This is a genomic window from Pseudomonas sp. B20 (genome assembly GCF_020515755.1).
Classification (GTDB): Bacteria; Pseudomonadota; Gammaproteobacteria; order Pseudomonadales; family Pseudomonadaceae; genus Aquipseudomonas; species Aquipseudomonas syringae.
The window spans coordinates 1-54,088 of record NZ_JAHPJG010000033.1 but is presented as its reverse complement, the minus strand read 5'-3'; the positions used below and the strand labels follow the sequence as shown (position 1 = coordinate 54,088).

Genomic DNA, 54,088 nt, shown 5'->3' with positions numbered 1-54,088 from the left:
ACATGCCCGCTCTGCTCGACTATCAGAACAACCAATACGCCAAGCAGTTGCAGGACGAAATTCGCCTGCACTTCCAGTCCGGCAAAGCCATCACCAAAGAATGGCTGAGCAGCGCCAAGCGTTGGCTCGATCGACTGGGAGGGATTGCCGGCTCGATCACCTGGGGCGTGATCGTGCTCAACTTCATCAACACCGCTCTCACCTATCGGGACCTTACTCGGGATGGAGACTTCAGTGCCAAGGATATTGGCAAGGTGACGTATGGGCTGGGGTATAGCTTTAACCTGTTGATGGCGGTGTTTGTTGAAGCGCCGTGGCGCGTGATCAAGGATGCCACGCCGGTGATGATTGATGGCAAGAATGTGGGAATTCTGGATCGTTCTGCGGGTTATTGGAGGGCGAAGGGAAATACGGCGTGGAGTGATGCGGTACGTGGGTTCAGGGTTTCGATGGTGGCGATGGGGACGTTTGGGGTAGCGGCGGTAATGTTAGAGGTAATGGATATTCGCGATGACTGGAACAAGCTGGAAACTTCGGCAGAAAAAAACGCGACTATCATAAAAGGCTTTGCTGCCTCTGCGATGGGGTTGGGCTCGCTGGCTCAATTGCTAGTGGGCATTTCTCCTGCAAGCAGGCTGACTATATTAGTCATGAGTCCTTGGTTTAGTTTCGCTCTACTCGTTACAGGTACAATCTATCTTTTAGCGACGATGGCGCTAAATTATTTCAAGCAAGATCGTGTCGGCTGGTGGCTACGAAAATGCTGCTGGTCCAGAACGCCTCAATATCGCCACCCAGAAACCCCTCAGGGTCATTACGACGAGATTCGTAACTTGCTTGAGATACAGCTAGGCCCACAACTTCATGTTAAAAGCACCACACATTATGAAGATCGATATTTGGGTAAAGGTGACTATTTTAGCGCGACGATTCAAAACGGTGCAGGCATACAACTTCGCTTACCAAATATATTGCGCGGACGCTCAGTAAATTTCAACATTATCAGCAGCAAGCGTCCTTGGGGCATAATGCCAGTGAATAAAATAGACCAACAGATATATCAGGACTTCTTGGATAGAGGACAGTTCAGGGCCACCAGCCAGTTCGAAGTGCTGACCGAAAAGCGTATAGAACATGCTCATAAAGATTTCACATTTCCATTGATGCCACCTGAGGGTGAAGATGTTATTTGGGAGACCTGGGTGCCGCTAGAACAGGATGCACGTTACTTGGAGCTGCAAATTTGGTATCCCGAGAATTTAATATGTACCGGCGTAGAGGATACGGGCTATCTATTCCAAATAGAACTGGACACTCAAGGATATACATCTTTTGAAGGCTCGTCAGCAACCGATCTTGAAGTTAAAAGTTCAAACCGACTCGGCTTCATGACACTGGAAATCGCAGAGTAATAGCATGCTTAGAAAAGAACCCATTCCCCAGCAAGAGACCTTGCCTAAGGAGAATAACTCTAGATTGATAGCTCCTATTATAACCAACGCTTCTTATGCAGAAGTAGACATCCTTAACTGGACAATAAAAACTATCGCATCTCACAAAAAAGAAGTTATGCGAATGCAGCTTCTTTTAGGCCTAGGACATATAGCCATGTTCATATTCAACGTTTGGGTGTGGTGGGAGGCGTTCACTCAGGAGCCGCACTGGTTATTCATATTAACCCTGCTTTTTATCGGAAATTATTTGTACTTCGTCACACTGCTCATCCGCCAAAAAACCATCTACAACTACACCATCAAAACCAACCACGCCCTCGTTGAGTACCACCTCCACTACCCCGACTTCGCCTCATCCCTTTTCAAGGGTACCGCCATAGCCGTCATCCTGATATTCGTTTTTGTAGCACTCTTCACAGGCTCGCTGCTGTTCCTGATCGGCCCCGTGGCCATGGCCTTTATCGCAGCCATCAAGCTACTCAACTGGGAAAACCCCATCCACCGCGAACAAAGCCTGCCATGGGCCGAGTACAACTTCGTCACCGTCGACCGAAAGCGCCTCATGATCATCACCCACCGCACCGACGTCACACTTGGCTTCGAGGCCCGCTTCCAGCACGAGGTCCTGTTCAACAAATACCTCGCGTTTCTCCGTGGCGCGCTCCCCCCAACGGCCGAGTTCACTGAAAGGGCCTGGAAGTGGTAGCCCTCATTACCGGTCTCAATAAGCACTCCCCGTAGGCCGCACCACAATCTCGCTCACATCCACCCCATCCGGCTGCTCGATCGCGTAAACAAGCGCGCGTGCGATCGCATCCGGTTCCAGCGCAACCTTTCGAAACGCTTTCATCGCGTCACGCGCGGTCTCGTCGGAAATCGAGTCGGCCAGTTCTGATTCGACCACGCCGGGGCAGACGACGGTGACGCGGATTTTGTCGGTCTCCTGCCGTAGGCCGTCGGAGATGGCGCGAACAGCGAATTTGGTGGCGCAGTACACCGCGGCGGTCGGGGAAACGGCGAGGCCGCCGATGGACGAGATGTTGATGATCTGGCCGTGCCCTTGCGCTTGCATGCTCGGCAGCACGGCGGCGATGCCGTGCAGTACGCCGCGCACGTTGACGTCGAGCATCTGGTTCCACTCTGCGATTTTCAGCGCGGCGAGCGGCTACAGGGGCATGACGCCGGCGTTGTTGATGATCACGTCGATCTTGCCGAACGCGTGTTTGGCGAAGTCGGCAAAGGCTTGCATGTCGAGCGCATCGGTCACGTCCAGCGCGCGGAAGCGTGCCGAGCCGCCCTGCGCTTCGATGTCTGCCGCCAGCGTCTGCAGACGCTCGATGCGCCGAGCGCCCAGCACCACGTGTGCGCCCTTGGCGGCGATGAGTCGGGCGGCAGCTTCGCCAATGCCGCTGCTGGCGCCGGTGATCAGTACAACCTTGCCTTGAATGTTCGACATGACTGGCTTTCCTCGTGAAGTCATCGTTGGCTCAGTTTCAGCGCGCGGCTCAAACTGATTGCGATGGCCATGCTACGAGTCGCTGATCACTGCGTGCATGCCGATACCTGCGCGACACTTGCCTATTCCTGTCTGTGGATCTGCCTTACGCTGAATCGCTGCACAATGGCCGCTATGATGGCGTTCGATGCAAAGGAAAGGCGTGCAGCAACACTGACTTGGGACGGGGTTATTCATGGATACACACAATGCTGCGAGCGCTCCGGGCACCGATGTTTGCCGGGCTGAAATCATCCAGTTGCTGATGCAGCGCTTTGCGGCACCCGGTGTTTATGAAACCGCTATTGCGCCGCTGCACGTTATCCGCTGCGATGCACCGTCCGAGCTGATTCATGCGCTGCATCGGCCAGCCCTTTGCGTGATCGTTCAAGGTCGCAAGGAGGTTGCGCTGGGCGATGAGCAATATGTGTACGACCCGCTCAGCTATCTGGTCGTCGCGGTGACTGTGCCGGTCGCCGGGCGCGTGCTTGAAGCGAGTGGCGAGGCACCCTATCTGTGTATTCGTCTGGATTTCGAGCCTGCGCACATTGCCCAGCTCATTGCGGAAGCGCCACTGAACGGTGTTCCGGACGAGCCGCAGCGGGGCCTTTTTCTTGAGCCAATGGATCAGCCATTGCTGGAGACGGTGTTGAGGCTGGTGCGCCTGCTCGACACGCCTCGCGACATCGGCATGCTCGCGCCCCTTGCACTTCGGGAGCTCTACTACCGGCTGCTACGCGGCAACAATGGGCGGCGACTCTACGAAATCGCGGTTGGGGATTCGCAGACGCATCGCGTTACGCGGGCGGTCGACTGGCTGAACAGTCATTACACCGAGACGCTGCGCATCGACGAACTGGCACGTCTGGCCAACCTTGGCAATTCGACGCTGCACCACCGATTCAAGGCGCTGACCGCCATGAGCCCGTTGCAGTATCAGAAAAAGCTGCGCCTGCAAGAAGCTCGACGACTGATCATCAATGAAGGCCTGGACGCCTCCAGCGCCTGCTATCGCGTCGGTTATGAAAGCCCTTCGCAGTTCAGCAGGGAGTACAGCCGCCAGTTTGGCTGCCCGCCCTCGACAGATCTCAGCCGAGTGCGGCAGATTGGCTGACCTCCCCGTCCGACATCAGCGTCCGGGCGCGGCCAACCGCGCATATTGGTCCTGACTGATCCACCCGGTGAACGAGCGATCATCGGCATTGATGAACTCGACCTGAGCCGCGCCATCCTTGAATGCCAGAACCCCGACGACATCATCCTTGACGATATAGGCGCCTCGGGTGGCTTTGGCATTCGGTGTTTTTTGCAGCCAGGCCTTGTCCGCGGTGACGGTCACCAGACCGACCCACTGCTTGCTGGCGGTCCGGGTCAGATCCATGCCGGTGGCGATGTCCGGCGCCATCACGTTCATGCAGCCGGGGTGCTGCCGGCCTTGCTTGATCGTCAGCACCACGCCATCAGCCGAGGCCTTTAGTGTTCCTGGATAGACGTCATCCAGCCAGGACGACACCGCTGCGCCCTTCCCGGCCTCGACCTTGCCTTGCAGATAGAACGCACAGCTGAATGCCTCGCCGCGCGTCTCCGAGTAATAACCCTGGACCTGATGCTCGGGCGTTACGGCCAGCATCAACTGCTCGTACTTGCCGGAATGCAGTGCGGTGTCCTGAGCGAAAGCCGACGTGCCGACACACAACCACAGGGTTGCGGCCAGGGAGCAGTGAGTAAGGGGACGTTTGTCAGTCATGCTTCCATCCATAGAACGTTCGAATAGCCGGGAGGAGTGGCCAGTTCATGACTGGCGCGCCGAGACGTTAGCGTATTTCGGCGCGCAACTGTATCACTGAAGTCCGGAGCGATTCATGGCCGCGACGCGAAGGCCAGTACACGTTTGAGCATCGAGTCACAGGCGTCAAGTTGCGCGACGCTGATGAACTCGTCCGGCTTGTGTCCCTGCTCCATGCTGCCCGGCCCGCAGACCACAGCCGGAATGCCTGACTGATCGAACAACCCACCTTCGGTTCCGAACGCCACCGTGCCGAAAGTCCGGGAGCCACAGAATCCGGCAATCAATTCCGCCGCCTGGCTGTGCAGGGGAATATCCAGCCCCGGATAGCTCGACAGTTCAGTGAAGCGAATCTCGCTCCGGGCACTGACCGCCTGCATGGCCGGCAACAGTTTTTGCTCGGCGTAGGCGTGCATGGCAGTGACGATCTGTTGCGGGTCCAGGGTGGGAAGCGCACGCACTTCGAAATCGAAACGGCACTGCTCGGGCACGATGTTCAAGGCCGTACCGCCGCTGATCACGCCGGTCTGGATGGTCGAAAACGGCGGATCGAAGCGCTCATCAAGGGCGTCAGCCACCCGTAACGCCTCACCCAGGCGACCCAGCTCACCGATCAACTGCGCCGCATACTCAATGGCGTTGACGCCACTGGGCGCGTGGGCCGAATGGCAGGCGGCACCGTGTACATCGCAGCGCACCGCGACCTTGCCCTTGTGGCCGAGCACCGGCTGCAACTCCGTCGGCTCGCCGATCACACACAGCATCGGCTTCACCGGCCGCGCCCGAAGCGATGCCAGTAACGAGCGTACGCCCAGGCAACCCACCTCCTCGTCGTAGGACAGCGCGATATGCACCGGCATGTGCAGCGATGCCTGGGTCAGCGCCGGGACCAGCGCCAGCACGCAGGCAATGTAGCCTTTCATGTCCGCAGTGCCACGGCCGTAGAGTTTGCCATCCGCTTCGCTCAGTTCGAACGGCGGGAACGTCCATGGCTGGCCGTCGACCGGCACCACGTCGGTGTGACCGGACAACACGATGCCTGGCACGTCAGCCGGGCCGATGGTGGCGAACAGATTGGCCTTGGTTTTCTGCGCGTTGTAGATCAACTCGCAGGAGACGCCGAAGCGTCCCAGGTATTCAACCACGAAGTCGATCAGGGCCAGATTCGATTCGCGACTGGTGGTGTCGAAGGCCACCAGCCGCGCCAACAGCTCGCGGCTGGAGCTCATCGCTCGTCTCCGGGCACGCCGTAGCCTGGTGCGCCAGCCGGGTTCAGGGCGCGGTCGAGGTAATCCTGCATCTGTGGCTGATAGGCCTGCCAAAGACTTTTCAGCTCGCCTAGCGGGTCGTGCTCGGCCCAGTCGACGCGCAGCTCGACGATGGGCCAGGACTGCTCGCCCACGACTTTCAGCGCTGCCGAATGGACCGGCCCCGCTTCGCCGCCTGCTGCCAGACCGGCCTGCATCGCCTGTAACAAGCGCTCTGCCAGGTGCCCGGTGGCCTGCTCGAAACACTGAATCATCGCGTCGATGACCGTCGGGCTCGACAGCATGTTGCCAGCCACCACGCATTGATCGCCGCTGCCCGCGTTGTTGATGCCCAGTGTTTCGCTGCCGCTGAAATGCGCGACTCGCCCCTGATGATCAATCGCCGTGATCTGCCGATACTCGCTGAACGGGCTGACGTTCATGACCTGGTCCAGCGCCTGAGAGGCAGACATGCCCTGCTCCATCAGGTCCAGCATCTGCGGTCCCAGGGCCGGCAGTGTGATGTTCTGCGACGACACCGCGCCGACACCCGCACGCAGCCAGGGGCAACGTGCGCCTACGGCAATGCTCGATGAGCTGATGGCAATGCCCAACTGGCCGGTTTTGGCACAGCGGGCGGCAATGGAAAAAGTCATGGGCAACAGTCCTTATTCAGGGATCACGGCGATCACGTCGATTTCCATCAGCCATTGCGGCTGCCCCAGCGCCGACACCACCAGCCCGGTGGAAATCGGGAACACGCCTTTCAACCACGTGCCCACTTCGTGATAGACCGGCTCGCGGTAGCGCGGGTCGGTGATGTAAGTGGTGGTCTTGACGATGTGCGACAGGTCACTGCCCGCCTCTTCGAGCAATTGCTTGACGTTTTTCATCGCCTGCTGCGCCTGTGCAGCCGGGTCACCGAGGCCGACCAGATTGCCGTCGAAATCGGTGCCGACCTGACCCCTGACGTACACGGTATTGCCCGCGCGCACCGCCTGACACAGGTCGTTGTTCAGGCTTTGATTGGGGTAGGTGTCCTTGGTGTTGAACATGCGGATACGAGTATGAGTCGGCGTAGTCATGGGTAACTCCTGTGGGCATTGAGCGCGATGATCAACCGCTGACGTTGCGCAACGGCACGACGGGAGTCGCACGTTTGCCTGCGTCATAGGAACGGTATTTGTGCTGCGTGGCGATCTGATCGGCGACGTGTTTGGCGTCGTGCCATACGCCCCAGATAAACGCGGAGCCGCGGCGTGACAGCCATGGCAGGCCGACGAAGTACAGGCCTTGCTCGCAGGACACGCCACGCTGGTGACGAGGTTTGCCTTTGCTGTCGAAGGCATCGACCTGCAGCCAGCTGTAATCCAGGGCATAACCGGTGGCCCAGATGATCGACGTGACGCCTGACTCGATCAGGTCCAGCTCGCTGAACGGATGGGTGATGCACGGCGCATCCGCCACGCGTTCACGGGCCGACGGCTCCAGCGGCAGGTCCAGGCCGTTGCGTGCGGCGTAGGCATCAGCGGCATCGAGCAGCGACAGGTAGTTCGCGTCGCCACTGTCGAGGTTGCTCACCAGATCGTTCTGGAAGTGCACCTTGTTGCCGACGAAGCTTTCGGTCAGGCCCACGAGGTTCATTCCGGCCTGGGCCAGCCGGCGGAAGTCGACCGTGTAGCCGCCCCTTGCACCACTGACCGCAATGGTCACGTGCTCTTTGCCGGGCTGCATGGTTTCGCTGTCCCACAACCCCAGCACACCCATCCACCAGCAGAAATCCCGGCCGCGATAGGCGCGCGGCGGACGGTCGTGAGGGCCGACCGACAAGTACACTTTGCGACCCGAGAGCAGCAGCTCCTCGGCGATCTGCACACCCGAGGAGCCGGCGCCGACCACCAATACGCCACCCTCGGGCAGTTGTTGCGGATTGAAATAGTGCGCCGAGTGGATCTGATGAAGCGCCTCGTTAACCGGCGCAATCGGCGGGATGACCGGCTTCTGGAACGGCCCTGTCGCCGAGACCAGATGATTGACCACATAGGTGCCGGCGCTGGTTTCGACGGTAAAGCCTGCACGCCCGGTATTGCGGGTAACGCGCTTGACCTCAACGCCGGTCTTGATCGGCGCGTTGAATGTGCGGGCATAGCGCTCGAAGTATTCGGCCACCTGCTCCTTGCCCGCGAACCCGTCCTGATCCATGGCGAATTCAAGGCCGGGAAACCGGTCATGCCAGGCCGGACCGTTGGCTACCAGCGAGTCCCAGCGGCCACTGCGCCATGCCTCGGCAACGCGGTGTTTTTCAAGCACCAGGTGCTCGATGCCAAGACGGCTCAGGTGTTCGCTGGTGGCCACTCCGGCCTGCCCTGCACCTACGACGAGCGTATCGATTTCTATGATTTTTTCTGTCATCTCGGCATCCCTCGACAGGTGATTTACGGCGTGTTGACGTAAGAAAAATGGATGAAACCTCGACGCGCGGGCGCAAAAAGCCCTACGCCATCCGCAGACGCGCATCCAGTCAGTAGCAGGGGCGATCAGTCGACCAAAGAGGGGTCAGCCTGAATCATCAGCAGTTTCATTTCCTCGAAGTGCTGACGAGAGAAATCCGTAATCTTCTGCCAGTCACGGGCGGTCTTCTCGGCGACATCGTCCGCCAGCACCTTGAGCGGCTGGCCGGTAGACCAGGCCGTCACCAGAATCTGGCAGGCGCGCTCCAGGGTCCAGATGTCATCGAAGGCTTCGCCGACGGTCGGCGCGGTCACGATCACGCCGTGGTTGCCCATCAACAAGCGGCTCTTGTCCTCCAGCAAACCGGCCAGTCGAGCGCCCTCGGCGGTCGTGTCGGCCATGCCGCCGTAAAGCTCGTCCACCGCGATGCGGTTGAAGTAGCGCGCAGTGTTCTGATCGATGGGCGGAATATGCGGCTTGGCCAGGCACGCCACGGCTGTGGTGTAGACCGGGTGCAAGTGCAGCACCACGCGCGCATCGGGCAAACGCTGGTGGACCTGGCCGTGAATGGACCATGCCGTCGCATCGACATCGGGGCGATGCGCCGCGTCGGCATCATCGGCGTCGAGCAGCAACAGATCGCTGGCACGTACGCGTGAAAAATGTTTCCACTTCGGGTTGAGCAAAAACTGTTTGCCATCCGCCGAAATGGCCGCGCTGAAGTGGTTGGCGACCGCTTCATGCATACCCAGGTGGGCGATGATGCGAAACGTCGCGGCCAGGTCTATGCGCGTCTGCTCTTCGAAATTAAGGGCCATGCTAGTTGCTCTCCGGTCGAGCGTGCCTGCCGAACCTGCCAGGCACGTCCTTTGGTTGTCAGGGCTTGGGCATCAGGGCGGCGATGTCATCGGCGGTCGGTGCCTGGAACTTGTACTTCTCCAGCAGCGCGGCGTATTCCGGGGTCTTGCTGTACTTCTCAAGGCCGTCCTCAAGAGCCTTGCGGACCTCGTCGTTGCCCTTCTTCACGCCAAAGCCGTTGAGCACCGGGTAGATCAGGGTTTCGGAAGAAATCACCACCCGGCTACCCAGTTTTTCGACCACGCCGCGCGCGACGGCTGCGTCAGTGATTTGCGCTTCGACGGCATGGGCCAGCATGGCCTGAGTGGTCTGTGGGTCGGTGCCGTACTCGCTGATGGCGATCGGCTGCAGGCCATTCTTCACGCAGTAGTCGGTCGAGAGTTTCTGCAGTTGTTGCAGCCATGAAGTGGCCGCCATGGAGCCGATCTTGTGGCCACAGAAGTCCTCTGGCGTCTTGGGCTGATAGTCGCTGCCCTTGACCGACAGAATCGCCTCACCGCTTTTCAGATAAGGAATCATATCGATGACTTTCAGGCGGTCGGCGGTGATGTACATCGACGAGTTGGTAATGTCGAAACGTCCGCCCTGCAGCCCGCCGATCAGATTGGGAAAGCGCGTGTCGATGTTCTCGGCCTTGAGCCCCATGACCTTCGCCAGGCCGTCGAGAAACTCGATGTCGAAACCGGCGGGACGGTTCTTGTCCATGTATTCATAGGGGAAGAACGTCATGTCCGAGCCGGCGATGATCTTGCCGGGCTGCTGGAAGGCCGAAGCGGCAGACGAGGACATGGCAACCACCGCGCCCAGCAAAGCCAGGGCTACGGGACGAACAATCAGAGCTGACAGCTTCATAGGTATTCCTCGGGGAGTCATGGAGATCAGGCAACGGCGGCGTCTTTTCCGGCTTGCTGCACGAAAAATGAAGCACCCTTGGGTTTCTGCGGCAGGCGTATGTGGTTCTCGGTGCTGCGTACAAGACCGCTTTCCTGGCCTGCAACCATCAACCCGGCATGCTGGCTGGGCAAAGGGTTCTCACCGAACGGCAATGCGTCTTCGGCGGCATAGACGCTGATGAACAGCGTGCGTGGAAACTCGGTTTCATTAGGGCTTGAAGCGTGCAGCAGGCGTGTGTGCATGAAGCACACCGAGCCCGACGGCCCATAGCAGGCGACCGGTTGCTGACAATGCTGTTCAACCACCGCATCTTCCACGGCACCGGTGAAACGCTCGTTCTGCCAATGCGACCAAAGCGCCTGCTTATGGCTGCCCGGCGCCACGTTCAGCGGGCCGTTTTCGGGGGTCACATCGCTGATCATCAGCAACGCGGTAACCAGGTCATCGTTGCTGTGCGGTGTGAAGAGAAAGTCCTGATGCCACTTCACCTGAGTCGCGGTGTGCGGCAGCTTGGAGTTGATCTTGCTGTGATGAAAACGGGTGCCGTTGCCGCCGATCAGCTGCGCCGCGATGGCTGCCATGCGTGACTGGAATGCTGCGTGCTGGTAAGCCGGCGAGATCTCCGTGGGCGAAGCCACGCGGCGCAGCGACGGATGATCCGGCCGATGATCGCTTTCGATGTCGAAGCGCGGACGCCCGTCCTGAGTCTGCCCCCAGGCCTGACTCTGACTGCGGCTGTCGTCGACCCACTGGTCGAAGTCCTGTTGCAGCGCTGCCACTTCATCGGCTGCCAGCACGCCCTCCACTACCAGAAAACCCTGCTCGTGAAACTGGTCAATCTGCCATTGCTCGATCATGTTCTTCTCCTCTTCAACAAGGCCTCAGGCCAGTGAGACGTCTTTAAGAAAGGCTTCAACGCGGGGGTGCTGGCCGTCGCGTAGCGCCTGGGGTTTGTCATCGCAGATCACGCGTCCCTTCTCCATAAAGACGATGCGGTCAGAGACCTTGAAAGCGAAGTTCATTTCATGGGTCACGATGACCATCGTGATGCCTTCCTGGGCCAGGGTTTCAATGACCTGCAACACCTCGTTGACCTTCTCCGGGTCGAGCGCCGAGGTGGGCTCGTCGAACAGCATGATTTGCGGGCGCATCATCAGGGCGCGGGCGATGGCGACACGTTGCTGCTGGCCCCCCGACAACTGATGCGGGTATTTCCAGGCGTGCTCCAGCATCCCGACCTTGTTCAGCAACTCGTAGGCCTGCTGCTTGAGTTCGGGTACCGGCGCCAGGCGGTGATAACGCGGGGCCAGCAGCAGGTTGTTCAATACCGTCAGGTGCGGAAACAGGTTGAAGCTCTGAAACACCATGCCGATGTTCAGCCGGTAGGCGGCGTTCTCCACATAACGCGGCTTTTGCGCGCCCTGGCGAACCAGGTGAATGAATGGCTGGCCGTTGATCTTGATGTCGCCGTTGTCGATCTGCTCAAGGCCGTTGAGCAGCCGGATCAGCGTGGTTTTGCCCGAGCCTGATGGGCCGATCACCGACACCACCTCGCCGGAGTTGATCTGCAGGCTCACTGCACCGAGCACTTCGATGTCGTTGTACGCCTTGTGCAGTCGGGTCGCTTGCAGTGCCGGCCCTTCGAAGTCGATAACAGGACGAGCGACACCTGCCGATTTGCGGCTGGCCAGCTCAAGCATTTCGGCGTCAGGGGTGCGGGTGACCTTGCGTTGCGTCACGTCCAGATGACGCTCCAGGCGCTTGAGCAGGAAATCGAATACGGTCACGACCAGCACGTAATAGAACGCCACGGCCGCCATGGTTTCCATCACCAGAAAGTTCTGCGAATACAGGCGCTGACCGACCATCAGGATCTCGGTCAGCGAGATCACTGAAACCAGTGAACTGAGTTTGACGATGGAGATGTATTCGTTGGTCAGCGACGGCAGCGCCACACGCAACGCCTGCGGTATCACGATCCGCCATTGCGTACCCACGAAGCGCAGGCCCAGTGCCCGGGCAGCTTCGGTCTGGCCCTTGGCGATGGACAGCAGGCCGCCGCGATGAATTTCCGCGACGTAGGCCGTTTCGCACATCACCATGGCAATCAGGCCGGCCCAGAACGGATTGGCCAGCACCGCCGAGGTAGCGGGCACTGCCTGTGGCAAGTTGTAGACAAAGATCAGCAGTACCAGTAACGGCAAACTGCGAAATAACCAGATATAGGCTTTGGCCGGCAAGTTGATCAGCGGCAAAGATGATTGTTTGGCCAGCGCAAGAACAAAACCCAGCACAATACTGATGACCCAGGTCAGTACACTGAGTTGAATGACCGTCCAGGTGGCCATCCAGAACTCCGTATCGCTGAACAGGCCAAACATGTATTTCCAATCAAACGTCATTGTCGGCTCGCTCGGCAAATTGAATAGTGATGGGCGACGTCCTGTTGAAGTTGAAACGGGACGCTGTCCGTTTGCCCTTCTGAAGCCATCATGATTGATGCCAGGTCCGGCAGCCAAATAGTAAGTTTTGGCCCGCAGCATAGGAAAATCCTAAGCAGATAGGCCTGTATTCATCTTCAGGGCAGCAGCGCTTCAAAAAGGCTTAGCGATGCTTTAGTGTCACGCCGAGTGGATTGCACACTTTTAGGGCGATTGAATAAAGACACCACGATAATCGCTCGTAATAGGTGCGCCGCCCGCATTTGCGGGCTTGTCTGGCAAGCGTCTATTATTTAAGGGTGCTGCTGAATGACCATAGCCAGCGGCGCGCTCGACTAATCCCGCAAGACGCGAGCGCCTGGCACGCTCCTCGCTAAGCATAGGTAAAAGCTATTCAAGTGCAGCCGTCCGGCGTCTGCTTATTACGAGGTACCCCATGGCTCACTTCACCTTGAAACAGCTCAAGTATTTCGTGACAGCCGTCGAAATGGACAGCATTGCCGAGGCCTCTCGGCAGTTGCATATTTCACAGCCGTCTATTTCCGTTGCTATCAAGAACCTCGAAGAAGCCTTCAATCAGCCGCTGTTTGTGCGCCATCATGCGCAAGGTGTTTCGCTAACTTCCGGTGGCGGAAAAGTGTATGAGAAAGCCAAAGAGCTGCTGCGACTTTCCGAAGAGCTGGAACAAAACTCAAGAGCTGAAAACAAACACGTCTCCGGCACTATCGCCATTGGCTGCTTTGAGTCGGCCGCGCCACTTTACATGCCCAGGCTGGTGGCCGGTTTCAAGCGTTTATACCCGGACGTCACCATTCAGCTCTACGACGGCGAGCAACATGAACTGATGCACGGGCTGCACCGTGGGCGCTTCGATCTGGCGTTTCTGTACGACCTGGAACTGGGAACCACGATCAACAAGGAGGAATTGAATGCACCGCACAAGCCCTATGCGCTGCTGCCGGCAGCCCACCCTCTGGCCAGGAAAAAAACCGTGACCTTGCTGGAGCTGAGCCGCGAGCCGATGATCCTGCTCGACGCCGTGCCCAGCAGGACCTATTTCATCGATATCTTCACGGAAAAGGGTTATGCGCCGGTGGTCGCGTACAGCTCACCATCGATCGAAATGGTGCGCTGCATGGTCGGCCAGGGCCTGGGGTTTTCGGTACTGGTCACGCGCCCCAGAACCAATATGACCTACGACGGCGAGCTGCTGGCACAGCTCGATATCGAAGACGACATGCCCGCCTCCACCCTGGTCATGGCCTACCTGCGCAACAACCAGCCAACCCGCGCGACGCGCCTGTTCATGGACTATTGCCGGACTATCGAGCTGGCCCCGCCTGCAGCCTGAAGGCGCTTACGAATCGCGCAGCCGATAAAACCGTGAGCCATTTCTGGCCATCACATCACTAATTATCCAAACGAAGGAAAAGTCCCACATCACTTGGCAAAGGGCCGCATTGCGGGTCGTCGTTCTCACCAATATACCTTTCGTATAAACGCTCAAGACTCTTCTGGGGCACCAACGGCCCCGAGAATGTGGAAATTGTCGATTATCACTGAGGTACCCCCAATGACCAAAAACGGCATGCGCCCTGTCCACCCGGGCGAGGTTCTGAAAGAGGAATATCTTGAGCCAATGGGGCTGACCGCTGCAGCTCTGGCCAGGGCCCTAAACGTGTTGACGCCTACGGTGAACGACATTGTGCTCCAACGCAGAGGCGTGAGCGCTGATGTGGCGCTGCGTCTTGCTGCATGCCTTGAGACGAGCGCTGAGTTCTGGCTGAACCTGCAACTCACTCACGACCTACGCAAGACAGAAATGGAAAAGGCGCTCAGATTCGCGAGCAGGTCAGGTGCCTGCCCCGTTGTGCATGACAACGTTCAGCGCTGCAGCGCACTGAACGCAAAACAAGGAAAGCCCTTATTCGGCTTTTTCAGTCCCTGCGGCCCCGCCAGCCTTCTCTTCCAGCTCGGCCATCTTGGCCTCCAGCGCTTCCAGACGAGCGCGGGTGCGGGCGAGGACGGCCATCTGGCTGTCGAACTCTTCACGGCTGACCAGATCCAGTTTGCTGAAGCCGCTTTGCAGCAGGGCCTTGAACTGGGTTTCGAATTCGCTGCGCGGTACAGGCGTTTCGCCATTGAACAGGCGAGAGGCGTGGCCGCTGAGAGCGTCAAGAAAGGCTTTGGGCGCGAGCATGGTGATTTTCCTGAATCAGAGGCCGGCAGTGTAACACGCAGTGTCTATAGTCAATCCCGGGTGCGCAATGCACGCTTATGGAGCGCAGTGACGGGCACATGAGCACCATTGCTGTGCATTAGCTCCATGATGGACCCTGCAAGGTCGCGCAAAACCAGCCCAAGGGCCTGTATTCAATGAATATTCGCGAGATGGCAAGCTTTCTGCTTAGTGGCTTATGACCCATGCACTGATGCAGTCGCTGTGACGAATGCAGTGCGGCAGGCGGAGCGGGGAAGTGTTTCGTCAGAAGCGGTTTTCTGGAGTTGGTCTGGCCTGATCAGGCGGCCAGCACGTTACAAAGCCAGACACTGCGCTTAGACTTGAGTCGGGTTTGTTTTCCTGGGGCAAGTCCACCAAATTCGGGAGAAAGTTTTCATGAAGCTAGTCACTGCCATCATCAAGCCGTTCAAACTGGATGACGTTCGCGAGTCGTTGTCTGAAATCGGCGTGCAGGGCATCACCGTCACTGAAGTCAAAGGCTTCGGGCGTCAGAAGGGTCACACTGAGCTTTATCGCGGTGCTGAATACGTCGTCGACTTCCTTCCCAAAGTGAAGATCGATGTCGCTATCGACGACAAGGATCTGGATCGTGTCATCGAAGCCATAACCAAGGCCGCCAACACTGGCAAGATCGGTGACGGCAAGATTTTCGTGGTCAATCTGGAACAGGCCATTCGCATCCGTACCGGCGAGACCGATACAGACGCTATTTAAGCCGCCAAACCCAACGCCCCAGGAGAAAACAATATGACTCTGCGTCAATTCGCAGGGCTAGGTGCCCTGTTGTCCCTCGCATTACCTGGTCTTGCCCTGGCGGCTGATCCAGTGGCCGAGCCGGTGCTGAACTCTGGCGACACTGCATGGATGCTGACCTCGACCGCTCTGGTCCTGTTCATGACCATCCCCGGTCTCGCGCTGTTCTACGGCGGCATGGTTCGCTCCAAGAACATTCTGTCGGTGATGATGCAGTGTTTCGCCATCACCGGTCTGATCAGCATCCTGTGGGTCGTCTACGGCTACAGCATTGCGTTTGACACAACCGGTATGGAAGCGGGCGTCGTCAACTTCAATTCCTTCTTTGGCGGTATGGGTAAAGCGTTCCTGGCAGGCATCACGCCGGCAAGCATTACCGGTCCTGCTGCGTTGTTCCCTGAGGCGGTGTTCGTCACCTTCCAGATGACCTTCGCGATCATCACCCCTGCCCTGATCGTCGGCGCTTTCGCAGAACGCATGAAGTTCTCCGCGATGCTGGTGTTCATGGGTATCTGGTTCACTCTGGTCTACGCGCCAATCGCCCACATGGTCTGGGGCGGCGTCGGTGGCCTGCTGTGGGACTGGGGCGTTCTGGACTTCGCTGGCGGTACCGTCGTACACATCAACGCCGGTGTAGCCGGTCTGGTAGCGTGCCTGGTACTGGGCAAGCGCAAAGGCTTCCCGACCACGCCAATGGCGCCGCACAACCTGGGTTACACCCTGATCGGCGCCGCGATGCTCTGGGTCGGCTGGTTCGGCTTCAACGCCGGTTCCGCCGCTGCGGCCAACGGTACTGCCGGCATGGCCATGCTGGTCACTCAAATCGCTACCGCGGCCGCCGCACTGGGCTGGATGTTCGCCGAGTGGCTGACTCACGGTAAGCCAAGTGCTCTGGGTATCGCTTCGGGCGTGGTTGCCGGCCTGGTTGCCGTTACCCCTGCGGCCGGTACAGTAGGCCCGATGGGCGCGCTGATCATCGGTCTGGCAGCAGGCGTGATCTGCTTCTTCTGCGCGACCAGCCTCAAGCGCAAGCTGGGCTACGATGACTCACTGGATGCGTTCGGCGTTCACGGCATCGGCGGTATCGTCGGCGCAATCCTGACCGGTGTGTTCGCAGCACCTGCACTGGGCGGCTTCGGCACCGTGACTGACATCGGTGCTCAGGTCTGGATTCAGTTCAAGGGCGTCGCGTTCACCGTTGTCTACACCGCCATCGTGACCTTCATCATCCTCAAGGTGCTGGATGCGGTCATGGGGCTGCGCGTCACCGACGAGGAAGAGTCTGTCGGTCTGGACCTCGCTCAACACAACGAGCGTGGCTACAACTTGTAAGCTTTGGCCTACGCAAAAAAGAATGCCCGGTCTCCGGGCATTTTTTTGTCTGGCGTTTGTGGATATACCGCCGCTTTTTGCTGTCATTGATCTTGCCCGTGTCAATGATTTCGGCACCGTGACGCAGCGCAGGTAACGAGGTTGCGGCAGTCTTCGTCAACTTGCAGGGAAGCCGGTTTATTGCGCGCTTTGCTTTTTTCTCAGTCGAGTTAGAATGCGCGCCGAAGGTGCGGAGAACGGTATGTGGCATCAATCCAGGATTGCCTTGCGGGCCAGGCCCCGCGGGTTCCATCTGGTGACTGACGAGATAGTCGCGGGGTTGCCCCCGTTGCGCGGTTGTCGTGTCGGGCTACTGCATGTATGGCTGCAACATACCTCGGCTTCGTTGACCATCAACGAAAATGCCGATCCGGCGGTACGTCGCGACTTTGAGCGTTTTTTCAACCGTCTGGTGCCCCAGGGCGTGGACGGCTACGAACATGACGACGAAGGCCCTGATGACTTGCCAGCGCATTTCAAGGCCAGTCTGCTGGGCTGCCAGTTGCTGTTGCCGGTTACGGCAGGGCGACTGGCGCTGGGCACCTGGCAAGGTATTTACCTGGGCGAACATCGAGACGCTGGTGGGTCTCGTAACGTCCTGGCCACCCTTCAGGGTGAGTGGACATAACCGCTGAGATCAGCGGTTGTTGAATTTTTCCGGTTGCCTTAGCAATTTGGGGCGGTTGGGCTATAACTAATCAGCTTTCGCAAGTCATGAGGTAGAACATGAGCGACGACGACGATACTAACGACGACCTGGTAGACGACCTGGAAGGCGAAGAAGACGGTGAGGAGCTTGCAGCTGCTCCCGGAGACGACCCGGTCGAAGTAGACGATGACGTTCCGGCACCTGCCGCGAAAGGCAAGGCCAAGGCTGCAGTCTCGGTCGATGAACTGCCTAGCGTGGAAGCCAAGAACAAGGAGCGTGATGCTCTGGCACGTGCCATGGAAGAATTCCTGGCGCGTGGCGGAAAGGTGCAGGAAGTGGAGGCCAACGTGGTCGCCGATCCGCCCAAGAAGCCTGACAACAAATACGGTAGCCGCCCTATCTGAGGCTGCATGACTGTATGAGGAAAGCCCGCCGTCGCTGCGGGCTTTTCTATGCGCGCTTGTCAGTGTGCTTTCAGGCCCAGCGCGCCAGCACCTCGGGCAGTTGCGACAGGTTATGGATCTCGGCATCCGGAAGTCGATCCGCATCCCAGGCCTTGCCTTGCGGGTTGTACCAGATGGCGCGCATGCCAGCCTGCTGGGCACCTGCAATGTCGTCCTTGGGGTGGTCGCCGACATGCACCGCCGAGCCGGCATCGACCCCTGCGCGGCGCAGCGCCTCCACGAACGGTGCCGGGTCAGGCTTACCGATGCCCAGGTCCTCGGCGCACAGCGCGAAGGCAAAGTAGTCCGCCAGCCCCAGACGACGCACATCGGCATTGCCATTGGTAATCACGCCCAGCGTGAAGGTCTTGGCGAGAATTTCCAGCATCGGTTGCACCTCAGGGAAAATCTGCACCTGATGACGGCCCTGCAGAAACACTTCAAAGCCCCGGTCGGCCAGGTCCTGCGCCTCGTCCGGGTCGTAGCCGGCATCTTCGAGCGCATGGAACAGCACGCGGCGGCGCAAGGCGCTGATGCGGTGCTTGAAGGACGGGTCTTCGGCCACCAGACGCGAGCGGATTTCCCACAGGTGCTCGACAGGAACCGCACCCAGCCTGGGCGCGTTTTCGCCCAGCCAGTCACGCAGTGTGACTTCGGCACCGGCAATGGCAGGGGCGGTGTCCCAGAGCGTGTCGTCAAGATCAAACGTCACCAGCTTAATCATCTGCAGCTCCTTTACGTTTGGCTCGAGGATGGGCGCTGTCATAAACAGTAGCCAAATGCTGGAAGTCCAGGTGTGTGTATATCTGCGTGGTCTTGATATCCGCATGACCCAGCAGCTCCTGCACGGCGCGCAAGTCCTGTGACGATTCGAGCAGATGGCTGGCGAAGGAGTGACGCAACATGTGCGGGTGCAGATTCTGCCCCAGCTCTCGCTCACCGGCTGTCTTGAGTCGCACCTGAATCGCACGCGGACCGAGGCGCTTGCCTTGCTGACTGACAAATACCGCGTCGTCCTGCGGATGGGTCAGGGCGCGCAGCGGCAGCCAGATTTCCAGTGCCTGACGCGCCTTGCTACCCACCGGCAGTACGCGGGTCTTGCTGCCTTTACCCAGCACCTGCACCAGTCCGTCGCGCAGGTCCAGCTGGTCCAGGTTCAGGCCGGTCAGCTCGGACAGGCGCAACCCTGACGAGTACAGCAGTTCCAGGATGGCTTGGTCGCGGTGCGCCAGGAAATCATCTTCAACGCCGCCGTCCAGCAATTGCGCGGTGCGGTCGGTGTCCAGGGTCTTGGGCAGACGCCGCTCGCCCTTCGGCGGTGACAGGCCGTTTGCCGGGTCGTGCTGGCAAATGCCTTCGCGATTGAGGTACTTGTAGAAGCCGCGCACCGCCGACAGCATCCGCGCCAGGCTGCGTGAAGACTGGCCCTGCTGGTGCTGGCGGGCAGTGAAGCTGCGCAGGTGCTGGATATCCAGATCACTCCAGCTCGACAACTGTGCCTTTTGGCAATACGCCAGAACCTTGCCCAGGTCGCGTCGGTAGGCTTCGAGCGTGTGAGGCGACACCTGGCGCTCACTGCGCAGGTGCATGCAGTAGGCGTCCAGATGCTGATCCATGGCTAGCGAACCGAGCGTAATGAGTGGGCGAAGCGCGGCAGCAGGCGGCTCAGCACATCGGCGATATAACTGAGGAACAAGGTGCCGACCGAGCTTTTGTAATGCTGCGGATCGCGGCTGCCAATGGCCAGCACGCCATGCAGACCCAGATGATTGAGGCTGGCGATGGCGGTCGAACCGACTTCCTTGCCCTGTTCTGCACCGAACAGAAACGCCAGTTCATGCTCACGCAGAGCGCCGCAGATGATCTTCTCGCCAATCAGGCCGCCGATGGCTTTCTGTGCTTCGGCGCCGCTGACCCAGCGACCCACGGGCATCGGGCTGTCGCTGAACAGGATCAGGCTGACAAAGGGCACCTGAAAGTCCTGACGCAGGCTGTCTTCGACGGCGATGACCAGCTCTTCCAGGCTGGTCGCATCCATCAGCGCGAGGTTCAGGCGGCGGGTCTTTTCGAACAGGCGGTCGTTGTCCCGTGCGACGTCCATCAATTGCGACAGGCGATGGCGCATTTCGATATTGCGCTCGCGCAGCAGCTTGAGCTGACGCTCGACCAGCGAAACGGTGTCGCCACGCTGGTGCGGGATGCGCATCGACACCAGCAGTTCGTCGTGCTCGGCGAAGAAGTCCGGGTGCTCGAGCAGGAAGGCGATGACCGCCTCTGCTTCAAGGTCTGGCGCTGCGCTATCGACAGGCGATTCGCAGGGTGTGCCTGTTGAAGCGGGAGGTTGATCGGTCATGGTACTTACTCACTCAAAGACGGACTTGGCCTTCATAGACCCTGACTGCAGGGCCGGTCATCATGACAGAATGTCCCGGCCCAGCCCATTCGATGGACAGGCGCCCTCCGGGCAGGTCGATCAGCAACGGCGAGTCCATCCAGCCCTGACTGATGGCCGCGACAGCCGCCGCACAGGCACCGGTACCGCACGCCTGGGTTTCCCCGGCACCGCGTTCCCAGACACGCAACTGCGCACGCTGACGGTCCACGACGTGGAGAAAGCCGACGTTGACCCGGGCCGGAAAGCGCGGGTGATGCTCGATCTTCGGCCCCAGTTCATGCACCGGTGCATTATTGATGTCATCGACGCGCAGCACGGCGTGCGGATTGCCCATGGACACAGCCGCCATGTCGATATTCTGCCCGTCGACGTCAACGGTGTAACAGGTGGCCTGTTGCGCAGCGTCGAAGGGTATCTCTTCGGGGACAAACCTTGGCGGTCCCATATCGACGCTGATCTGCCCGTCGCTGCGGATATCCAGTTCGATGATGCCGCTCTTGGTCTCGACGCGGATCTGCTTCTTGGCCGTCAGGCGCTTGTCGAGCACGAAACGGGCAAAGCAGCGTGCGCCGTTGCCGCACTGTTCGACTTCGGAGCCGTCGGAATTGAAGATTCGATAGCGAAAGTCCACATCCGGGTTGTTCGGCGCTTCGACCAGCAAAAGCTGATCGAAACCGATACCGGTGTGGCGGTCGCCCCATTGTTTGGCGTGCTTGGGCAAGATATGCGCGTGCTGACTCACAAGGTCCAGGACCATGAAGTCGTTACCCAGCCCGTGCATCTTGGTAAAACGCAGCAGCATGGGGATTACTCCGGCAGCAGGCTTTCGCCAGCGAACAGCTCGGCCACGGTTTCGCGACGACGCACTTCAAAAGCCTGGGAACCGTCGACCAGTACCTCAGCGGCACGGCCACGGGTGTTGTAGTTCGAGCTCATGACGAAGCCATAGGCGCCGGCTGAATGAACGGCCAGCAGATCGCCCTCGGCCAGTGCCAGCTCGCGACCCTTGGCGAGGAAATCGCCGGTCTCGCAGATCGGCCCGACGATATCGTACGCACGAGGTTCGCTGTCACGCGGACGCACCGCTGTGACATCCATCCAGGCCTGATACAGCGCGGGCCGGATCAGATCGTTCATCGCCGCATCGACGATGGCAAAATCCTTGTGCTCGGTATGCTTGAGGTATTCGACACGGGTCAGCAACGCGCCTGCGTTGGCGACGATGAAGCGTCCCGGCTCGAACAGCAGCCCCAGGTCGCGACCGGCAAGGCGCTCACGCACGGCCTTGATGTAGTCGGCCGCCAGCGGAGGCTCTTCGTCGCGATAACGCACGCCAAGGCCGCCACCCAGATCAATGTGGTGCAGATGAATGCCGCAATCGCCCAGACGATCGACCAGGGCCAGCAGGCGATCCAGCGCATCGATGAACGGTTCGAGCGTGGTCAGCTGCGAGCCGATATGGCAGTCGACCCCGATCACTTCCAGGTTCGGCAGTTGCGAGGCGCGAATGTACACGTCTTCGGCGGCTGCAATGGCGATGCCGAACTTGTTTTCCTTGAGGCCCGTGGAGATGTAAGGGTGAGTGCCTGCATCCACGTCCGGATTGACCCGCAGCGATATCGGCGCCCGAACGTTGAGTTCGGCAGCCACTTGCTGCAGGCGCTCCAGCTCGTCGGTGGATTCGACGTTGAAGCAGTGCACGCCGACTTCAAGGGCGCGACGCATGTCTTCGCGGGTCTTGCCGACACCGGAAAACACGATCTTTTCGGCTTTGCCACCCGCCGCCAGCACACGCTCCAGCTCGCCACGCGAGACGATGTCGAAACCGGCGCCAAGGCGCGCCAGGACATTGAGCACGCCCAGGTTGGAGTTGGCTTTCACGGCGAAGCAGACCATGTGCGGCATGCCGCTCAGCGCATCGGCGTAGGCACGGTATTGCGCTTCGATATGAGCGCGCGAGTAGACATAGGTCGGCGTGCCGAAGCGCTCGGCAATGGCAGACAATGCTACCCCTTCCGCGAACAGCTCACCGTCGCGGTAGTTGAAGGCGTCCATTGGAGTCCCTTAAAGGTGCTTGTGCGATTGCGATTTGGCTTGTTCATCCGGGGTTTTGGTGTCATCCGGCAGATACAGCGGGCCTTTCTGGCCACAAGCTGTAACAAGACAAGCGACCGCGACAAGCGCAGCAAGCGAAGAGATCAGGCGCTTCATGGCGAAATCCTTTGTAAAAGCATTAATTGCGCCCGAGTATACCGACCACCCGGCACCTTGCCTATGCGAGCGGCGTCCCGTCTGGCGGGCCTTTGGCGCGAAAGCCGCAGCAGAGCTATGGTTGATCGGGATTAAAGTGCTCATGCATCGCCAATGATGAGTAAGCTTTGCATTTGCCTGGCTGCGTCCGTATCTTGCCCCTCTGCGCTATTTGCAGACACTTACCGAGGTTCCCGCAATGAGTTTGACCGAAGCCCGTTTTCACGACCTCGTCGATGCGACGCAGCAGAATATCGAAGACGTATTCGACGAGAGTGGCCTGGATGTGGACCTGGAAAACTCGGCCGGTGTACTGACGGTCAAGTTTGAAGGTGGCACGCAGCTTATCTTCAGCCGTCAGGAACCCCTGCGTCAGCTCTGGCTGGCGGCCAGATCGGGTGGTTTTCACTTCGACTACGACGAAGAAAATCAGTGCTGGGCCTGCGATTCCAGTGATGAGCTGCTGAGCGAGATGCTGGAGCGCTTTACCGTCGAGCAGGCCGGTGTCGAACTGGAATTCTCCGAGATCTGATCGTGAGCCAGTCACCCGTTCGACCGCCCAAGCCGCTTTTCAGCAATGTCAGCCCGGCAGTAGCCTCGCCGTGTATCAGCCTGTGTCGGCTCGATGAGCAGAAGGTTTGCCTGGGGTGCTTCCGTCATGTCGAAGACATCCGCGAGTGGCGCTCTGCCGATGACGACCGCCGCCGCCAGATTCGCCACGAGGCCGATCAGCGTCGAGCCCGCGCCGAGGTTGACCAGGCCGCAGGCTGAAACCGCGTCGGGTTGTGTATTTACTGCGCTGTGTTAGTGTCAGACCTTGCCTCTGCAGACAAGAGGCTCGTCAAACCCCGCCAATTGGTGGGGTTTTGTTTTATTCATGGAGAGTAAAGGAGTCTGCCCAGACCATGACCACAGCACCTTCGATCATCCTTACCCGACTCGACGTACAGCGTCTTGAGAGTTTTATCGCCAGCCAGGACGAAGACACGCCGGGTATCCAGGCGTTGCAGGCCGAACTGGACCGCGCCGACCAGGTGGTTGGCCACGACGAAGTGCCTGCGGGCGTTGTGACCATGAATTCGCGTGTGCATTGCCGCGAAGAAGTCAGCGGCAAGGACTACCACCTCAAGCTGGTTTATCCACAGGATGCGGGCGCAGACGGCACTGTCTCGGTTCTGGCGCCCATGGGCTCGGCGCTGCTGGGTCTGCAAATCGGTCAACACATCGACTGGCCTGCACCGGGCGGCAAGACCCTGAAACTGACCTTGCTGGCGGTGGAATATCAGCCGGAAGCGGCGGGCGAGTACGAGTAATAGAAGACGCTACCTCCGCATTCAAGAGCGGACGCAGAGCGTCCAGAACTGCATTCCCACGCGGAGCGTGAGGAACGATAAGCGTCCCGCAGAACACCTATCGTGCCAATGCTGAACGTCAGGCCTGATCCATCGCCTCGTTCAGCAGCTTTTCCAGTTCGGCCTTGTGGCGCAGGAAGAGGATGCTTTGCCCGTGCTTGCCATCCAGCAGCCCGGACAGGTCCAGGTCGGTGATGTAACAGCGGTAGCGCTGGGGCTCCAGGCGTTTACCGAGGATTTGTTGCGCGACGGCGGCGTACAGTCGATCGCCGTATTCCAGCTCGGAAAACTCGCTGTTGTCGCAGTACAGGGTGGCGTTCAGTTGCCCTGGCGAGGTTTCCTCGATGATTGCCTGCACGTCGTAGAACGCCTTGTCCGCGGCAGTCGGCGCTGGTCGATGCTCAACACGTCGGGCAGGCCCAGCACCGGAGGGCAGCATCTGATAGTAGAGGGCTTCCAGCGTAACCGGCGCGGACGGATCGTCCAGCGGCAATGAAGCGCCCCGGCGATAAACCAGCGCATGAAGGAAGCGCTGCAGCGGCACCAGCAGGCTTTGCTCATCGTGATACGGCAGACGCTGGTGCCAGAGCGAATTGTGCTCGTCGAGCACGTACAGGTCAGCATCCGGCTCGTTGACCCGGTAGAACACCTGAATGCATTCCGGCTGGCCGAGCGGCAGGATCAGCGCCAGATCGTGATCATCGAGTGCCTGCGGGTCCAGGTGCAGCGGGCTGTACGACGACAGCTGTTCACCCAGGTACTTGAACAGGCCGGGCAGGCTGTTGATCACCACATGACCGATCTGACCCGGCTTCATCTCCAGCACGTGATACTGCTGCTGCACCTGAATCAGGTAACGGTGATTGAGCCGCCTCTCGAGTAACAAACGCGCCGTGCCGATCAGTTCTTCAACACGCTGGGCGATGGCAGGCGCGCGGTTATGGCAGAAGCAGCGCACGTGAATCTGCGGCTGCTTACCACTCTGCGGCAGGCTGCCGAGCAGTTCGCTCATGCAGTCGAGCAGGGCGTGCGGGCCGTCATAGCGGCTGACCAGTGTTTCGTTCCAGGTATTGAGGGTGATCTGGTCCAGCGTCAGCACCAGATTTTCCCGGACACCCGCATAACTGAGCGAGTCGGTGCGCTCGGTGGTCATCAGAATATTGAGGTCGCGGTGATGCCTGAGCGGATCGACGCCGACATTGATCAACAGCAATATCTCGCTGGGCGTGCTGGGCATCAGCAACGCCTCATCGCTGACCTCGGGCAGTGGCAGTTGAATGCTCTGCTGCAAGGCGCCCATCAGGTTGAACAGCTCGAACTCGCTCAGGTCACTGGCACCCGGGTGCAATGCCACGCGGGTAGTGCTGTCGATCACGGTATTGCGGTGGCACCAGGTCAACAGCTCAAGCAATTCACGGCTGCGTTTGAGCGGTAAGAAATTCGGCCACTCGTGAATGCCCAGATTGCCGTTATACAAGGCCCACTGATACTTGCCGGGCTCGCGCTTGTCGGGAGAGTGCACCAGCGTCAGCGTATCTTCGGCAAGGTCGGGAGCGATCCCCGGGTTGATGAACTCGACTTTGCCCGCCTTGCGTTCAAAAGCCGCATACAGACGCCGACCCAGAATGGTCAGGTCGCGGGCATTGAGGGCATCGGCAGCGCTTTGCGTTTTGGCGAAGCGGCTCTGAAAGCGATAGCTGTAATTCAGCTCGTTGACCAGTGAGCGGCGCTCGCCGGCCACCTGGCGGACTTTCCACTGGCTGCGGCTGTCGAGCAGCACCAGTTGTCGCTCGTCCCAACCCCACTCCGTGGTCAGACGCTCCAGCAGCTGGCGCTGCCAGCCGACGTTGCGCAGGCGGGTCGACCCGGTGAGCTTCTTGTTGACCTTCAGGTACAGACTACGCCGCACCAGCTCCAGGCGCTCCGGCTCGTTGCGTGCCTGCAGATGCTCCTCGATACGCCGGTACACGACCACGTAGGGGTCAAGCTCATCCGGGTCAAGCTGATTGGCGAACACCGCTTGCTTGAAACGCAGGCTCAGGCACTGCACGCGGGGATGCTCGCTGGAATAGACCTCGATCAACAGCAGCTTGAGCACAGACTTGTAGGGCGACTCGATGCCTTTGAACAACTGCCACAATCCGGCACCGATGAACTCGGCCGGGGGAATGTGCGACATCGGGCCGAGGTCGAGCACCTCGCTGGCGCGAATGAAGCGCTTGCTGAGCAGGGTGTGGGTGTAATCGTCGTAATTCTGCTCTTCATAGACCGGCACCAGCCACCACATCGGGGTGCGCCCGGCGAGCCAGATCGCGGTGCGATAAAACTCGTCGAGCAACAGGTAATGCTGGGTAGTCCCGCAATCGTCCGAGCTGAGCTGCGAATCGCGCTCGCCGCTCCTGAAACGCTGCGGGTCGATCAGAAAGAAATGCGCCTCTGCGCCCATCGTCGCAGCCCAGGCTTCAAGTGCCTGGCACTTCTTGCGCAGTTCGGCGATAGCCTCCGGCTCCAGCTCGCTGTCGTGGCAGACCCAGACATCCATATCGCTTTGTTCAGCCTGAGCCAGCGTGCCGAGGCTGCCCATCAGAAACAGGCCATGAATCGGCTGGGGCGGGTTGCCGTGGCGGGCCTTGTAGGAAAAGGAGCGCGTCAGCCGCTGCGCCTCGGCCAGGGCCAGCGTGTCCGGTTCGTAATGCGAAACGCCAGCAGGCGTGCTGCCGGAAACATAACCAGGCAACAGCGGATGGTTGACGTGAAAGAACAGCGGCAGCAGGGTCAGAACGCTCTGCTGGCGGGTCGACATGCCTTCCAGCGCACGCGCGTACCGCCCGTCATTGAGCGACAGGAAACGGTTACGCAGCTGGCTGAGAACCTTGCGGTCGATGCCCTCATCCAGGTCGGGGCGAATTTCAGGATTACGCGTCATCGCAACTCAAGGCATCTGGCCTGTGCAGGCGTGGAATTACCGAGCAAGATGGCGGAGAAGGTTTGCAGCCGAGGGAAGCGGATTCGGTCGGATGGTTATTCTGGCGCCAACGTCCTGTATCGACTGGCGCTCGGATAAGTGAAGGGCCTGCCACGCTTTTTTGTGCGCAGGCCCTGCTACATTCAGGCGGCTTGCCTGGAGACGTTGAGGATGGTCAGCAATGATTGGGCATGCTGGGCGGCCTCGAGCCCGAGGCTGGTCAGGTAACCGCCATCGACCTGGGTCGTCAGTCCTTTATCGAAGAGTCTTTGTGCTGCTGCGACGGCCGTGGGCGCCGCTACATGGTGGACTTTGAGGCCTTCCTGGGTGTTTCCCAGATTGAACAGTGCAAGGATTTCCAGTTCGGCAACCAACTCAGGGGTATACGACATAGGTACTCCAGACTTTTTGTAGTAGTACGACCTCACCGGCTGGCGGGTGTGCTCTGGAATCGACGTGTCCGATCTGCGCTCGTCGGTTCTGGATGACCGTTAAAGCCGGTTTGGCGTGTAGCCCCGGAGGATCAAGCGGCAGCGGGGCATTTGCAGTGTAGTCAGCGTCTGGAGTGTTTGCAGCATATATCTTGCTGTCACGCTCTGACCGCAGGATTACTTTTCCGGCGGCAGGTCAGGCAGGGCACGCAGCGCGGCTTCATACCATTGAGTGTCGAACGGACGGTCCTGCTCCAGCAGGGCATCAATCTCGATAGCCAGCACATGGGCCATCATTTCAAGAATATCTTCACGCTCATAGTTCACCAAGGTCAGCATGTTGAAGACCGCTCTGGCTGCGGGCGGATTACCGGCTTCGATCTGGTTCTCGATGGCTTCGATCAGGGTCGAGGCAGCAAAGTCTTCTTCGTCATTATCGATGTCGTCGGTCATGGTCACTCCTCAGGTAAGGCGGGCAGTCTACCCGGAATCCTGCAATCGGGCAGTCCTGCGCGCCCGAATGATCCTGTGTAGGACGCTTCCCAAAACTGCCGGGAAATGACCCAAGTCACTGAAAGATAGAGTCAGCCCGGTAGCGTGCAGCCCGTCAATTACCAGGATGGAGGCTGAGGAGGCCGACGATGCTGACGCTTTATGGATTCGCCGCAAGCAACTACTTCAACATGGTCAAGCTGGCGCTGCTGGAGAAACAACTGCCCTTTCAGGTGGTGCCGCTGTTTGGCTGTCAGAGCCCTGAGGTGCTGGCCGTCAGCGCCCGCGGGAAGGTGCCGGTACTCGGAACGGCGGAAGGCTTCATCAGTGAGACCGACGTGATTCTGCGCTATATAGAGGACACCTCACCGGACCGGCCACTGCTGCCTGCCAGCGCATTCGCACGCGCTCAGGTGTGGACCATCGCCAAGGAAATCGAGCTGTACATCGAGCTGCCAGCGCGCATGTGTTATGCGGAGGTGATCTTCGGTGGCAGACCGACGCCGCCCGACCTCAAGGCCAAGGCGCGTCGCGATCTGATCAAAGGGTTCGCCGCCCTGGCCCAGCGCGGCCTGTTTGCACCCTACGTGGCTGGCGAGCACTTCACCGTTGCCGATATCTACTTTCTGTACAGCGTCGATCTGGCGCAACAGGTCGGCGAGCGGCTGTTCGGGCTGGACCTGCTGGAGGACATGCCCGCTGCGCGAGCCCTGCAGGAGCAGCTGGCCTTGAGCCAGAACGTTCAGCAAGTGGCCGCTGACAGAGAGGCCGACTGGCCTGCATTCATGGCTCGCGTGCAGCGGGCAGACCGCTGAGGCAGCTCGTTCCTCACACCCACGCGTGAGGAACGCTGGGCGTTATTCTGCGGTAGGCTGGCGCAGTGGCACAGGCTCTTTGCTGCGCCAGTGCGGCAGGGATTCCCAGTAGCGCTCGCCCTTGGCATCGTCATACATGCCTTCCCAGCGCGAGATGACCAGCACTGCCAGGGCATTGCCGATCACGTTCAAGGCGGTACGCGCCATGTCCATGATGCGGTCGACACCGGCGATGAATGCCAGGCCTTCCAGAGGAATACCGGCGCTGCCCAGGGTCGCCAGCAGTACGACGAAGGAAACCCCCGGTACGCCCGCGATGCCTTTGGAGGTGACCATCAGGGTCAGTACCAGCATCAATTGCGCGCCAATCGACAGGTCGATGCCGTACAGCTGAGCGATGAAGATCGCTGCGATGCTCTGATAGAGCGTCGAGCCGTCGAGGTTGAACGAGTAGCCCGTAGGCACCACGAAGCTGCAGATCGCCTTCGGCGCGCCATAGGCTTCCATCTTCTGGATCACGCGTGGCAGCACCGTTTCGGAGCTGGCCGTGGAGTAGGACAGAATCAGCTCGTCCTTGAAGATGCGCATCAGCCTGATGACCGAAAAGCCGAATGCACGAGCGATCAGCCCCAGCACCACAAAGGCGAAGAAGGCGATGGCCACGTACACCAGAATCACCAGCTTGGCGAGCGGCAACAGGGAGGCGAAGCCGAAGTTGGCGACAGTCACGGCAATCAGCGCAAACACGCCGATCGGCGCGTAGTTCATGATCATGTGAGTGACCTTGAACATGGTCTCCGAGACGCCCTGAAACAGTTTCACCAGCGGCTCACGGACCTCGGCCTGCAGGCTGGAAAGCCCCAGACCGAACAACACTGAAAAGAAGATGATCGGCAGCATCTCGCCACGCGCCATGGCAGCGAAGATGTTGGACGGAATCAGGTTGAGAATGGTCGCGATAAACGCATGATCGTGCTGAACTTCAGCCGTAGTCTGCTGATACTTGGAAATATCGACAGTGCCCAGTGTGCTCATGTCGATGCCGGTGCCCGGATGGAACACGTTGGCCAGCACCAGGCCCACCAGAATCGCGATAGTGGTCACGACTTCGAAATAGAGAATGGTCTTGAGACCGATACGCCCCAGCTTCTTGGCATCGCCCACGCCTGCAATGCCGACGATCAGCGAGGCGACAACGATAGGGATAACGATCATCTTGATCAGACGAATGAAGATATCGCCTGCGGGCTGCAGGATGTTAGTGATCCACCAGGCCTTTTCTGCACTGAAATGATTGAGCAGCGCCCCCACAGCGATACCCAGTACCAGTCCGATCAGAATCTGCCAGGCCAGACTCAGCTTTGCCTTCTTCATATTATTACCCTTGTTCAAAGTGGCTTGGGCAAGTCCAAAACCCGTGCGCCGAGCATGCTTTTTCACAGCAGTTTCGAGGCAGGAGCTCCCTTTGGAAATGTCCCGAGAAGGTCACCGCAGACGAGCATCCCAGCTCTGTAGCAGGCGAAAAAAGTCGCAACTATTCCCATGGCGCGCGTGTACGTCTAATGCCGTAAACGACTACCTCATGCATGATCGGCATACAAATACGGGAGAAATGTGTTGATTTATGTCACGCGAGAGGATGGCTATTCGGCGCGAAGCTGGCTATTACGTCGCCTCAAGCTGAACAGAGGGGCGGGGGATTAAAGACGGGATGCTGCGACGAGGACTCGACTGACAGGCCTGTTTACCTGATGTACGGTAGCTGAATGCCCAGGCCGGGGTCCGCAGACAGAACACCAGCCTGTGCAATCGAAACAAGGGCGGGCAGTCAGCCTTTACCTTTGGTACGGGTCATGTGCGGGCCGCTGTTTTTCTCGAGGTACTCGATGATCATCCCGGCCACGTCCTTGCTGGTGGTCACTTCAATGCCTTCCAGGCCAGGCGAGGAGTTGACCTCCATCACCAGAGGGCCGTGATTGGAACGCAGGATATCCACACCCGCCACGCTCAGCCCCATGACCTTGGCTGCCCGCAACGCAGTCATGCGCTCTTCAGGCGTGATCTTGATCAGGCTGGCGCTGCCGCCGCGGTGCAGGTTGGAGCGGAACTCGCCTGGCTTGGCCTGACGCTTCATCGAGGCGATGACCTTGTCACCGACCACGAAGCAGCGGATGTCGGCGCCGCCCGCTTCCTTGATGTATTCCTGAACCATGATGTCCTGCTTGAGGCCCATGAAGGCTTCGATCACCGATTCGGCCGCCGTGGCCGTTTCGCACAGCACCACACCGATCCCCTGAGTGCCTTCGAGCACCTTGATGACCAGCGGCGCGCCGTTGACCATCTGGATCAGGTCGGGAATGTCGTCGGGCGAGTGAGCGAAACCGGTGACCGGCAAGCCGATCCCCCGGCGTGACAGGAGTTGCAACGAGCGCAGCTTGTCCCGCGAACGGGCAATGGCAACCGATTCATTGAGCGGAAACACGCCCATCATTTCAAACTGACGCAACACCGCACAGCCATAGAAAGTCACCGAAGCACCGATGCGCGGGATCACCGCATCGAAGCCCTCCAGAGGTTTGCCGCGGTAGTGAATCTGCGGCTTGTGGCTGGCGATGTTCATATAGGCGCGCAGGGTGTCGATCACCACCATCTCATGGCCACGCTCAATGCCAGCTTCGACCAGACGACGGGTGGAATACAGACGCGGATTACGCGAAAGCACAGCGATCTTCATGCAACACCTGAGGAAGTAGAGGCCGGGAACACCGGCTTGTCTTGTACGTAAGTTATGCCCGGATTGACCACCAGATGGCCGTCGATCAGAGCTTTGGAACCGAGCAGCAGTCGATAACGCATCGACTTGCGGCAAGCCAGCGTGAATTCCACCGGCCAGATAAGATCGCCCAGGGCCAGCGTGGTGCGAATGACATAGCGCACCTGCGCCTGACCGTTGGAGCTCTTAATGGTTTTCATGGCAACCAGTTGCGCTTCGCAGCGACGATGCCGCAACTGAACCACAGTGCCCAGATGCGCGTTGAAGCGTACCCATTTCTGACCATTGCGTTCAAAAGGTTCGATTTCCGTGGCATGCAGGCTCGACGTGCTCGCACCGGTATCGATTTTTGCCCGCAGGCCTGCCACCCCCAGATCGGGAAGCGCCACCCACTCGCGCAGGCCGATGACTGTCAGATGATCGAATGTCTTCAATGCGATTCCGTACTTCTCAAGACTTCAGCCAGGCCTCGGGGTTAACCGGGGCCAGCGCTTTGAATGCAGGTTTTGCGAACAGATAGCCCTGCATCAGGGAGATACCGCAGTCGGCGAGAAAATCCCGCTCTTCAACGTGTTCGATACCCTCGGCGATAAGCTTAATCCCCAAGTCCGTACACATTGTGACAACGCCACGAACAATGGCCTGACGTGCGCGATCACGATGAATGTCGCGAATCAGGTGCATGTCGAGTTTTATCAGATCGGGTTGAAAATCAGCCAGCAGCGTCAGGCCGGAGTAGCCGGCACCGAAATCGTCGATGGCGGTCATGAAACCGAACTCCCGGTATTCGCGCAGGATGTTGCTCAAATGGCCGTTATTGCAGACATGTTCGCTTTCGATGGTTTCGAAAATCAACCGCTCGATGGGGAAATCATGCCGCTTGGCTGCTTCCAGCGTGCTGCGAATGCACAGCTCGGGACGATACACGGCATTTGGCAAAAAGTTGATCGATAACCGCTCGGTCATGCCCAGATTCGCAGCGCCGGCGATGGCGGTCGTGCGGCAGCTCTGATCGAATCGATAGCGGTTCTGGTCGGTCACCTGACTCAGGACTGACATTGCGCCCTCGCCGTTGGGCCCGCGAACCAGCGCCTCGTGGGCGAAGATCGAATGGTCGTGAAGATTCACGATCGGCTGATAGGCATAGTCGAACGAAAAATCGAGCTCTGGACTGTCTGTGCATCCCGCACACCCTTTTCTCGGGGCGGTCAACGAAGTTGGAAAATCTGTCACGTCGCGCTCCATAGGGGTGTGGGGCAATGAAAAGGTGAATAGCTGTTTTTGACAAGCACGTATCGGTTACTTCATGTTCATAGTGGAGCAGAAAAAGTGGGCGAGCGTGTGCTGACGCCTGGTTTATCTGGCCCGGTAACGTTCAGACTGTCACATTGATGAGGAATTCAAATGGCGCAAAAGCCGGAAGAAGACGATAAGGTCCGCCTGGATAAATGGCTGTGGGCCGCGCGCTTTTTCAAAACCCGTGCGCTGGCCAAAGCGGCTATTGAAAGCGGAAAGGTGCACTGTCGCGGCGAACGTTGCAAGCCCGGCAAGGAGCCTCGTATCGGTGACGAGTTTCAGATTCGCATGGGTTTCGACGACCGCACCGTAGTCGTCGAGGCTCTGTCCATCGTTCGGCGTGGCGCGCCGGAGGCTCAGACGCTGTATCACGAGACACCCGAGAGCATCACCAGGCGCGAGAATGCGGCGGCTCAGCGCAAGGCCGGCAACCTGGGTGTGACCACCGACGGAAAGCCGACCAAGAAACAACGCCGGGAGCTTTTCGGCTTCCGCGCCAGCCAGAACAACGACTGAAACACAGCACCGGGCAGCTCCGGCTATCAGTCCGACGTGCCATCCAGCTTGGAAGCGCACCGCATAGCTCCTAAAATGCGGTCAATCCGCATGGCCCACGGCGCTTTCGAGTGCCGGACGGTGCTTCCTCAGCCGCGTGCCATCCATTGTCATTACTTCAGATACCTTGCCTACCTATGCATGATTTCCCGAACATCGATTTCACCCAACGCTTCATCTTCGACGAAAGCGACGTTCGCGGAGAACTGGTCGCCCTGGAGCGCAGCTACGCCGAAGTGCTCGCCAAGCATCCCTACCCGGAGCCGGTCGCGCAGTTGCTTGGCGAACTGATGGCGGCTGCCGCGCTGCTCGTCGGCACCCTCAAATTCGACGGCCTGTTGATCCTCCAGGCACGCTCCAGCGGCGCAGTGCCGTTGCTGATGGTCGAGTGCTCCAGCGAGCGTGAACTGCGTGGCATTGCCCGTTATGACGAGGCACTGGTCACAGCAGGCGCAGGTCTGCAGGACCTGATGCCCGATGGCTCGCTGGCATTGACCATCGACCCGAACAAGGGCAAGCGCTATCAGGGCATCGTTGCCCTCGACGGCGTCGACCTGTCGGAAAGCCTCTCCAACTATTTCGTGATGTCCGAACAGCTCGGCACGCGTTTCTGGCTCAAGGCCGACGGTCATCGCGCCCGTGGTCTGTTGCTGCAACAGCTGCCCATCGCACAGATCACCGATCCGGAAGAGCGCGACGCCAGCTGGGAGCACGTCATCACCCTGGCCAACACCCTTACGGCCGAGGAAATGCTCGGGCTGGACAACCAGACCATTCTGCATCGCCTGTATCACGAAGACCCGGTTCGCCTGTTCGACGAGCAGCCCATCTGCTTTCGCTGCAGTTGCTCGCGTGAGCGTTCGGCCAATGCGCTGGCCAGCCTTGGGCTGGAGGACGCGCAGCAATTGGTTATCGAGCACAACGGCACGATCGAGATCGACTGCCAGTTCTGCAACCAGCGCTATCTGTTCGATGCCACTGACGTCGCGCAGCTGTTTGCTGGCGGCGGTGTCGATTCGCCATCTGACACGCGCCATTAATCATCGCGTAAAGGGCCTCAGAATACGGTGTGGGCCCCTGTAATGCTGTTCTGACAGGAGGGTCCTACCATTTCCAGGCATTTCTGGCATAATCCGGCCCACTTTTACGCTGTAGTAGTGGTTGTTTTTTTACTACAAAACCGTTTGGAGCACTCGGCCACAGGCCGACGGGGAACCTCATGACGCAAACCAACAACGCTGTGTACACCGATCTGAGCACCGACGAACTGGTCAAGGAAGCCCTTGCCCGCAAAGAAGGCGTACTGTCCGATACTGGCGCACTGGTTGTGGAGACAGGCCATCGTACTGGCCGTTCGCCGGTCGATCGTTTCATCGTTGAAGAGCCGAGCACTCAGGACGCCATCGCCTGGGGCCCGATCAACCGCAAGTTCCCGGCCGAGAAATTCGACGCCCTGTGGAACCGTGTCGGCGCGTACCTCGCCGAGCGCGAGCGCTTCGTTTCCCATGTTCATGTAGGCTCCGATCCTGCGCACTACCTGCCAGTCAAGATGACCACCGAGACTGCGTGGCACAATCTGTTCGGCCGTTGCCTGTTCATCAACCCTGAACAGTACAACCCGGCTGGAGGAAAGGACGAGTGGGAAATCCAGAACGCGCCATGGTTCGTCTGCGACCCTGAGCGTGACGGCACCAACTCCGACGGCACCGTGATCATCAACTTCGCCGCCCGCAAGGTGCTGATCGCAGGCATGCGTTATGCCGGCGAAATGAAGAAAGCCATGTTCTCGGTGCAGAACTTCCTGCTTCCGGCGTACGACGTTCTGCCGATGCACTGCGCGGCCAACATGGGCGAAGAGGGCGATGTAACCCTGTTCTTCGGTCTGTCCGGCACCGGCAAGACCACCCTGTCCGCCGACGAAAGCCGTTACCTGATCGGTGACGACGAGCACGGCTGGGGCGAAGGCGTGGTGTTCAACATCGAAGGCGGTTGCTATGCCAAGTGCATCGACCTGTCCGAGAAGAACGAGCCGGTCATCTGGAAAGCCATCCAGCACGGCGCCGTACTGGAAAACGTCGTACTCGACCCGGTTACCAAAAAAGCCGATTACGCCGACAGCAGCCTGACCCAGAACAGCCGCGCCGCCTACCCGCGCGAACTGATCGAGAAGCGCGCACCGAAAAACCTCGGTGGCGAGCCGAACGCCGTTATCTTCCTGACCTGCGACCTGACCGGCGTACTGCCGCCTGTGTCGATCCTCAGCGAAGAACAGGCTGCCTACCACTTCCTGTCGGGTTACACCGCACTGGTCGGCTCGACTGAAATGGGTTCGGGTTCGGGCATCAAGTCCACCTTCTCCACCTGCTTCGGCGCACCATTCTTCCCGCGTCCGGCTGGCGAGTACGCAGAACTGCTGATCAAGCGCATCCGCGGCTTCAAATCCAAGGTCTACTTGGTCAACACCGGCTGGACCGGCGGTGGCTACGGCGTCGGCAAGCGCTTCAACATCCCGACCACTCGTGGCGTGATCGCAGCGATCCAGAGCGGCGCACTGATCGGTGCCGAAACCGAACACCTCGACACCATCAACCTCGACGTACCGAAGTCGGTACCCGGCGTAGATACCGGCCTGCTCAACCCACGCAACACCTGGGCTGACAAGGCTGCCTACGACGAAGCGGCAAAAGCACTGGCTGGCCTGTTCGTGGAGAACTTCAAAAAGTTCGACGTGAGCGACGCCATCAAGGCTGCGGGTCCGAAGTTGTAATTAAACATCTTCAGGGTCACACGCCCGTGTGACCCTCGAAAATGCTCAAGCAAACGCCTCGACTTGTCGGGGCGTTTGCTTGTCTGGAATACTGATTTTCACTGAGGACGATGACCAGGAGGTGTGTTGTGGGCGTAAACGGGATTCAGATACGGCGTTTCGTGCCGAGCGACGAGTCAGGTGTATCGGCGATGATCCTGCCAATCCAGCGTGAAGAGTTCGGTATTCCCATCACCGCCGAAGACCAGCCTGACCTGAAAGCGATTCCGGACTTTTACCAGACCGGCACAGGGGATTTCTGGGTTGCGGTACAAGACGCTCAGGTCATCGGCAGCATCGGCCTCAGGGACATCGGCGCAGGGCAGGCAGCACTGCGCAAGATGTTTGTCGCTGCCCCGTTTCGCGGCCGGGAATTCTCCGTTGCAGCCAGACTGCTCGAGCGCCTGATCGAGGAATCAACTCGCAAGGGCGTCAGCGAAGTATTCCTGGGCACGACCGACAAGTTTCACGCTGCGCATCGCTTCTATGAAAAGCACGGCTTCAGAGAAATCACCAAGGAGGACCTGCCTGCGAGCTTTCCGTTGATCGCGGTGGACAGCAAGTTCTATGTGCTGGCCTTGAAAGAACAATGACCTGGCTACACCGCAGCGGTGTCGGCGAACCGCAATGCAGCAGAACGCCGACAGCCATAGAGGGCACGCGAACCCGCGTGCTCCGTCATAGGCGCTCAAGTCCCCTGAATGCCTGACTGGCTTTTCAGCGTGTTGAAAATGTCCATCGCCGAGCTGTCCCCCGATGTAATGTTGGCGGCGTAATGGGCGGGGTATTGGGCCTTTTCTATGGGTGGCAGCTGGTCGTAGTGGGCGAGAAGCATCACCAGTGTTTGGGTACTTTTGCCGGTTTCGTTGTATTCGTCGACATAGCGTTTGCCCATCGCTCTATTCCAGGCTTCCTGTTGAAGATGGTTTTCGGACGAAGCCGCACTACGCTCATTAATGGTGAATTCGCCACCTTCGTCATACATGATCAGTTTGAGTTGATCCTGAGATAATCCTGAGAACGGGTTTGCTGCCCCGCCATTCTTGAACAGCGTAGCCTGCCTGGCTCTTTCGAGCAGCGCTGGATCGTCGGTATCGGGGACCTCCGCATCGTGCAGTGCTCTGTTGGCGTAATAGTGTGTACCCGCGATCTTGTCGTTAATGGATGTTGCCACCGCACCCAGCTCTTTGAAGCCTAGACTACTATCGCGAATCTGAGCGCGCATCGCGCTGCTGCTTAATTGACTGGACAACGTGGAGAGGGTTGCACTATCAGCGGCGCGCTCAGAAAATAGTTTACTTATTGCCGACGTGCTACTGGTTGGGGAAACCTCTTTCGCAACAGTCGTCAGGGTAGGGCTGCTGGTAAGGGCCGTGATGTGAGAAATGTCGAACATGCTGCGTCCTCGCGTCAGTTGCCAATCCATGGCGTTATATTCGCTATCTATATCGGCACGATCAGATTCAGCTTTAGTTTCCTCCGGAGGCAGGCGCGCGCGTAATTTTGTAACGCGCACGCCTTGAGATTATTTCATGGTGAATTCAGCAGTCCATGCATGGGTAGAGAGATCGGTGACCCTGGAGGTAGCTGTGCAAATCGCACCACCTTCAGGCGTTGCAGTACGGTTCCACTTTGGAACCTTGACTCCACCCGCGCCTGCCAGCCTTACAAAGGTGGTCGAGAATACACATACCTTGGAACCCATCACATAACGAACACTGGCGTAGCTGGCATCAGGTGAGAGCGTGCTTTGCACCGTATAAAAGTTTGAATCGCCGGGTTGAACGGTAGAGCCAATGGCTGTTCTGGCGTTGCGTAGCGTCGATAACTCGTTACGCGTAACAGGCTTATGCTTCGCGGCCTCTGTTCCCAGATTTTTGAACGTCACCGTAACCGGTGGTCCCGCGTGCGCAACAACAGTGGCGCACAGCGTGGCGAGAGCAAGAGAAGTCAGCAAGACGTTTTTTGTTTTCATGATCGGTAGTTCCTGAGTTAATTAATTAAGTTCGTATTACATTAAGCAAGGCGAACGCACGACAGCAGTGAGCCGCATGTATTGACGTGCACGCGCTATCGCCCGATTAAAATCCGCCATGTATCAGCGCACAGAAAGTGCGCCGTCCACCTGAAGGTGTTTATGTCGATGACAGTCGGAGGATGACCCTATACTAAAAAGCAGGGGTGACTCCGCTGAACGGGTTAGAAGAAAAGATTAGTTTCCTGCAATCCGTTGAGATGTTTTAGCACGTGAGATGGGAAAGAAAAGTAGGAAACTTCTGATTCTTTGCAAATCAGTTAATGACGATAATTGTTCTTGTCTTTTAGTATCGAGTTGGATTAACTGCGCCGGCAGAAATTGTAAGTGTGCAGATTAAAGCGCCCCTCAGAGCTGAAGGGCGCATCCCCCTACTTCACGTCACCGCATAAAACTTGCGCACATACGCAGTGCTGGTCCACTTGCAGGGCGCGCCTTGGGCGACGAATACGGTGTCGCCGGTGTTCACGGTCAGGCTCGGGCCGTTTTCCAGGCTCAGCTCGACGCTGCCTTCGATCAGGTTCATCAGTTCATGGATCTTGTGCGGCCGCGAGATGCGCTCGTAGGGTGTCGAGTCCCACACGCCGATGCGCAGGGTGCTGGCGCTGTCTTCGAAGAGGTTGTTGCTGCGGCATTGCGGCAGCGCGCTGATCATGATCGCCGGGTCTGGCGGTGAAGACGGCGTGAGCATGGCCAGGCGGTCGAGCGCGGTGATGCCGGGCTTGTCTGGCCCGCTGGCCTGGGTGGACGCGCAGAACGCCCAGAGGCTGTCCGGTTGCGCGTCGATACGTACTTGAGTGCCGCGACCGATCACGGCACTTTCACCGGTCTTGATGGTGAGGCTCTCGGCACCGGAGGTCAGGGTGACGGAGCCGCGATGCATCACCAGCATTTCGGTGTAGGGGTAGGCTGCCACTGACAGCGACGTGCCGAAGTGCACGAGGCCGGCCGCAATGCCCTGATCATCGATGAACGCTGTGCGACGCTCAGTATCGAACGAGTCATGCGCATCGATGGGGCCAGTGGTGAATTCGGTGTCTACCGGGCTGAGGTCAGCGCGGGCCAATAGCAAAACAGTGGGTTGGGGCATCGGGTCGGGCTCCTGAAGTTGAAGCGTTGATGATCGTTCCCACGCTCCGGACTCGGCGTTATACACAAATCCGCTTTTGCTTCTGGCCGGAGGCCGTAGGAGCGAACTTGTTCGCGAAAGGGCCGGTATGATCGACTGTCTTCACGAACAAGTTCGCTCCTACGCCCTGCGGGCGGAAGCCTGAAAAGCACGTATTCGGGGCTCTCCGCGACTTATGTATAACGATGAGCGCTCTGCGTGGTAATGCATTTCGTGACGCTCTGCGAGAGCATTGGCACGATGAGGTGCTTACGGGCGATCAGCCGATCGCCTGGGTAATCAGCGCAAACTGGCGCACGCCCTGGGTGGCTTGCGGGACTGCGCCCATGCTCATGCAGGTCACGCTGTCGACGCGCTTGAGGCCGGCTTCCTCCAGCCAGTCGGCCAGGCCGCTGTCGGTCGGGATGTCGATACGTACGAAGGCGTAAGGCACGCGGGCCAGCAGTTCTCCGATCATGTGCCTGGCCTGGTCAACGCTCTGGGCGACAACAGGGCCGATGCACAGGCCACGGCCAAAAGGGCGCAGTAGGGCAAAGGCCTGCAACTGGCCGTCGTGCTCGATGCCGATGGCGTGCTCAAGGTTGTTCAGCACATCGCCCAGCGTCACCGAGCGGTCCATACCCGAACCGGCGTTGGCCAGTTCCAGTACGCGAGGGTGGTCGGCCTCGCTCAGCCCGCGGCAACGCTCCTGTGCCTTCAATACGGTGGTGCCGGGTGGTTGCGCCTGTCCCTGACGCTGCTGGATCTCGCCAAAGCTGACGAACCCCATTTTCGCGTAGAGCGGCGCACCCGCCAGCGTGGCGTTGAGGACCGCCGTGCGCGGCGCGACGCAGCCGACCGCCAGTTCCATCAGCTTGCGACCAATGCCTTTGCCCTGGTAATCGTCACTGACGATCACCAGACCGATGGTGGAGAACTCGCCCTGATGACAGGCAAAGGCACTGCCGATCAAACGGCCGTTGTGCACCGCGACAAAACCCTGGGCGACGCGTTGCAGCATGGCCCAGTCTTCAAGCCGATGCGGCCACTTCAGGGCGATGGATAACTCATGCGCGTTGCCGACATCGGCTGCGGTCATGGGGCGAAATTCAAAGTCGAGGCGTTGCTGAGCGAGCATGACGTGTCTCCGTCCAGAAGGATGCACCGGCAATAAAAGGATGCGCCAGGCTTGCTGTATCCCATCTGCTGCAGGCGGTGACAAGAGGGCTGGGCGCATTCGGCAGATTCCACGAAGTGCCGTTCGCCAGACCACAGTTACTGCTTAAATCGGCCGGGCCTCCGGCAGCAAATGCTTAGGTTTTTTACCCCGCGTTCAGGCTCTTTATATAGCTGCCGGCATTTGTCACTCGCCAACCACTGACGCGGCGCAGTTTCTGCGGCGCAAACCCGCGTGTTTGAGCCCGAGCGCCCTGAAAAGGGTCATAAAAGCGCCGAAAACCGGGCTCTGCCCAAGGCTGGAGCGCCCCGCAAAGTCTGCTGAGCGCGCACCTCAAAACGGTGGTTTCTATCAAGCAGCCATCACTTTTAACGCCATCTGCTGATTTCACGGTGTTGTAATGAGGTTGTGCTGCAGCGTGCATCACCGCCCCTGGACATCAGGCCGGATTGCTCGTCATGCCATGACCTCAACGAACTTTCAGGACCGCACACAATGAGCTTTCTTCGACCAAAATTCATTACGTTCGACTGCTACGGCACGTTGACCAATTTCCACATGGGCACCATGACGCGCGAGCTGTTTGCCGACCGCGTTCCGGCTGAACAGATGGATCAGTTCGTCAGGGATTTTTCGGCGTATCGTCTGGATCAGGTCATGGGTGACTGGATGCCATACGACGAAATCCTGAAAGTCGCACTGGCGCGCACCTGCAAGCGCTGGAACGTTGAATACCGCGAAGAAGGCCAACTGTATTACGACGCCGTACCGACCTGGGGCCCACACGCCGATGTGCCTGCCGGTCTGGCGAAAATCGCCGACAAGATCCCGCTGGTGATTTACTCCAACGCCAGCGACAGCCAGATCATGTCCAACGTCGAAAAGCTCGGCGCGCCGTTCCACAAGGTGTTCACCGCCGACCAGGCCAAGGTCTACAAGCCGCGTCTGGCAGCCTTCGAGTTCATGCTCGACAACCTGGGTTGCGGTCCGGAAGACATCTTGCATGTGTCATCGAGCTTCCGTTACGACCTGTTCTCGGCGCATGACATGAAAATCAAAAACAAGGCCTTTGTGGCTCGCGGTCATGAACAGCCCGCCAACAGCTTCTACGAATATCATCAGATTCCGGATATCGGCGGACTGGCCGCTCTGGTCGGCCTCTAAGCCAGGCAAATCGCGTGACACCGGCATTTTTCAAGGTGCTCTTCGATGAGTGACAAGGGGAACGATATGCGCAGTGAGTCTTACTGGCTCGATACGGCTCCAGACTTTACCGGCGCGCAGGATGGCGCAGTGGAGGGGCAGGCTGACGTGGTGGTGGTCGGTGGCGGTTTCACCGGCCTTGCGGCGGCGCGTGCATTGGCCTTGAAAGGTGCCAGCGTGGTGGTTCTGGAAGCGGGCCGGGTGATCGGTGAAGCGTCGGGGCGCAATGGCGGACAGTGCAATACCGGCGTGGCTCAGGACTATGCGTCGTTGAGCGCAACCCTGGGTGCCGATCAGGCCCGCGAGTATTACAAGGCTTACGAAAGCGCGGTGCAGAGCGTCGTGACGGTGATCGACGAAGAAAACATCGCCTGCGACGTCAAGCGTAACGGCAAGCTCAAGCTGGCGGCCAAGCCAGGGCATTACGAAGGGCTGGCGCGCACCTGCGAGCTGATCCGCCGTGAAGTCGATGCTGACGTCGAGCTGCTGTCCGCTCAGGACGTGCGCGCCGAAATCGATTCGAACGAGTTTCACGGTGGCCTGCTGCAGCGCAACGGCATACAGATGCATGTCGGACGTTTCGGTCTGGGTCTCGCCGATGCGGCCGTGCGCCATGGCGCAAGGGTGTATCAGAACGCGACGGTAAAAGACTGGAAAGCCAACCGTGGCGGCTTTGTGGTCAACACCTCGAAAGGCTCGATCCAGGCCGGCCAGCTGATGTTGGCGACCGGTGCCTGCCAGCATGGCGGACTGGGCTGGTATCGCCGGCGCATCGTGCCGGTCGGCAGCTTCGTCATCGTCACTGAAGTATTGCCGCAAGCGCTGATCGACCAACTGTTCCCCCACCAGCGCGCTTACGTGACCAGCCGTTTGATCGGCAACTATTTCCGCCTCACACCGGACAACCGCCTGCTGTTCGGTGGGCGAGCACGCTTCGCCATGTCCAACAGCAGCTCCGACGCCAAGAGCGGCAAGGTGCTGCAGGCGGCCATGGTGCAGATGTTTCCGCAACTGGCACACGTCAAGGTCGACTACTGCTGGGGCGGACTGGTGGACATGACCTCCGACCGTCTGCCACGTGCAGGCGAACACAACGGGGTCTTCTACTCGATGGGTTACAGCGGCCACGGTGTACAGATGTCGGTGCACATGGGGCGGATGATGGCCGAAGTCATGGAAGGCAAGGCACAGGCCAATCCCTGGAAGGACCTGAGCTGGCCAGCCATTCCCGGCCATTTCGGCAAGCCATGGTTTCTGCCGCTGGTAGGCGCGTATTACCGCTATCAGGACAGCCGCCACTGAGTGGTTGTCTGACCGTCGTCGTGTGTGTTTGAAGGACGCTCCGGCCAACCGTGAGCAATTCGGAATTTCCCCTTTTCGACAGGTAGAACTGATATGGCTGATAAAAAAACCGACTCCGCGTTGATCACAGGTGAAGACAGCCTGCGGGTTTTCGAAGGTCTCAATCGTGGCCTGTCGCGGCGCGATGCGTTGCGCATGCTGGGTGTTGCAGGTGTAGTTGCGGCGGGCTCCACCAGCCTGTTCGGCGCAGCCGGCAAGGTCTTTGCCGACGACGCGGATGCCCCTGTCAAAGGCAAGCCGGGCGGCCGCATTCGGGTTGCCGGCATGTCCAGTTCTACCGCCGATACGCTGGATCCGGCCAAGGGCGCGCTGTCTACCGACTACGTACGTCATTTCATGTTCTACAACGGCCTGACGCGTTTCGACAGCCATCTGGTGCCGCACATGGAGCTGGCCGAGAAGATCGAAAGCGACAACGCCACAGTCTGGACCGTGACCCTGCGCCAGGGCGTGACCTTCCACAACGGCAAGGCGCTGACCGCTGGCGACGTGGTGTTCTCCCTGTCGCGCCACAAGGACCCGGCCACCGGCTCGAAAGTCCTGCCACTGATGGCGCAGTTTTCCGAGATCAAGGCCACCGGCCCGCTGGAAGTGCAGATCACCCTCAGCTCGCCAAACGCCGAGCTGCCGTCGATCCTCGCGGTCTCGCACCTGCTGATCGTGCCCGAAGGCACCACCGACTTCAGCAAAGGCATCGGTACCGGGCCGTTCACCGTCAAGGAATTCAACCCTGGCGTGCGCTCGGTCAGTGCGCGCAACCCCAACTACTGGAAGCCGGGCCTGCCGTACCTGGACGAAATCGAATTCATCGCCATCGCCGACGAGCCATCGCGGGTCAACGCGCTGCTGTCCGGCGATGTGCACATGATCAACGAGGTCAATCCGCGCTCGACCACACGCATTGCCGCCAGCGCCAAACACCGCGTGGTCGATGCCCCGTCCGGCAACTACACCGACCTGATCATTCGTCAGGACCAGATGCCCGGCAAGAGCCCGGAATTCACCGAGGCCATGAAGTACCTGCTGGACCGTGAACAGGTCAAATCGGCGGTGTTCCGTGGCTACGCCCGCGTGGGTAACGACCACCCGATCTCGCCAGGCTCGCGCTACTTCAACGCTGACCTGCCACAGCGCGCCTACGACCCGGAAAAAGCCAGATTCCTGCTCAAGAAAGCCGGCATGGAAAAGATCACCATGGCCGTCGCGGCATCGCCTGCCGCGACCGGTTCGGTGGACATCGCCGTGCTGCTGCAACAGTCCGCCAAGCAGGCCGGCCTGACCCTCAACGTCAACCGTCTGCCTAGCGACGGCTACTGGTCCAACCACTGGATGAAGCACCCGCTGAGCTTCGGCAACATCAACCCGCGCCCGAACGCCGACGTAATCTTCTCGCAGTTCTTCCAGTCCACCGCGCCGTGGAATGAATCCGGCTGGAAAAACGACCAGTTCGACCAGTTGCTGTTGCTGGCCCGTGGCGAAACCGACGAAGCCAAGCGCGGCAAAATGTATGGCGACATGCAGGCTCTGGTCAGCCAGAACTGCGGCATTGGCATCCCTGTGTTCATCAGCAACATCGACGGTGTGGACAAGCGTATCCAGGGCTACTCCAGCAACCCGCTGGGCGGCTTCATGGGTTACATGTTCAGCGAGCAGGTGTGGCTGGACGCGTAAATGAAACGCTGAACCGAGCAGGAGGACGCAGATGAATAGCAACACACTCTGGTTGATCGTGCAGCGCTTCGGCGCGGCGATCGTGACGTTGTTGATCGTTTCCATCGTGGTCTTCGCCATAACGGCGGTATTACCTGGAGACGCCGCACAACAGGCCCTTGGGCAATTCGCGACGCCTGAACAGGTCGCGGCATTGCGTACCCAGCTGGGCCTCGATCAGCCAGGTGTGGTGCGTTATCTGCATTGGTTGACCAACCTGCTCGGCGGCAACCTCGGCGAATCGGTCTCCAACGCGATGCCGGTCTCGGAGCTGATTGCCGGACGCTTCCCCAAAACCCTGATGCTGTCGGCCACCACCGCGCTGGTATCGGTACCGGTAGCGCTGGCACTGGGGATTGGCGCAGCGATGTACCGCGGCAGTCGCCTGGATAGCGCGCTGAATTTCATCACCCTGTCACTGGTCGCCGTACCCGAATTTCTGGTGGCGACGCTGGCGGTGCTGATTTTCGCCGTCAATCTGGGCTGGCTGTCCGCGCTGTCCTACAGCGCCGATGTCAGCTCGCCGTGGCAGTTCATGCGCACCTACGCGTTGCCGGTGATGACCCTGTGCTGCGTGATCGTGGCGCAGATGGCGCGCATGACCCGCGCGGCGGTCATCGACCAGCTGGACAGCCCGTATGTGGAAATGGCGCGCCTAAAGGGCGTCAGCCCGGTGCGTATCGTATTGCGCCATGCCTTGCCGAACGCCATCGGGCCGATCGTCAACGCCGTGGCACTGAGCCTGTCGTACCTGCTCGGCGGCGTCGTCATCGTCGAGACCATCTTCAACTATCCCGGCATCGCCAGCCTGATGGTCGATGCCGTGACCAACCGTGACATGGCCCTGGTACAGGGCTGCACGATGCTGTTCTGCTCCGCTTACCTTGGGTTGGTGCTGATGGCCGACCTGTGTGCAATTCTTTCCAATCCGAGGCTGAGAACCCAATGACTCAATTCATTGCGAAATCGACGCCTGCGGCGCCGCAACCGGTGCTTCGCAAAAAGGCTTCCCGTCCGACCTCATGGCTTGGCCTGCTGGGCGCTACGGTGTGCTTCATCTGGTTGATGGTCGCTCTGTTCGGCCCTTGGCTGGCACCGCATCCGGTGGGCGAAGTGGTCTCCGACAACATGTTCGAAAACATGAGCGCAGCGTACCCGTTCGGCACTGATTACCTGGGCCGCGACATGCTCAGCCGCGTGCTGGTCGGCGCGCGCTTCACCGTCGGCCTGGCATTGATTTCTGCCGTGCTGGCCAGCGGCATCGGCACCCTGTGCGCGCTGCTGTCGGTGGTCGCGCCAAGATGGCTGGACGAAATTATCAGCCGCCTGATGGATGCATTCATCTCGATCCCCAGCAAAATGCTGGCGCTGATCATGGTCTCGGCATTCGGCTCGTCCGAGGTGCTGCTGATCTGCACGGCGGTACTGAGCTACACGCCGGGCGCATTTCGGATCGCGCGCAGCCTGGCGGTGAACATCGAGGCGCTGGAGTACGTGCAAGTGGCGCGCACACGCGGCGAGGGCCGTATCTACATTGCCTGCCGGGAAATCCTGCCGAACATGCTCAACCCGGTCATGACCGACCTGGGCCTGCGCTTCGGCTTCATCGTCTTGCTGCTCAGCGGCATGAGCTTTCTGGGGCTCGGGGTACAACCGCCTGACGCCGACCTTGGCTCGCTGGTCCGCGAGAACATCGGCGGGCTCAGCCAGGGCGCGCCGGCCATCGTGATCCCGGCACTGGCCATCGGCACCCTGACCATCGGCGTTAACCTGCTCATCGACCGGCTGGCCTCGCGGCGCGGTCGTCGTTCGGGAGGGCATTGAGATGAGCCAGTTGATTCGTGTGCAAGACCTGCGCGTGGTTGCCGAGGGCGACCATGGCGAGCTGGAGATCGTCAAAGGCGTCAGCTTTGCGCTGGAAAAAGGTGAAGTGCTGGCACTGATCGGCGAGTCGGGCTCCGGCAAGACCACCATCGCGCTGGCCCTGCTGGGTTACGCCCGACGCGGTTGCACGCTGGCCGGCGGGGTGGTTCAAGTGGGCGAGCACGACATGCTCAGCCTGCCCGAAAGCCAATTGCAGGGCCTGCGTGGCAACCGCGTTTCCTACATTGCGCAAAGCGCCGCAGCGGCCTTCAACCCGGCAAAAAAGCTGATCGATCAGGTGATCGAAGGTGCGTTGATTCACGGTCTGGGCAGCCGCGCGGAACTGGAAGCCAAGGCCGTCGAGCTGTTCCGCGACCTGGCGCTGCCCAATCCGGAAAGCATCGGCCGGCGTTATCCGCATCAGGTCTCGGGCGGCCAGTTGCAGCGAGTCATGGCGGCCATGGCGCTGATCAGTGATCCGTTGCTGGTGATCCTCGACGAGCCGACCACCGCACTGGACGTCACCACGCAGATCGACGTGCTGCGCGCATTCAAGCGGGTGGTCCGCGACCGCGGTGCCACGGCGGTTTATGTCTCCCACGACCTTGCGGTGGTGGCGCAGATGGCCGATCAGATCGTGGTGCTCAATGGCGGGCGGATCATCGAACAGAGCAGCACCGCGGCACTGCTCAAAGGCCCTGCGGACGCCTACACCCGCAGCCTGCTGGCGGCAGCGCGCCCGGACAAGGTGTTGAGCCCGGCCAGCGAAGTGGTCAAGGACAGCACGCTGTTGACCATCAAGGGACTGACGGCGGGCTACGGCAAAAAGAACCTGCAAGGCATGCCGATGATTCGCGTGCTGGAAGACATCGACCTGACCATCCGCCGTGGTCAGGCCATTGGCGTGATCGGCGAGTCGGGCTCGGGCAAATCGACGCTGGCCCGCGTGGTCGCCGGTCTTCTGGACCCGGCGCATGGCAGCCTGACGTTCGACGGTGCCGAGTTGTCCGGCACCCTGGCGGGGCGTACCGAAGAACAGTTTCGGCGCATCCAGATGGTGTTCCAGAACGCCGACACCGCGCTCAACCCGATGCACAGCATCAGCGCAATTCTGGCGCGCCCGCTGAAGATGTATTTCGGCCTGAAGGGCAGGGCCCTGCGCGAGCGCATCGACGAGCTGATGGACCTGGTGCGCCTGCCCCGCGAGCTGGCCGAGCGGCGTCCCAACGAACTGTCGGGTGGGCAGAAACAACGCGTCAACCTGGCCCGTGCGCTGGCGGCCAAGCCCGACCTGATCCTTTGTGATGAAGTGACCTCGGCGCTGGATACCGTGGTGGGTGCGTGCATCCTTGAACTGCTCGGCGAACTGCGCCGCAAGCTCGGGGTTTCCTACCTGTTCATCAGCCACGACATCTCCACCGTGCGCGCGCTGTGCGACGACATCGTGGTGATGTACAGCGGCCACAAGGTCGAAGAGGGCAGCCGCGAAGCCTTCAGCCGAATGCCGTTCCATCCCTACACCGATCTGCTGGTGCATTCGGTGCCGGAACTGCGTCAGGGCTGGCTGGAAACCTGCGGCGTAACCAGCGGCAAGCTGCCGCCCATCAGCGCACCGGCCAACAATCCGGAGCTGTGCACCTTCCTCAATCGCTGCCCGGCCCGAATCGAAGGCCTGTGCAACAAGACCGCGCCGGGCCGCCGCCTGATCGCAGGTGGCAGCGAGATCCTCTGCCACCGCGACAGCGACGAGCTGCAGGCCGTGCAAGAAAACCTGAATCCTGAAACCGTCGGAGCTTACGCATGAATGGCCGTTTTGTGAGGCTGGGCGAGCGTGATCGCCCGGTCGTGAGCCTGATGGTCGATGGCGCGCCCATCGAGGCATTGCAGGGCGATACCCTGATGGTGGCGTTGCTGACCCGCAAGGCCACGCTGCGCCAGTCCGAATTCGACACCGGGCGCCGTGCAGGTTTCTGCCTGATGGGCGCCTGCCAGGATTGCTGGGTCTGGACCCGCAGCGGCGAGCGGCTGCGCGCCTGCTCCAACGAAGTCCGCGACGGACTCGACATCGTCACCACCCAACCGGAGGCGAAATGGCCACTTCTTCACGGTTAGACGTTCGCAACCCTGGCAGCCCGAGAGTGGTCATCATCGGCGCAGGTCCGGCAGGCACCCGCTGCGCCGAAACCTTGCTGGCTGCGGGCATCAAACCGATCCTGATCGACGAAAACCGGCGTGACGGCGGGCAGATCTATCGCCGGCAGCCAGAAGGCTTCAAACGCGATTATTCGGCGCTGTATGGCACCGAAGCGGCCAAGGCGCGTGACCTGCATGAAAGCTTCGATCGCTTGCGCACGCAGATCGACTACCGTCCCGACACCCTGGCCTGGAACCTGACCCACGGCGAGCTGTGCTGTGCCAGTCAGGGCGTGCACACCGTGGTCGAATACGACGCGCTGATCCTGTGTGCCGGGGCCACCGACCGTCTGATGCCGATCAAGGGCTGGCAACTGGCAGGCACCTACAGCCTCGGCGGCTCGCAGATTGCGCTCAAGTCGCAATCGGTCTCGATTGGCAGTCGCGTGGTGTTCATGGGCAGCGGCCCGCTGCTGTACCTGGTCGCCAGCCAGTACGTCAAAGCCGGTGCCGATGTCGCCGCAGTGCTCGACACCTCACCGTTCGGCAAACGCGTCAGCGCGATGCCCAAATTGCTGGCGCGCCCCGGTCTGCTGTTTAACGGCATGAAACTGCTGGGCCAACTGTACAGCGCCGGGGTGCCGGTGCATCTGGGCGTGCAGCCCGAGGAAATAATCGGCAGCGAACAGGACGGCGTGACCGGCGTGCGTGTGAAGCTGGCCAATGGCACCGCGCTGGACGTCGATTGCGATGCCCTGGCGCTGGGTTATCACCTGCGTCCGGAAACCCAGCTGGCTGATCTGGCCGGCTGCCAGTTACGTTTCGACGAAGCGTCCGGGCAATGGGTGCTGGCAGTCGATGAAGAGGGACGTACCTCGGTCAAAGGTTTTTACGCCGCAGGTGACGGCGCGAAGATTCGTGGCGCCGATGCGGCGGAACAGGCCGGTCGACTGGTGGCGATGGCGCTGCTGGAAGACCTTGACCTGCCTGTGGATAACTCGCGTCAGGCAGAAGTGCGCAAGAGCCTGGTGGTAATGGACCGCTTTCGGGTCGGGCTGGCCGAAGCGTTTCCGTGGCCTGCGGCCCAGGCGGCGGCCTTGCCGGATGATGCGATTGTCTGCCGCTGCGAGATGATCAGCGCCGGAGAGTTGCGCGGCGTCGTACGAGAAAAGGGCGCCTGCGAAGTCAACCGCGCCAAGGCTTTCAGTCGCGTCGGCATGGGCCGCTGCCAAGGCCGTTACTGCTCGCAGGCCGGGGCCGAAGTGATCGCAGCCGAAGCCGGCGTGCCGGTCGAGCAGGTCGGTCGTCAGCGCGGTCAGGCACCGGTCAAACCGTTGTCGATGCTGATCGACGAGGTGACATCATGAAGCAGCCAAAGGTGGACGTACTGATTGTCGGCGGCGGCTTCATGGGCTCGGCATCAGCGTTCTTTCTGCGCCAGCGCGGCAAGTCGGTGACGCTGCTGGAGCGCGACGTGATCGGCCAGTACGCCAGCGGCGTGAACTTCGGCAACGTGCGCCGTCAGGGCCGGCATCTCGGTCAGCTGGAGCTCGCCAACCGTTCCAGAGCGTTGTGGCAGCGGCTGCCGGAGCTGATCGGTGAAGATCTGGAGTTTCTGCCCAGCGGCCACATGCGCGTCTGCTATCGCGAGGACGAAATCGCCGAGCTGGAAGCCTACGCAGCAGCCCCGGAAGCCCGTGAGCTGGACCTGAAAATCTACAGCGGGAAAGCGCTGCACGAGCGCTTTCCGTTTCTTGGCCCCGACGTGAAGGGCGGCTCTTACGCACCACACGATGGCCACGCCAACCCGCGTCTGGCGGCACCGGCTTTCGCCCGCGCCGCGATTCGGGCCGGGGCGCGGATCGAAGAGCGTACCGAAGTGGCTCATGTGGAAAAGGTCGGTAACGAATTTGAAGTCACCACCACTGACGGGCGCATTTTCAGCGCCGATCAGTTGCTGATCACCGCTGGCGCCTGGGGACAGAAACTCTCCACGCAGTTTGGCGAATCCGTGCCGCTGGACACCCATGGTCCGCAGATGGCCGTCACCGAGCCGGTGCCGTATGCACTGCCGACAGTGATCGGCGTGTTCACCAAAATTCCCCACGAAGTGATCTACTTCCGGCAGATCGCCCGCGGCAACATCATCATCGGCGGCGGTTTTCGCAGCAAGCCGGACATGATCAACCGCCGCGCCTATGTCGAGCCGCGCAGCATCGTCAATCAGGTGCAGCAGATGCGTCGCCTGTTGCCCGGCGTGGGCAACCTGAACATCATCCGCGTGTGGAGCGGTATCGAAGGCTACACACCGGACTCGCTGCCGGTGATGGGCCGCAGCGGCAAGATCGACGGCCTGTTCTATGCGTTCGGCTTCTGCGGCCACGGCTTCCAGCTCGGCCCGGGCGTGGGCGACGTGATGGCTGAGCTGATCAGCACCGGCGCGACCAGCACCTCGATCAGCCCGTTCGACATTCGCCGGTTTGATGTCAGCCTTGTGGACAACCTCACTGAACAGACGAGTAAAGCCTCATGAGCCCCCGCGCACTGGAAATCCTCAAGCGTCTGATCGCCTTCGACACTGTGTCGTCGGAGCCGAACATGGCACTGATCGAATACGTCCGCGAACTGCTGGCCAGCAAAGGCATCGAGTCGCTGATCGTCAAGGACGAGACCGGCAAGAAAGCCAACCTGTTCGCCAGCACCGGACCGAAAGATGTCCCCGGCGTGCTGCTGTCCGGCCACACCGACGTGGTGCCGGCTGCCGGTCAGGCGTGGACCATGCCACCGTTTCAGGCCACCCTGCGTGACGGGCGCATCTACGGCCGTGGCACCTGCGACATGAAGGGCTTTATCGCCCTGGCTATCGACGCAATGCTCGATGCCGCAGACATGACCCTGATGCGCCCGCTGCAACTGGCCTTGTCCCACGACGAAGAGATCGGCTGTGTCGGTGTGCGGCGGCTGCTTGACGTCCTGCACCTGGCACCGGTACGTCCGTTTCTGTGCGTGGTTGGCGAGCCGACCCTGATGCAGTTCGCCGTCGGTCACAAGGGCAAGGCGTCCTATCGCACCTTCTGTCGAGGTCAGGAGGCGCATTCCTCGCTGGCACCGCGCGCGGTCAACGCGATTCACCTGGCCAGCGATTTCATCGCCGAACTGCGCAAGAGCCAGAAGCAGATCGAACAGCAGGGCGCGCGGGACGAGGGTTACGACATCCCTTACAGCACCGTGCACATCGGCCGTATCGATGGCGGCAAGGCGCTGAACATCGTGCCCAACCTGTGCACCCTGGAATTCGAGTACCGCAACCTGCCGGGCGACAACCCCGATGCGTTGCTGGAGCAATTGCGCGAGCGTGCCGAGGTGCTGGTACGTGAAGCGCGACAGCTGTCGGGTGTGGCAGACATCGAGATCGAAGTCATGAACGAATACCCGGCGCTGGAGACCCATCCAAGCGTTGAGGCGGTGCGCCTGCTGCATGCGTTTGCCGAACCGGGCACACAGCACATCAAGGTCTCGTATGGCACCGAGGGCGGTCTGTTCGCCGGGCGCCTGAACGTGCCGGTGGTGGTCTGCGGGCCAGGCTCCATCGAGCAGGCGCACAAGCCGGACGAGTTTATCGACGAGAGCCAGATGGACGCAGGCGAGCGCTTTTTGCAGAGTCTGCTGGGGTCGTTGAAGCAGTAGAGGCTGCCGTCCGCAGGCAAATTTCAGCATCGGACGCTGCCGTTATCGCGCTTTCAGCATCCTGGACTGTGGCGTCTGCCTAGACTGGCAGTCATCCCGGAACAGGACTTGATCATGCTCAAGAATCAGTTGAAAGACCCCAGCCTGCTGGTAGACCGCGCCTACGTCGATGGGCAATGGATCAGCGCTGACGATGGTGCAACCCTGACCATCAACAACCCGGCCAACGGCGAGACGCTGGCGCAGGTGCCAGCCCTGCAGGGCGTCGAAACCCGGCGTGCCATTGAAGCGGCCGATCGCGCCTGGCCTGCCTGGCGCGATCGGCCCGCAGCCGAACGCGCGGCGCTGCTGGAGCGCTGGCATCAGGCGATGCTCGACAACGTCGAAGACCTGGCGCTGATCATGACCTTTGAGCAGGGTAAGCCACTGAACGAGTCGCGCGGCGAGATCCGCTACGGTGCCAGCTTCGTCAAATGGTTCGCCGAAGAGGCGCGTCGCTCGTACGGTGAAACCATTCCCGCGCCCAGCGCAGACCGTCGCTTGATGACCCTCAAGCAACCGGTGGGTGTCTGCGCCGCGATCACGCCGTGGAACTTCCCCAACGCCATGATCACCCGCAAGTGCGCGCCGGCCCTGGCTGCCGGGTGCCCGATCATCGTCAAGCCATCGGACCTCACGCCCTTGTCAGCCCTGGCGCTGGCGGTGCTGGCCGAACGCGTAGGCATTCCTGCCGGGGTGTTCAACGTCATCACTGGCATGCCCACCGGGATTGGCGAAGAGCTGACCGGCAACCCAGTGGTGCGCAAGATTTCCTTCACCGGTTCGACGCCGGTCGGCCGTCTGCTGATGCGCCAGAGCGCCGAACACATCAAGCGTCTGAGCCTGGAACTGGGCGGCAACGCGCCCTTCATCGTGTTTGACGACGCGGACCTGGAACAGGCGGTGACGGGCATCATGCTCAGCAAATTCCGCAACGCCGGGCAGACCTGCGTGTGCGCCAACCGCATTCTGGTGCAAAACGGCATTTATGACCGCTTCGCTGCACGGCTGGTGGAGGAAGTGAGCAAACTCAAGGTCGGCAACGGTCTGGAAGAGGGCGTGACCATCGGCCCGCTGATCAATCCGGCGGCGGTCAGCAAAGTCGCCCGGCATATCGACGATGCACTGAGCCAGGGGGCGAAACTGCTGCACGGCGGTTCTCCCGACGGCACCAGCCAGTTCGTCCAGCCCACGGTATTGGGCGACACCCACGCGGGCATGCTGTTGGCCAACGAAGAAACCTTCGGCCCGGTCGCACCGCTGATGCGCTTCACAGATGAAGCCGAAGCGCTGGCACTGGCCAACGCCACGCCTTATGGCCTTGGCGCGTATTACTTCACCCAGGACCTGCGCCTTTCATGGCGTTTCGGCGAGGCGCTGGAGTTCGGCATGGTCGGCCTCAACACCGGCATCATCTCCATGGAAGTCGCCCCGTTCGGCGGCATCAAACAATCCGGCCTGGGCCGCGAAGGCTCCAGCTACGGACTGGATGAATACCTGGAAGTGAAGGCGTTTCATGTGGGGGGGTTGTAGAGGCGGAGAAAACAGCGAGTCCCC

53 protein-coding genes and 3 pseudogenes are annotated in these 54,088 nt (G+C 60.0%); 28 read left to right on the top strand and 28 right to left on the bottom strand.

The annotated features are described in order from the left end of the window. Together LIX91_RS24520 and LIX91_RS24515 are read left to right on the top strand one after the other, a co-directional pair. Positions 1 to 1,412, top strand: a pseudogene (locus LIX91_RS24520) (hypothetical protein); the annotation flags it as partial. Between the two features lie 4 nt (positions 1,413 to 1,416). Further along, positions 1,417 to 2,160 (top strand): permease, encoded by a 744-nt coding sequence (locus tag LIX91_RS24515; RefSeq protein WP_226489338.1) that lies wholly within the window; start codon positions 1,417 to 1,419, stop codon positions 2,158 to 2,160. 15 nt (positions 2,161 to 2,175) lie between these two features. Here LIX91_RS24515 and LIX91_RS24510 read toward each other — a convergent pair. Then, a pseudogene (locus LIX91_RS24510) lies at positions 2,176 to 2,910 on the bottom strand (SDR family oxidoreductase). Between the two features lie 235 nt (positions 2,911 to 3,145). On the opposite strand from LIX91_RS24510, the gene LIX91_RS24505 reads away from it, so the two are divergent. After that, complete coding sequence (locus tag LIX91_RS24505) at positions 3,146 to 4,063, top strand: AraC family transcriptional regulator (protein WP_100073282.1); 918 nt, start codon at positions 3,146 to 3,148, stop codon at positions 4,061 to 4,063. A 15-nt stretch (positions 4,064 to 4,078) separates the two neighbouring features. Here LIX91_RS24505 and LIX91_RS24500 read toward each other — a convergent pair whose 3' ends face one another. The 9 genes from LIX91_RS24500 to LIX91_RS24460 all read right to left on the bottom strand — a co-directional run bounded on the left by LIX91_RS24500 (position 4,079) and on the right by LIX91_RS24460 (position 12,587). After that, on the bottom strand, positions 4,079 to 4,696 hold the full coding sequence (locus LIX91_RS24500; protein ID WP_226489337.1) for a hypothetical protein: 618 nt from the start codon (positions 4,694 to 4,696) through the stop codon (positions 4,079 to 4,081). Positions 4,697 to 4,809: 113 nt separating this feature from the next. Then, positions 4,810 to 5,964: an acetylornithine deacetylase gene (argE, locus tag LIX91_RS24495; protein ID WP_226489336.1), complete on the bottom strand. Its 1,155-nt coding sequence runs from the start codon at positions 5,962 to 5,964 to the stop codon at positions 4,810 to 4,812. Continuing rightward, complete coding sequence (locus LIX91_RS24490) at positions 5,961 to 6,638, bottom strand: DUF1028 domain-containing protein (RefSeq protein WP_226489335.1); 678 nt, start codon at positions 6,636 to 6,638, stop codon at positions 5,961 to 5,963. The genes argE (LIX91_RS24495) and LIX91_RS24490 overlap by 4 nt, the downstream gene beginning before the upstream one ends. 12 nt (positions 6,639 to 6,650) lie before the next feature. After that, positions 6,651 to 7,067 carry a RidA family protein gene (locus tag LIX91_RS24485; RefSeq protein ID WP_004412295.1) on the bottom strand — a complete coding sequence of 139 codons (417 nt, stop codon included), beginning with the start codon at positions 7,065 to 7,067 and terminating at the stop codon, positions 6,651 to 6,653. A 31-nt stretch (positions 7,068 to 7,098) separates the two neighbouring features. Next, positions 7,099 to 8,394 (bottom strand): flavin-containing monooxygenase, encoded by a 1,296-nt coding sequence (locus LIX91_RS24480; RefSeq protein ID WP_226489334.1) that lies wholly within the window; start codon positions 8,392 to 8,394, stop codon positions 7,099 to 7,101. Between the two features lie 125 nt (positions 8,395 to 8,519). Continuing rightward, positions 8,520 to 9,251: a class II aldolase and adducin N-terminal domain-containing protein gene (locus tag LIX91_RS24475; RefSeq protein WP_003408339.1), complete on the bottom strand. Its 732-nt coding sequence runs from the start codon at positions 9,249 to 9,251 to the stop codon at positions 8,520 to 8,522. A gap of 58 nt (positions 9,252 to 9,309) precedes the next feature. Further along, positions 9,310 to 10,143, bottom strand: a complete 834-nt coding sequence (locus LIX91_RS24470) for a transporter substrate-binding domain-containing protein (RefSeq protein ID WP_003367532.1) — start codon at positions 10,141 to 10,143, stop codon at positions 9,310 to 9,312. 26 nt (positions 10,144 to 10,169) lie between these two features. Further along, positions 10,170 to 11,042 (bottom strand): phytanoyl-CoA dioxygenase family protein, encoded by an 873-nt coding sequence (locus LIX91_RS24465; protein WP_226489333.1) that lies wholly within the window; start codon positions 11,040 to 11,042, stop codon positions 10,170 to 10,172. 24 nt (positions 11,043 to 11,066) lie between these two features. Next, on the bottom strand, positions 11,067 to 12,587 hold the full coding sequence (locus tag LIX91_RS24460; protein ID WP_032697555.1) for an amino acid ABC transporter permease/ATP-binding protein: 1,521 nt from the start codon (positions 12,585 to 12,587) through the stop codon (positions 11,067 to 11,069). Positions 12,588 to 13,062: 475 nt separating this feature from the next. Between LIX91_RS24460 and LIX91_RS24455 the strand changes: the two genes are divergently transcribed. Together LIX91_RS24455 and LIX91_RS24450 are read left to right on the top strand one after the other, a co-directional pair. Further along, entirely contained in the window at positions 13,063 to 13,977 is a 915-nt protein-coding gene (locus LIX91_RS24455; RefSeq protein ID WP_003408332.1) for a LysR family transcriptional regulator, read from the top strand. A 222-nt stretch (positions 13,978 to 14,199) separates the two neighbouring features. Further along, positions 14,200 to 14,504 (top strand): annotated as a pseudogene (locus LIX91_RS24450) (HigA family addiction module antitoxin). Positions 14,505 to 14,550: 46 nt separating this feature from the next. Here LIX91_RS24450 and LIX91_RS24445 read toward each other — a convergent pair. Continuing rightward, positions 14,551 to 14,826 carry an accessory factor UbiK family protein gene (locus LIX91_RS24445; RefSeq protein ID WP_003437363.1) on the bottom strand — a complete coding sequence of 92 codons (276 nt, stop codon included), beginning with the start codon at positions 14,824 to 14,826 and terminating at the stop codon, positions 14,551 to 14,553. Between the two features lie 417 nt (positions 14,827 to 15,243). Between LIX91_RS24445 and glnK the strand changes: the two genes are divergently transcribed. From glnK to sutA, 4 genes are all read left to right on the top strand, one after another. Then, positions 15,244 to 15,582, top strand: a complete 339-nt coding sequence (gene glnK / locus LIX91_RS24440) for a P-II family nitrogen regulator (protein ID WP_002555808.1) — start codon at positions 15,244 to 15,246, stop codon at positions 15,580 to 15,582. A 33-nt stretch (positions 15,583 to 15,615) separates the two neighbouring features. Continuing rightward, a complete protein-coding gene (locus tag LIX91_RS24435; RefSeq protein ID WP_003344468.1) occupies positions 15,616 to 16,953 on the top strand; it encodes an ammonium transporter in 1,338 nt (445 codons plus the stop codon). 241 nt (positions 16,954 to 17,194) lie between these two features. Beyond that, positions 17,195 to 17,620 (top strand): secondary thiamine-phosphate synthase enzyme YjbQ, encoded by a 426-nt coding sequence (locus LIX91_RS24430; protein ID WP_003344470.1) that lies wholly within the window; start codon positions 17,195 to 17,197, stop codon positions 17,618 to 17,620. Between the two features lie 98 nt (positions 17,621 to 17,718). Further along, positions 17,719 to 18,045, top strand: coding sequence for a transcriptional regulator SutA (sutA, locus tag LIX91_RS24425; RefSeq protein ID WP_003408329.1), 327 nt, complete (start codon positions 17,719 to 17,721; stop codon positions 18,043 to 18,045). A 70-nt stretch (positions 18,046 to 18,115) separates the two neighbouring features. On the opposite strand, the gene LIX91_RS24420 is transcribed toward sutA, so the two are convergent. From LIX91_RS24420 to lptM, 6 genes are read right to left on the bottom strand one after another with little or no spacing between them, the layout of a single operon-like run. After that, positions 18,116 to 18,808 carry an HAD family hydrolase gene (locus LIX91_RS24420; protein WP_003408328.1) on the bottom strand — a complete coding sequence of 231 codons (693 nt, stop codon included), beginning with the start codon at positions 18,806 to 18,808 and terminating at the stop codon, positions 18,116 to 18,118. Further along, a complete protein-coding gene (xerC, locus tag LIX91_RS24415) occupies positions 18,801 to 19,700 on the bottom strand; it encodes a tyrosine recombinase XerC (RefSeq protein WP_100073276.1) in 900 nt (299 codons plus the stop codon). Before xerC ends, LIX91_RS24420 begins: the two co-directional genes overlap by 8 nt. A gap of 2 nt (positions 19,701 to 19,702) precedes the next feature. After that, positions 19,703 to 20,437 carry a DUF484 family protein gene (locus LIX91_RS24410; protein ID WP_003408326.1) on the bottom strand — a complete coding sequence of 245 codons (735 nt, stop codon included), beginning with the start codon at positions 20,435 to 20,437 and terminating at the stop codon, positions 19,703 to 19,705. A 13-nt stretch (positions 20,438 to 20,450) separates the two neighbouring features. After that, positions 20,451 to 21,281 (bottom strand): diaminopimelate epimerase, encoded by an 831-nt coding sequence (gene dapF, locus LIX91_RS24405; protein ID WP_004412278.1) that lies wholly within the window; start codon positions 21,279 to 21,281, stop codon positions 20,451 to 20,453. Between the two features lie 5 nt (positions 21,282 to 21,286). Continuing rightward, entirely contained in the window at positions 21,287 to 22,534 is a 1,248-nt protein-coding gene (gene lysA, locus LIX91_RS24400; RefSeq protein WP_100073275.1) for a diaminopimelate decarboxylase, read from the bottom strand. Between the two features lie 9 nt (positions 22,535 to 22,543). Continuing rightward, positions 22,544 to 22,690, bottom strand: coding sequence for an LPS translocon maturation chaperone LptM (gene lptM, locus LIX91_RS24395; protein WP_002555817.1), 147 nt, complete (start codon positions 22,688 to 22,690; stop codon positions 22,544 to 22,546). A gap of 238 nt (positions 22,691 to 22,928) precedes the next feature. Here lptM and cyaY point away from each other — a divergent pair, with 238 nt between their 5' ends. The 3 genes from cyaY (at position 22,929) to rnk (ending at position 24,042) form a co-directional block, all read left to right on the top strand. Continuing rightward, positions 22,929 to 23,261: an iron donor protein CyaY gene (cyaY, locus tag LIX91_RS24390; RefSeq protein WP_004412274.1), complete on the top strand. Its 333-nt coding sequence runs from the start codon at positions 22,929 to 22,931 to the stop codon at positions 23,259 to 23,261. Between the two features lie 2 nt (positions 23,262 to 23,263). Continuing rightward, positions 23,264 to 23,500, top strand: a complete 237-nt coding sequence (locus LIX91_RS24385) for a DUF1289 domain-containing protein (RefSeq protein ID WP_003318094.1) — start codon at positions 23,264 to 23,266, stop codon at positions 23,498 to 23,500. 134 nt (positions 23,501 to 23,634) lie between these two features. After that, positions 23,635 to 24,042 (top strand): nucleoside diphosphate kinase regulator, encoded by a 408-nt coding sequence (gene rnk, locus LIX91_RS24380; RefSeq protein ID WP_003367560.1) that lies wholly within the window; start codon positions 23,635 to 23,637, stop codon positions 24,040 to 24,042. 118 nt (positions 24,043 to 24,160) lie between these two features. Here the strand turns inward: rnk and LIX91_RS24375 are convergent, their stop codons facing one another. The 3 genes from LIX91_RS24375 to LIX91_RS24365 form a co-directional block, all read right to left on the bottom strand. Next, on the bottom strand, positions 24,161 to 27,007 hold the full coding sequence (locus LIX91_RS24375) for a class I adenylate cyclase (protein WP_226489332.1): 2,847 nt from the start codon (positions 27,005 to 27,007) through the stop codon (positions 24,161 to 24,163). A gap of 182 nt (positions 27,008 to 27,189) precedes the next feature. Next, positions 27,190 to 27,438 (bottom strand): TIGR02647 family protein, encoded by a 249-nt coding sequence (locus LIX91_RS24370; RefSeq protein ID WP_003344490.1) that lies wholly within the window; start codon positions 27,436 to 27,438, stop codon positions 27,190 to 27,192. A 216-nt stretch (positions 27,439 to 27,654) separates the two neighbouring features. Continuing rightward, positions 27,655 to 27,930, bottom strand: coding sequence for a hypothetical protein (locus tag LIX91_RS24365; protein ID WP_003344493.1), 276 nt, complete (start codon positions 27,928 to 27,930; stop codon positions 27,655 to 27,657). A gap of 188 nt (positions 27,931 to 28,118) precedes the next feature. Between LIX91_RS24365 and LIX91_RS24360 the strand changes: the two genes are divergently transcribed. Then, entirely contained in the window at positions 28,119 to 28,784 is a 666-nt protein-coding gene (locus tag LIX91_RS24360; RefSeq protein ID WP_103696547.1) for a glutathione S-transferase family protein, read from the top strand. Positions 28,785 to 28,826: 42 nt separating this feature from the next. Here LIX91_RS24360 and gltP read toward each other — a convergent pair whose 3' ends face one another. From gltP to LIX91_RS24340, 4 genes are all read right to left on the bottom strand, one after another. Further along, a complete protein-coding gene (gene gltP / locus LIX91_RS24355; RefSeq protein WP_003344498.1) occupies positions 28,827 to 30,158 on the bottom strand; it encodes a glutamate/aspartate:proton symporter GltP in 1,332 nt (443 codons plus the stop codon). Between the two features lie 454 nt (positions 30,159 to 30,612). Next, positions 30,613 to 31,518 (bottom strand): 30S ribosomal protein S6--L-glutamate ligase, encoded by a 906-nt coding sequence (rimK, locus tag LIX91_RS24350; protein ID WP_003318100.1) that lies wholly within the window; start codon positions 31,516 to 31,518, stop codon positions 30,613 to 30,615. Further along, positions 31,515 to 31,958: an ATP-dependent zinc protease gene (locus LIX91_RS24345; protein ID WP_174518740.1), complete on the bottom strand. Its 444-nt coding sequence runs from the start codon at positions 31,956 to 31,958 to the stop codon at positions 31,515 to 31,517. The genes rimK and LIX91_RS24345 overlap by 4 nt, the downstream gene beginning before the upstream one ends. A 49-nt stretch (positions 31,959 to 32,007) precedes the next feature. Then, positions 32,008 to 32,790: an EAL domain-containing protein gene (locus LIX91_RS24340; RefSeq protein ID WP_032697543.1), complete on the bottom strand. Its 783-nt coding sequence runs from the start codon at positions 32,788 to 32,790 to the stop codon at positions 32,008 to 32,010. A gap of 171 nt (positions 32,791 to 32,961) precedes the next feature. On the opposite strand from LIX91_RS24340, the gene LIX91_RS24335 reads away from it, so the two are divergent. The 4 genes from LIX91_RS24335 to LIX91_RS24320 all read left to right on the top strand — a co-directional run bounded on the left by LIX91_RS24335 (position 32,962) and on the right by LIX91_RS24320 (position 36,807). Beyond that, positions 32,962 to 33,369, top strand: coding sequence for an RNA-binding S4 domain-containing protein (locus LIX91_RS24335; RefSeq protein WP_004412259.1), 408 nt, complete (start codon positions 32,962 to 32,964; stop codon positions 33,367 to 33,369). A gap of 176 nt (positions 33,370 to 33,545) precedes the next feature. Beyond that, positions 33,546 to 34,448 (top strand): Hsp33 family molecular chaperone HslO, encoded by a 903-nt coding sequence (hslO, locus tag LIX91_RS24330; RefSeq protein ID WP_003408317.1) that lies wholly within the window; start codon positions 33,546 to 33,548, stop codon positions 34,446 to 34,448. 179 nt (positions 34,449 to 34,627) lie between these two features. Then, positions 34,628 to 36,175 carry a phosphoenolpyruvate carboxykinase gene (locus LIX91_RS24325; protein ID WP_003408316.1) on the top strand — a complete coding sequence of 516 codons (1,548 nt, stop codon included), beginning with the start codon at positions 34,628 to 34,630 and terminating at the stop codon, positions 36,173 to 36,175. 128 nt (positions 36,176 to 36,303) lie between these two features. Then, positions 36,304 to 36,807, top strand: coding sequence for a GNAT family N-acetyltransferase (locus LIX91_RS24320; protein ID WP_004412254.1), 504 nt, complete (start codon positions 36,304 to 36,306; stop codon positions 36,805 to 36,807). A 95-nt stretch (positions 36,808 to 36,902) separates the two neighbouring features. On the opposite strand, the gene LIX91_RS24315 is transcribed toward LIX91_RS24320, so the two are convergent. From LIX91_RS24315 to LIX91_RS24300, 4 genes are all read right to left on the bottom strand, one after another. Beyond that, positions 36,903 to 37,610 carry a hypothetical protein gene (locus LIX91_RS24315; protein WP_226489331.1) on the bottom strand — a complete coding sequence of 236 codons (708 nt, stop codon included), beginning with the start codon at positions 37,608 to 37,610 and terminating at the stop codon, positions 36,903 to 36,905. 129 nt (positions 37,611 to 37,739) lie between these two features. Then, positions 37,740 to 38,189: a hypothetical protein gene (locus LIX91_RS24310; protein WP_080393217.1), complete on the bottom strand. Its 450-nt coding sequence runs from the start codon at positions 38,187 to 38,189 to the stop codon at positions 37,740 to 37,742. A 436-nt stretch (positions 38,190 to 38,625) separates the two neighbouring features. After that, on the bottom strand, positions 38,626 to 39,339 hold the full coding sequence (locus LIX91_RS24305; RefSeq protein ID WP_122335404.1) for a cupin domain-containing protein: 714 nt from the start codon (positions 39,337 to 39,339) through the stop codon (positions 38,626 to 38,628). 298 nt (positions 39,340 to 39,637) lie between these two features. Beyond that, a complete protein-coding gene (locus LIX91_RS24300) occupies positions 39,638 to 40,495 on the bottom strand; it encodes a GNAT family N-acetyltransferase (protein WP_004412245.1) in 858 nt (285 codons plus the stop codon). Positions 40,496 to 41,029: 534 nt separating this feature from the next. On the opposite strand from LIX91_RS24300, the gene LIX91_RS24295 reads away from it, so the two are divergent. The 11 genes from LIX91_RS24295 (at position 41,030) to LIX91_RS24245 (ending at position 54,064) form a co-directional block, all read left to right on the top strand. Next, positions 41,030 to 41,698, top strand: a complete 669-nt coding sequence (locus tag LIX91_RS24295; protein WP_003408298.1) for a haloacid dehalogenase type II — start codon at positions 41,030 to 41,032, stop codon at positions 41,696 to 41,698. 66 nt (positions 41,699 to 41,764) lie between these two features. Then, positions 41,765 to 43,039, top strand: a complete 1,275-nt coding sequence (locus tag LIX91_RS24290; protein WP_032702531.1) for an NAD(P)/FAD-dependent oxidoreductase — start codon at positions 41,765 to 41,767, stop codon at positions 43,037 to 43,039. Positions 43,040 to 43,132: 93 nt separating this feature from the next. After that, positions 43,133 to 44,770 carry an ABC transporter substrate-binding protein gene (locus LIX91_RS24285; protein WP_046236616.1) on the top strand — a complete coding sequence of 546 codons (1,638 nt, stop codon included), beginning with the start codon at positions 43,133 to 43,135 and terminating at the stop codon, positions 44,768 to 44,770. Positions 44,771 to 44,801: 31 nt separating this feature from the next. Continuing rightward, a complete protein-coding gene (locus LIX91_RS24280) occupies positions 44,802 to 45,758 on the top strand; it encodes an ABC transporter permease (RefSeq protein WP_226489330.1) in 957 nt (318 codons plus the stop codon). Further along, a complete protein-coding gene (locus tag LIX91_RS24275) occupies positions 45,755 to 46,633 on the top strand; it encodes an ABC transporter permease (RefSeq protein WP_003408293.1) in 879 nt (292 codons plus the stop codon). Before LIX91_RS24280 ends, LIX91_RS24275 begins: the two co-directional genes overlap by 4 nt. 1 nt (position 46,634) lies before the next feature. Continuing rightward, complete coding sequence (locus tag LIX91_RS24270; protein WP_103696552.1) at positions 46,635 to 48,476, top strand: ABC transporter ATP-binding protein; 1,842 nt, start codon at positions 46,635 to 46,637, stop codon at positions 48,474 to 48,476. Then, entirely contained in the window at positions 48,473 to 48,784 is a 312-nt protein-coding gene (locus tag LIX91_RS24265; protein WP_003413966.1) for a (2Fe-2S)-binding protein, read from the top strand. Before LIX91_RS24270 ends, LIX91_RS24265 begins: the two co-directional genes overlap by 4 nt. After that, positions 48,763 to 50,172 (top strand): NAD(P)/FAD-dependent oxidoreductase, encoded by a 1,410-nt coding sequence (locus LIX91_RS24260; RefSeq protein ID WP_103696553.1) that lies wholly within the window; start codon positions 48,763 to 48,765, stop codon positions 50,170 to 50,172. Before LIX91_RS24265 ends, LIX91_RS24260 begins: the two co-directional genes overlap by 22 nt. Continuing rightward, the gene (locus LIX91_RS24255; protein WP_226489329.1) at positions 50,169 to 51,338 is read left to right on the top strand and encodes an NAD(P)/FAD-dependent oxidoreductase; all 1,170 of its coding nucleotides are present in this window, start codon (positions 50,169 to 50,171) and stop codon (positions 51,336 to 51,338) included. Before LIX91_RS24260 ends, LIX91_RS24255 begins: the two co-directional genes overlap by 4 nt. Further along, on the top strand, positions 51,335 to 52,492 hold the full coding sequence (argE, locus tag LIX91_RS24250) for an acetylornithine deacetylase (RefSeq protein WP_103689156.1): 1,158 nt from the start codon (positions 51,335 to 51,337) through the stop codon (positions 52,490 to 52,492). The genes LIX91_RS24255 and argE (LIX91_RS24250) overlap by 4 nt, the downstream gene beginning before the upstream one ends. Before the next feature lie 114 nt (positions 52,493 to 52,606). After that, positions 52,607 to 54,064: an NAD-dependent succinate-semialdehyde dehydrogenase gene (locus LIX91_RS24245; protein WP_226489328.1), complete on the top strand. Its 1,458-nt coding sequence runs from the start codon at positions 52,607 to 52,609 to the stop codon at positions 54,062 to 54,064. Positions 54,065 to 54,088: the final 24 nt, after the last annotated feature.

Bases quoted from the DNA above. Each gene is read 5' to 3' on its own strand.
- LIX91_RS24515 (WP_226489338.1), top strand. From the start codon at position 1,417: ATGCTTAGAAAAGAACCCATTCCCCAGCAAGAGACCTTGCCTAAGGAG.
- LIX91_RS24505 (WP_100073282.1), top strand. From the start codon at position 3,146: ATGGATACACACAATGCTGCGAGCGCTCCGGGCACCGATGTTTGCCGG.
- LIX91_RS24500 (WP_226489337.1), bottom strand. From the start codon at position 4,696: ATGACTGACAAACGTCCCCTTACTCACTGCTCCCTGGCCGCAACCCTG.
- argE (WP_226489336.1), bottom strand. From the start codon at position 5,964: ATGAGCTCCAGCCGCGAGCTGTTGGCGCGGCTGGTGGCCTTCGACACC.
- LIX91_RS24490 (WP_226489335.1), bottom strand. From the start codon at position 6,638: ATGACTTTTTCCATTGCCGCCCGCTGTGCCAAAACCGGCCAGTTGGGC.
- LIX91_RS24485 (WP_004412295.1), bottom strand. From the start codon at position 7,067: ATGACTACGCCGACTCATACTCGTATCCGCATGTTCAACACCAAGGAC.
- LIX91_RS24480 (WP_226489334.1), bottom strand. From the start codon at position 8,394: ATGACAGAAAAAATCATAGAAATCGATACGCTCGTCGTAGGTGCAGGG.
- LIX91_RS24475 (WP_003408339.1), bottom strand. From the start codon at position 9,251: ATGGCCCTTAATTTCGAAGAGCAGACGCGCATAGACCTGGCCGCGACG.
- LIX91_RS24470 (WP_003367532.1), bottom strand. From the start codon at position 10,143: ATGAAGCTGTCAGCTCTGATTGTTCGTCCCGTAGCCCTGGCTTTGCTG.
- LIX91_RS24465 (WP_226489333.1), bottom strand. From the start codon at position 11,042: ATGATCGAGCAATGGCAGATTGACCAGTTTCACGAGCAGGGTTTTCTG.
- LIX91_RS24460 (WP_032697555.1), bottom strand. From the start codon at position 12,587: ATGACGTTTGATTGGAAATACATGTTTGGCCTGTTCAGCGATACGGAG.
- LIX91_RS24455 (WP_003408332.1), top strand. From the start codon at position 13,063: ATGGCTCACTTCACCTTGAAACAGCTCAAGTATTTCGTGACAGCCGTC.
- LIX91_RS24445 (WP_003437363.1), bottom strand. From the start codon at position 14,826: ATGCTCGCGCCCAAAGCCTTTCTTGACGCTCTCAGCGGCCACGCCTCT.
- glnK (WP_002555808.1), top strand. From the start codon at position 15,244: ATGAAGCTAGTCACTGCCATCATCAAGCCGTTCAAACTGGATGACGTT.
- LIX91_RS24435 (WP_003344468.1), top strand. From the start codon at position 15,616: ATGACTCTGCGTCAATTCGCAGGGCTAGGTGCCCTGTTGTCCCTCGCA.
- LIX91_RS24430 (WP_003344470.1), top strand. From the start codon at position 17,195: ATGTGGCATCAATCCAGGATTGCCTTGCGGGCCAGGCCCCGCGGGTTC.
- sutA (WP_003408329.1), top strand. From the start codon at position 17,719: ATGAGCGACGACGACGATACTAACGACGACCTGGTAGACGACCTGGAA.
- LIX91_RS24420 (WP_003408328.1), bottom strand. From the start codon at position 18,808: ATGATTAAGCTGGTGACGTTTGATCTTGACGACACGCTCTGGGACACC.
- xerC (WP_100073276.1), bottom strand. From the start codon at position 19,700: ATGGATCAGCATCTGGACGCCTACTGCATGCACCTGCGCAGTGAGCGC.
- LIX91_RS24410 (WP_003408326.1), bottom strand. From the start codon at position 20,437: ATGACCGATCAACCTCCCGCTTCAACAGGCACACCCTGCGAATCGCCT.
- dapF (WP_004412278.1), bottom strand. From the start codon at position 21,281: ATGCTGCTGCGTTTTACCAAGATGCACGGGCTGGGTAACGACTTCATG.
- lysA (WP_100073275.1), bottom strand. From the start codon at position 22,534: ATGGACGCCTTCAACTACCGCGACGGTGAGCTGTTCGCGGAAGGGGTA.
- lptM (WP_002555817.1), bottom strand. From the start codon at position 22,690: ATGAAGCGCCTGATCTCTTCGCTTGCTGCGCTTGTCGCGGTCGCTTGT.
- cyaY (WP_004412274.1), top strand. From the start codon at position 22,929: ATGAGTTTGACCGAAGCCCGTTTTCACGACCTCGTCGATGCGACGCAG.
- rnk (WP_003367560.1), top strand. From the start codon at position 23,635: ATGACCACAGCACCTTCGATCATCCTTACCCGACTCGACGTACAGCGT.
- LIX91_RS24375 (WP_226489332.1), bottom strand. From the start codon at position 27,007: ATGACGCGTAATCCTGAAATTCGCCCCGACCTGGATGAGGGCATCGAC.
- LIX91_RS24370 (WP_003344490.1), bottom strand. From the start codon at position 27,438: ATGTCGTATACCCCTGAGTTGGTTGCCGAACTGGAAATCCTTGCACTG.
- LIX91_RS24365 (WP_003344493.1), bottom strand. From the start codon at position 27,930: ATGACCGACGACATCGATAATGACGAAGAAGACTTTGCTGCCTCGACC.
- LIX91_RS24360 (WP_103696547.1), top strand. From the start codon at position 28,119: ATGCTGACGCTTTATGGATTCGCCGCAAGCAACTACTTCAACATGGTC.
- gltP (WP_003344498.1), bottom strand. From the start codon at position 30,158: ATGAAGAAGGCAAAGCTGAGTCTGGCCTGGCAGATTCTGATCGGACTG.
- rimK (WP_003318100.1), bottom strand. From the start codon at position 31,518: ATGAAGATCGCTGTGCTTTCGCGTAATCCGCGTCTGTATTCCACCCGT.
- LIX91_RS24335 (WP_004412259.1), top strand. From the start codon at position 32,962: ATGGCGCAAAAGCCGGAAGAAGACGATAAGGTCCGCCTGGATAAATGG.
- hslO (WP_003408317.1), top strand. From the start codon at position 33,546: ATGCATGATTTCCCGAACATCGATTTCACCCAACGCTTCATCTTCGAC.
- LIX91_RS24325 (WP_003408316.1), top strand. From the start codon at position 34,628: ATGACGCAAACCAACAACGCTGTGTACACCGATCTGAGCACCGACGAA.
- LIX91_RS24315 (WP_226489331.1), bottom strand. From the start codon at position 37,610: ATGTTCGACATTTCTCACATCACGGCCCTTACCAGCAGCCCTACCCTG.
- LIX91_RS24310 (WP_080393217.1), bottom strand. From the start codon at position 38,189: ATGAAAACAAAAAACGTCTTGCTGACTTCTCTTGCTCTCGCCACGCTG.
- LIX91_RS24305 (WP_122335404.1), bottom strand. From the start codon at position 39,339: ATGCCCCAACCCACTGTTTTGCTATTGGCCCGCGCTGACCTCAGCCCG.
- LIX91_RS24300 (WP_004412245.1), bottom strand. From the start codon at position 40,495: ATGCTCGCTCAGCAACGCCTCGACTTTGAATTTCGCCCCATGACCGCA.
- LIX91_RS24295 (WP_003408298.1), top strand. From the start codon at position 41,030: ATGAGCTTTCTTCGACCAAAATTCATTACGTTCGACTGCTACGGCACG.
- LIX91_RS24290 (WP_032702531.1), top strand. From the start codon at position 41,765: ATGCGCAGTGAGTCTTACTGGCTCGATACGGCTCCAGACTTTACCGGC.
- LIX91_RS24285 (WP_046236616.1), top strand. From the start codon at position 43,133: ATGGCTGATAAAAAAACCGACTCCGCGTTGATCACAGGTGAAGACAGC.
- LIX91_RS24280 (WP_226489330.1), top strand. From the start codon at position 44,802: ATGAATAGCAACACACTCTGGTTGATCGTGCAGCGCTTCGGCGCGGCG.
- LIX91_RS24275 (WP_003408293.1), top strand. From the start codon at position 45,755: ATGACTCAATTCATTGCGAAATCGACGCCTGCGGCGCCGCAACCGGTG.
- LIX91_RS24270 (WP_103696552.1), top strand. From the start codon at position 46,635: ATGAGCCAGTTGATTCGTGTGCAAGACCTGCGCGTGGTTGCCGAGGGC.
- LIX91_RS24265 (WP_003413966.1), top strand. From the start codon at position 48,473: ATGAATGGCCGTTTTGTGAGGCTGGGCGAGCGTGATCGCCCGGTCGTG.
- LIX91_RS24260 (WP_103696553.1), top strand. From the start codon at position 48,763: ATGGCCACTTCTTCACGGTTAGACGTTCGCAACCCTGGCAGCCCGAGA.
- LIX91_RS24255 (WP_226489329.1), top strand. From the start codon at position 50,169: ATGAAGCAGCCAAAGGTGGACGTACTGATTGTCGGCGGCGGCTTCATG.
- argE (WP_103689156.1), top strand. From the start codon at position 51,335: ATGAGCCCCCGCGCACTGGAAATCCTCAAGCGTCTGATCGCCTTCGAC.
- LIX91_RS24245 (WP_226489328.1), top strand. From the start codon at position 52,607: ATGCTCAAGAATCAGTTGAAAGACCCCAGCCTGCTGGTAGACCGCGCC.